47 protein-coding genes (2 of these 47 cut by a window edge) are annotated in these 57671 nt (G+C 67.1%); 25 read left to right on the forward strand and 22 right to left on the reverse strand.

What is annotated here, in order from left to right:
- The 4 genes from EDL96_RS06920 to EDL96_RS06935 all read left to right on the forward strand — a co-directional run.
- On the forward strand, nt 1-1856 hold the 3' portion of the coding sequence (locus tag EDL96_RS06920) for a glycoside hydrolase family 2 protein (RefSeq protein ID WP_267900144.1). The gene continues 931 nt to the left of window position 1, outside the view; 1856 of the gene's 2787 nt are visible here — the last part of the coding sequence; the start codon falls outside the window, past its left edge; the stop codon is at nt 1854-1856.
- Nucleotides 1849-3636 (forward strand): alpha/beta hydrolase family protein, encoded by a 1788-nt coding sequence (locus tag EDL96_RS06925; protein WP_123825065.1) that lies wholly within the window; start codon nt 1849-1851, stop codon nt 3634-3636. The genes EDL96_RS06920 and EDL96_RS06925 overlap by 8 nt, the downstream gene beginning before the upstream one ends.
- Before the next feature lie 30 nt (nt 3637-3666).
- On the forward strand, nt 3667-5646 hold the full coding sequence (locus EDL96_RS06930) for an alpha/beta hydrolase family protein (protein ID WP_123825066.1): 1980 nt from the start codon (nt 3667-3669) through the stop codon (nt 5644-5646).
- A 153-nt stretch (nt 5647-5799) separates the two neighbouring features.
- Nucleotides 5800-7353, forward strand: coding sequence for a lipopolysaccharide biosynthesis protein (locus EDL96_RS06935; RefSeq protein ID WP_123825067.1), 1554 nt, complete (start codon nt 5800-5802; stop codon nt 7351-7353).
- Between the two features lie 66 nt (nt 7354-7419).
- On the opposite strand, the gene EDL96_RS06940 is transcribed toward EDL96_RS06935, so the two are convergent.
- The 4 genes from EDL96_RS06940 to EDL96_RS06955 are packed head-to-tail and all read right to left on the reverse strand — an operon-like array spanning nt 7420 to nt 11894.
- Entirely contained in the window at nt 7420-8499 is a 1080-nt protein-coding gene (locus EDL96_RS06940) for a glycosyltransferase (protein ID WP_123825068.1), read from the reverse strand.
- Nucleotides 8474-10021 carry a hypothetical protein gene (locus EDL96_RS06945; protein ID WP_123825069.1) on the reverse strand — a complete coding sequence of 516 codons (1548 nt, stop codon included), beginning with the start codon at nt 10019-10021 and terminating at the stop codon, nt 8474-8476. The genes EDL96_RS06940 and EDL96_RS06945 overlap by 26 nt, the downstream gene beginning before the upstream one ends.
- 1 nt (nt 10022) lies before the next feature.
- Entirely contained in the window at nt 10023-11267 is a 1245-nt protein-coding gene (locus EDL96_RS06950) for a glycosyltransferase family 4 protein (RefSeq protein ID WP_233568741.1), read from the reverse strand.
- Between the two features lie 12 nt (nt 11268-11279).
- Nucleotides 11280-11894: a YveK family protein gene (locus EDL96_RS06955; RefSeq protein WP_158609533.1), complete on the reverse strand. Its 615-nt coding sequence runs from the start codon at nt 11892-11894 to the stop codon at nt 11280-11282.
- Nucleotides 11895-12405: 511 nt separating this feature from the next.
- Here EDL96_RS06955 and EDL96_RS06960 point away from each other — a divergent pair.
- The 5 genes from EDL96_RS06960 to EDL96_RS06980 all read left to right on the forward strand — a co-directional run bounded on the left by EDL96_RS06960 (nt 12406) and on the right by EDL96_RS06980 (nt 19072).
- Nucleotides 12406-13518: a glycosyltransferase family 2 protein gene (locus EDL96_RS06960; RefSeq protein ID WP_158609535.1), complete on the forward strand. Its 1113-nt coding sequence runs from the start codon at nt 12406-12408 to the stop codon at nt 13516-13518.
- A gap of 310 nt (nt 13519-13828) precedes the next feature.
- Nucleotides 13829-15457, forward strand: coding sequence for an alpha/beta hydrolase family protein (locus EDL96_RS06965; protein ID WP_123825072.1), 1629 nt, complete (start codon nt 13829-13831; stop codon nt 15455-15457).
- 245 nt (nt 15458-15702) lie between these two features.
- Nucleotides 15703-16836 carry a glycosyltransferase gene (locus tag EDL96_RS06970; RefSeq protein ID WP_233568754.1) on the forward strand — a complete coding sequence of 378 codons (1134 nt, stop codon included), beginning with the start codon at nt 15703-15705 and terminating at the stop codon, nt 16834-16836.
- 106 nt (nt 16837-16942) lie between these two features.
- Nucleotides 16943-17569, forward strand: a complete 627-nt coding sequence (locus EDL96_RS06975) for a YveK family protein (protein WP_267900146.1) — start codon at nt 16943-16945, stop codon at nt 17567-17569.
- 63 nt (nt 17570-17632) lie between these two features.
- The gene (locus EDL96_RS06980; protein ID WP_123825075.1) at nt 17633-19072 is read left to right on the forward strand and encodes an O-antigen polymerase; all 1440 of its coding nucleotides are present in this window, start codon (nt 17633-17635) and stop codon (nt 19070-19072) included.
- 27 nt (nt 19073-19099) lie between these two features.
- On the opposite strand, the gene EDL96_RS06985 is transcribed toward EDL96_RS06980, so the two are convergent.
- From EDL96_RS06985 to EDL96_RS13725, 6 genes are read right to left on the reverse strand one after another with little or no spacing between them, the layout of a single operon-like run.
- Nucleotides 19100-20347, reverse strand: a complete 1248-nt coding sequence (locus tag EDL96_RS06985; protein ID WP_123825076.1) for a lipopolysaccharide biosynthesis protein — start codon at nt 20345-20347, stop codon at nt 19100-19102.
- Nucleotides 20340-21317, reverse strand: coding sequence for a GDP-L-fucose synthase family protein (locus EDL96_RS06990; RefSeq protein ID WP_123825077.1), 978 nt, complete (start codon nt 21315-21317; stop codon nt 20340-20342). The genes EDL96_RS06985 and EDL96_RS06990 overlap by 8 nt, the downstream gene beginning before the upstream one ends.
- A gap of 44 nt (nt 21318-21361) precedes the next feature.
- Nucleotides 21362-22393 carry a GDP-mannose 4,6-dehydratase gene (gene gmd, locus EDL96_RS06995; RefSeq protein ID WP_123825078.1) on the reverse strand — a complete coding sequence of 344 codons (1032 nt, stop codon included), beginning with the start codon at nt 22391-22393 and terminating at the stop codon, nt 21362-21364.
- Nucleotides 22390-23730 carry a glycosyltransferase gene (locus EDL96_RS07000; protein WP_123825079.1) on the reverse strand — a complete coding sequence of 447 codons (1341 nt, stop codon included), beginning with the start codon at nt 23728-23730 and terminating at the stop codon, nt 22390-22392. The genes gmd and EDL96_RS07000 overlap by 4 nt, the downstream gene beginning before the upstream one ends.
- The gene (locus tag EDL96_RS07005) at nt 23718-24884 is read right to left on the reverse strand and encodes a glycosyltransferase (protein WP_158609539.1); all 1167 of its coding nucleotides are present in this window, start codon (nt 24882-24884) and stop codon (nt 23718-23720) included. Before EDL96_RS07005 ends, EDL96_RS07000 begins: the two co-directional genes overlap by 13 nt.
- Before the next feature lie 11 nt (nt 24885-24895).
- A complete protein-coding gene (locus tag EDL96_RS13725) occupies nt 24896-25234 on the reverse strand; it encodes an LbetaH domain-containing protein (RefSeq protein WP_233568742.1) in 339 nt (112 codons plus the stop codon).
- Between the two features lie 686 nt (nt 25235-25920).
- Here EDL96_RS13725 and mfd point away from each other — a divergent pair.
- A complete protein-coding gene (gene mfd, locus EDL96_RS07015) occupies nt 25921-29670 on the forward strand; it encodes a transcription-repair coupling factor (RefSeq protein WP_123825082.1) in 3750 nt (1249 codons plus the stop codon).
- A 450-nt stretch (nt 29671-30120) separates the two neighbouring features.
- On the opposite strand, the gene EDL96_RS07020 is transcribed toward mfd, so the two are convergent.
- The 4 genes from EDL96_RS07020 to nirB (EDL96_RS07035) all read right to left on the reverse strand — a co-directional run bounded on the left by EDL96_RS07020 (nt 30121) and on the right by nirB (EDL96_RS07035) (nt 36113).
- Nucleotides 30121-30417, reverse strand: coding sequence for a hypothetical protein (locus tag EDL96_RS07020; protein WP_123825083.1), 297 nt, complete (start codon nt 30415-30417; stop codon nt 30121-30123).
- 238 nt (nt 30418-30655) lie between these two features.
- Nucleotides 30656-31390: a deoxyribose-phosphate aldolase gene (gene deoC / locus EDL96_RS07025; RefSeq protein ID WP_407656918.1), complete on the reverse strand. Its 735-nt coding sequence runs from the start codon at nt 31388-31390 to the stop codon at nt 30656-30658.
- 44 nt (nt 31391-31434) lie between these two features.
- Entirely contained in the window at nt 31435-33456 is a 2022-nt protein-coding gene (cobA, locus tag EDL96_RS07030) for a uroporphyrinogen-III C-methyltransferase (RefSeq protein ID WP_123825084.1), read from the reverse strand.
- Nucleotides 33457-33479: 23 nt separating this feature from the next.
- Nucleotides 33480-36113: a nitrite reductase large subunit NirB gene (gene nirB / locus EDL96_RS07035; protein WP_123825085.1), complete on the reverse strand. Its 2634-nt coding sequence runs from the start codon at nt 36111-36113 to the stop codon at nt 33480-33482.
- A 267-nt stretch (nt 36114-36380) separates the two neighbouring features.
- Here nirB (EDL96_RS07035) and nirD (EDL96_RS07040) point away from each other — a divergent pair, with 267 nt between their 5' ends.
- The 4 genes from nirD (EDL96_RS07040) (at nt 36381) to EDL96_RS07055 (ending at nt 39610) form a co-directional block, all read left to right on the forward strand.
- On the forward strand, nt 36381-36734 hold the full coding sequence (gene nirD, locus EDL96_RS07040) for a nitrite reductase small subunit NirD (RefSeq protein ID WP_123825086.1): 354 nt from the start codon (nt 36381-36383) through the stop codon (nt 36732-36734).
- Nucleotides 36731-37546 (forward strand): sirohydrochlorin chelatase, encoded by an 816-nt coding sequence (locus EDL96_RS07045; protein WP_233568743.1) that lies wholly within the window; start codon nt 36731-36733, stop codon nt 37544-37546. Before nirD (EDL96_RS07040) ends, EDL96_RS07045 begins: the two co-directional genes overlap by 4 nt.
- A gap of 129 nt (nt 37547-37675) precedes the next feature.
- Nucleotides 37676-39163, forward strand: a complete 1488-nt coding sequence (locus EDL96_RS07050) for an MFS transporter (protein ID WP_123825087.1) — start codon at nt 37676-37678, stop codon at nt 39161-39163.
- Nucleotides 39164-39175: 12 nt separating this feature from the next.
- Nucleotides 39176-39610, forward strand: a complete 435-nt coding sequence (locus EDL96_RS07055; protein ID WP_123825088.1) for a molybdopterin-dependent oxidoreductase — start codon at nt 39176-39178, stop codon at nt 39608-39610.
- A gap of 21 nt (nt 39611-39631) precedes the next feature.
- Here EDL96_RS07055 and EDL96_RS07060 read toward each other — a convergent pair whose 3' ends face one another.
- Nucleotides 39632-40183 carry a TetR/AcrR family transcriptional regulator gene (locus tag EDL96_RS07060; RefSeq protein WP_123825089.1) on the reverse strand — a complete coding sequence of 184 codons (552 nt, stop codon included), beginning with the start codon at nt 40181-40183 and terminating at the stop codon, nt 39632-39634.
- An 85-nt stretch (nt 40184-40268) separates the two neighbouring features.
- Between EDL96_RS07060 and EDL96_RS07065 the strand changes: the two genes are divergently transcribed.
- The 4 genes from EDL96_RS07065 to EDL96_RS07080 all read left to right on the forward strand — a co-directional run bounded on the left by EDL96_RS07065 (nt 40269) and on the right by EDL96_RS07080 (nt 43015).
- Nucleotides 40269-40724 (forward strand): DoxX family protein, encoded by a 456-nt coding sequence (locus EDL96_RS07065; protein WP_123825090.1) that lies wholly within the window; start codon nt 40269-40271, stop codon nt 40722-40724.
- Entirely contained in the window at nt 40721-41716 is a 996-nt protein-coding gene (locus EDL96_RS07070; RefSeq protein WP_123825091.1) for an IS481 family transposase, read from the forward strand. The genes EDL96_RS07065 and EDL96_RS07070 overlap by 4 nt, the downstream gene beginning before the upstream one ends.
- A gap of 101 nt (nt 41717-41817) precedes the next feature.
- Nucleotides 41818-42531: an ImmA/IrrE family metallo-endopeptidase gene (locus EDL96_RS07075; RefSeq protein ID WP_199732558.1), complete on the forward strand. Its 714-nt coding sequence runs from the start codon at nt 41818-41820 to the stop codon at nt 42529-42531.
- A gap of 1 nt (nt 42532) precedes the next feature.
- Nucleotides 42533-43015: a DUF4411 family protein gene (locus EDL96_RS07080; RefSeq protein WP_199732559.1), complete on the forward strand. Its 483-nt coding sequence runs from the start codon at nt 42533-42535 to the stop codon at nt 43013-43015.
- 262 nt (nt 43016-43277) lie between these two features.
- On the opposite strand, the gene EDL96_RS07085 is transcribed toward EDL96_RS07080, so the two are convergent.
- From EDL96_RS07085 to EDL96_RS07095, 3 genes are all read right to left on the reverse strand, one after another.
- Nucleotides 43278-44459 (reverse strand): CHAT domain-containing protein, encoded by a 1182-nt coding sequence (locus EDL96_RS07085; protein WP_123825093.1) that lies wholly within the window; start codon nt 44457-44459, stop codon nt 43278-43280.
- 200 nt (nt 44460-44659) lie between these two features.
- Nucleotides 44660-46396: an AAA family ATPase gene (locus tag EDL96_RS07090; RefSeq protein WP_123825094.1), complete on the reverse strand. Its 1737-nt coding sequence runs from the start codon at nt 46394-46396 to the stop codon at nt 44660-44662.
- Complete coding sequence (locus EDL96_RS07095) at nt 46393-46704, reverse strand: hypothetical protein (RefSeq protein ID WP_123825095.1); 312 nt, start codon at nt 46702-46704, stop codon at nt 46393-46395. Before EDL96_RS07095 ends, EDL96_RS07090 begins: the two co-directional genes overlap by 4 nt.
- Before the next feature lie 64 nt (nt 46705-46768).
- Between EDL96_RS07095 and EDL96_RS07100 the strand changes: the two genes are divergently transcribed.
- The 3 genes from EDL96_RS07100 (at nt 46769) to EDL96_RS07110 (ending at nt 49293) form a co-directional block, all read left to right on the forward strand.
- Nucleotides 46769-47458: a hypothetical protein gene (locus EDL96_RS07100; RefSeq protein ID WP_123825096.1), complete on the forward strand. Its 690-nt coding sequence runs from the start codon at nt 46769-46771 to the stop codon at nt 47456-47458.
- A gap of 128 nt (nt 47459-47586) precedes the next feature.
- Nucleotides 47587-48192, forward strand: coding sequence for a recombinase family protein (locus EDL96_RS07105; RefSeq protein ID WP_123825097.1), 606 nt, complete (start codon nt 47587-47589; stop codon nt 48190-48192).
- 105 nt (nt 48193-48297) lie between these two features.
- A complete protein-coding gene (locus tag EDL96_RS07110) occupies nt 48298-49293 on the forward strand; it encodes an abortive infection family protein (RefSeq protein WP_123825098.1) in 996 nt (331 codons plus the stop codon).
- A gap of 94 nt (nt 49294-49387) precedes the next feature.
- Here the strand turns inward: EDL96_RS07110 and nirB (EDL96_RS07115) are convergent, their stop codons facing one another.
- Nucleotides 49388-51604: a nitrite reductase large subunit NirB gene (nirB, locus tag EDL96_RS07115; RefSeq protein WP_123825099.1), complete on the reverse strand. Its 2217-nt coding sequence runs from the start codon at nt 51602-51604 to the stop codon at nt 49388-49390.
- A 294-nt stretch (nt 51605-51898) separates the two neighbouring features.
- On the opposite strand from nirB (EDL96_RS07115), the gene nirD (EDL96_RS07120) reads away from it, so the two are divergent.
- Nucleotides 51899-52381 (forward strand): nitrite reductase small subunit NirD, encoded by a 483-nt coding sequence (gene nirD / locus EDL96_RS07120; RefSeq protein WP_123825100.1) that lies wholly within the window; start codon nt 51899-51901, stop codon nt 52379-52381.
- Here the strand turns inward: nirD (EDL96_RS07120) and EDL96_RS07125 are convergent.
- The gene (locus tag EDL96_RS07125) at nt 52371-53360 is read right to left on the reverse strand and encodes an Lrp/AsnC family transcriptional regulator (RefSeq protein WP_123825101.1); all 990 of its coding nucleotides are present in this window, start codon (nt 53358-53360) and stop codon (nt 52371-52373) included. The genes nirD (EDL96_RS07120) and EDL96_RS07125 overlap by 11 nt on opposite strands.
- 123 nt (nt 53361-53483) lie before the next feature.
- Between EDL96_RS07125 and EDL96_RS07130 the strand changes: the two genes are divergently transcribed.
- The 3 genes from EDL96_RS07130 (at nt 53484) to EDL96_RS07140 (ending at nt 56327) form a co-directional block, all read left to right on the forward strand.
- Nucleotides 53484-54239, forward strand: coding sequence for a DUF5058 family protein (locus tag EDL96_RS07130; protein WP_123825102.1), 756 nt, complete (start codon nt 53484-53486; stop codon nt 54237-54239).
- Nucleotides 54240-54266: 27 nt separating this feature from the next.
- Nucleotides 54267-55007: a hypothetical protein gene (locus EDL96_RS07135; RefSeq protein ID WP_123825103.1), complete on the forward strand. Its 741-nt coding sequence runs from the start codon at nt 54267-54269 to the stop codon at nt 55005-55007.
- Between the two features lie 102 nt (nt 55008-55109).
- Complete coding sequence (locus tag EDL96_RS07140; RefSeq protein ID WP_123825104.1) at nt 55110-56327, forward strand: amidohydrolase; 1218 nt, start codon at nt 55110-55112, stop codon at nt 56325-56327.
- Between the two features lie 26 nt (nt 56328-56353).
- Here EDL96_RS07140 and EDL96_RS07145 read toward each other — a convergent pair whose 3' ends face one another.
- Both EDL96_RS07145 and EDL96_RS07150 read right to left on the reverse strand, forming a co-directional pair.
- On the reverse strand, nt 56354-57049 hold the full coding sequence (locus EDL96_RS07145) for a trimeric intracellular cation channel family protein (RefSeq protein ID WP_123825105.1): 696 nt from the start codon (nt 57047-57049) through the stop codon (nt 56354-56356).
- Between the two features lie 51 nt (nt 57050-57100).
- Nucleotides 57101-57671, reverse strand: partial view of a phospho-sugar mutase gene (locus EDL96_RS07150; protein ID WP_123825106.1) — the end only. 1415 nt of this gene lie beyond the right edge of the window; the window shows 571 of its 1986 coding nt (coding positions 1416-1986); its start codon lies beyond the right edge, outside the window; the stop codon is at nt 57101-57103.

A 57671-nucleotide genomic window follows, 5' to 3' on the forward strand; every position in this document is an offset into this window, starting at 1 on the left:
TGGCCCTGGAGGTCCGGGGCCCCGCACTGTGGTGGCCAGCGACCCACGGAACCCCCACCCTGCACGACCTCGAGGTTCAGGCCGGCGGACAACTCGTGGAACGCCGACGGGTGGGCTTCCGCCAGATCCGGGCGCGCACGGACCACGGCGGTTTCACCCTGGAGGTCAACGGGACCCGTGTCTTCGTTCGCGGAGCGGTCTGGACGCCCGTCGACGCCCTGACCCTCGGGGACGACCCCGCCGAGATCGACCGGACCGTGCGCGCCATGCGAGCTGCGGGCGCAAACCTCCTGCGCATCTCCGGCACCCACGCATGGGAGGCCGAGGCCTTCTACCGTGCCTGCGACCGCCACGGACTCCTGGTCTGGCACGATGCGATGCTGGCCACCCTGGATCCACCCTCCGAACCGTCCTGGTTGGCGTTGGTCGAAGACGAGCTGCGCACCTGGCTGCCGCGACTCGGGGCGCACCCGTGCGTGGCCGTGTTCTCCGGCGGCAACGAGGTCCTCCAACAACCCGTCCTGTGGGGACGCGACCTCTCCCAGCTCCCGATTCCGGTGATCGATGACCTGATCCCTCGATTGACGGCGGAGCTTGCACCGCAGGTGGTCCACGTGAGCAGCACACCGTGTGGCGGTGAGCCGCCGATTCGGCCGGACCGCGGAATCTCGCACTGGTTCGGGGTGGGGGCCTACCGCAGGCCTCTGAGCGACGTCCGGACCTGTGGCGTGCGCTTCGCGGCGGAAGCCTTGGCCTTCGGGGTGCCCCCGGCGCCTTCGGAGATCACACGGTTCTTCGGCACCGGGACGGCCGACTCTGACGACTCGGTTGCGGCGGACTGGCGGTCCGCGGCCGCTCGGGACCCCGGCGCCGCATGGGACTTCGAGGACACGAGCGTCCACTACGCCCGCCGGTGGATCGAACCCGGGATGGAGGCTGACACCGGGGCAGCCGGTGCCGAGTCCTCCACCCCGCCGGTCAGGCTGTCGGACACCGGCAATTCCGACGGCGTGTGGTCCGCTCTGTCCCGGGATACCCAACTGCACGCGGAACGTGCCGCGGTAGCCCAAGCGGTCGAACACACGCTGACCGACCTGCGCCGCGGGGACTCCGGGTGCGACGGGGTCATCGTGTTGGCCTCCAGGGACCTCACTCCGGGAGCCGGATGGGGTCTGCTGGACTCCACGGGCCGACCCAAGGCCACGTGGTACGCCATGCGCAGGGCCTGTGCGGAGACCGCCGTGACACTAATCGACGACGGTCTGTCCGGATTGCACGTTCACGTGCACCACGACCAACCGGTCGTCCTCACGGGCAGGCTGTATGTGAGAACATGGACAGTGCATCAAAACCCGGGTCCACAAGCGGAATTGTCCGTTGAACTGACGGGTCCGGGGGAGTTGGTGTACCCCGTCGAAAAGCTCCTCGGCGGATTCCTGGACCTCGACCACGCCTGGGGGTTCGGCGACCGGCAGTGGGAAGCCCTGGAGGTCGAGCTGGTCCCGGACGATTCATCGAAGGCCCAGCCGCAGGTCGTCGAATCGCTGCGGGCGGTACGTCTTCTCGGGGGCGGTCACCGGCACGCGCTCGCCGACCTCCGGGAAGGTCAGGGGCTGGAACGGCGAACCGTCGACGCGGCACACACGGACGGCGTTCACGACTCGATCGGGCCCACTACCGTGGAACTGACGGCGGGACGGGCGGCTGCCGCAGTCGCCGTCGATCCGGGGCCGGGGTTGGTCCCGGACGACGACTTCATGGACATGGCACCGGGCGGACGACGGATCCTCACCGTCCGACCGGTGCAGCACTGGCCCGCTTCGGCGTACTTTTCAAGGAGAGACGGGAATGATTGAGGGCGAACCGACCTGGATCGGAGCCGATGCCTCGGCGGTCCTGGCCTGGATCCACACCCCTGAAGACGCCACCAGCCGCGGCATCGTGGTGGTGGCACCCCCCGCGGGTCGGGAGCTGATGCTGTCCGAACTGACGGTACGGCGCCTGTGCATCCTTCTGGCCAGGCAGGGGTATACGGCCGTGCGCTTCGGGTGGCGCGGCAGCAAGGACTCCCAGTTGCTCTCCGCCACCGACGACGCCGTGGTCGCCTGGCAGCAGGACCTCGCCGCCGTGGTGGAAGCGACCCAGGGCCTGCTCGGTGCCGATGACCTTCCCGTGGACGCCATCGGTTACCGGACCGGGGCCGCCGTCGTCGGTTCCGTGGCCGAGCGGTTCCGCACCGTGGTGTCTTGGGAACCGCTGTCCGGACAGGCCTTCGTTCGTCAGTGGTCCCGGTTGCGCGGCACCGTCGCGGGACACGTTCCGGCGTCCGAGGGACTGATCGACCTGCTCGGCATGGCCCTCACGCAGGAACAGACCGATCAGTTCTCGGCCCTGCCTGCGCCCCGTCCCGGCGACGACAACGGATCCACCCCGGTGGTGGAGGTCAAGGAGGCGGACCGGCGCCGCGCCAAGGCGATGTACGCAGTCGAGCCCTTCGACCTGCGCCTGCACGACGACGTCTTCCGAACGGTCATCGATGCCCTGCCAGGCGGCGATCCGCAACCCGTGGCCGCGCGTCTTGCCACGGTCCGCGAGAACACCTGGACGGACTCCGCGGGCAACCGACTCAACGAACGGATCGTGGAGATCGGCCCCGAGCGTCGGATCGGCGTGGTGACCTGGCGCGACCAGGAGGGTGCTCCGGGGAAGTTCCACGGAGCGCACGGGGTACTGGTATCCGGGGGCGGGCCCGACGGCCGCGTGGGCAGCGGCGAGTGGCCCATGATCGCCCGGGAACTGGCCGCCGACGGGATCGTGACCCTACGCGTGGACCGCCCGCTGGTGGGGGACTCGACCCCGGTGGACGCGCTACGGGCCACCAACAGCTACACGTTGCGCAGTGCCCTCAGTTTCCGGGAGTCCCTGGACTGGTTGCGGGCCAACGGCTGCGGACGCGTCAGCGCCGCCCTGCTGTGCGCGTCAGCCTGGGCGGCCTGCCTGGGGGAGTTGCACGACGGCGCGGCGGTGGACGCGGAAACCATCGTGCTCGTGGGTCACTCCGAGTGGAAGATGGACCAACAACTCTGGGCCGAGGCCCGCGAGTTCTACAACGCGGACGCCTCGCGAGACGCCCCCGCGAGGTCGAACCGCGCGGCCCGCAGCGAACCCGCCCTGCGTCTGCCCGACCCCACGTTCCGACCCGGGCTCGTGGGTCTGCTGGATCGAGCGGCATGGGCCCGCGAGGTGTTCCGGGTGGGTGGGGTGCGCGAACTCAAACGACGGGCCCGGGAAGCGGCCGTCGTGGCCGTGCGGACCCGAATGCCTTACGTCCTGTGGCGGGTGGCCGGCCGGCTCGGTGTCATGGAGACCCCGGAACGCGTGTTGGAACCCATGACCAGGCACGCGCGGGTGGTGGTTCTCAACGGCCCGGACGATCTGCCGAGGTGGGTGGAGACCCGTGCCGACCGGGCCGTCGAGCGGCTGGCCGCAGCGGGCCGGGACATCACGGCGATTGCCTCAGACCGCTTGGACCACTCCGTGATCACGGCCACCGGGTGCCGCACGGTGCTGGACACACTTCGGCAGCAACTGGTCACTCGGGAGGCCCCCAAACGCCCGTCCGCGGCCGGGTCATGATCGGGACGTGACGTGAAGGGGGAACGGACGATGTCGTCCACGACGGAGAACAGGACCAGCGGTCCGATTCCGACCTGGGTCCGGGTGCCGGAGACCGCAGCCCAACGCGACACTGGGGAGGGTCTCGCCCCGACCACGACGCGACGGGACGCGCAGACCGTGGAAGGTCGCGACGTCGCAACGGGCCCCGTGCTCCACGGGGTTCTCGAAGCCCCTACGACCGCCCAGATGACCGTGTCCGGCTCCGAATCCGATTTCGCGGGGCCGCACGGGGTCACGGGGCGGGGAGGGGCCCGTTTCGCGGTGCTGCTCGTTCACCCCGTCGGACGGGAGCACGTGGTGAGCCTGCGCGCCGTCGTGGCGCTGAGTCATGAGCTGGCGATGCGCGGTGCTCTGGTGCTGCGTATCGCCCTGCGAGGCACGGGAGATTCCTCCGCGGCCCCGGAGGACTTGGCGGCGGCGTGGGCGGCGGACGTGCAGGCCGGGTTGGCAGAACTCGCCGCACGGAGTCCCGGCCTGCCCCTCACGGCGGTGGGTCTGCGAATGGGTGCCGCTGCGCTGTCCACCGCCCTCGTCCGCGAAGCCCCGTCGGCCGTGCGCCCGCAGCGGGTGATCCTGTGGGAGCCAGTGGGCGGTCGCGCATACCTGCGCAGGGCCGCCGCGCTCCGGCGGATGAGCCTGGACCGGGAGACGGTCGAGGCGGATCGTGGAACGGAGACCGCCGGCGAGCTGTACTCACCCGCCCAGGCCGCGTCCCTCAAACGTCTGGCGGACCCCGCGCGGGCCTCCCTTCCGACCGGTTGGCGCATCCACGTGGAATCCGATCCCGAATCGGCCGAGCTGCTGTACCAGGTCTCGAGCGAGTTCGCCCGGGTGCCCCGGACCACCGTCAAGGCCATCGCCGACGAACTGGCCACGTCCGTCGCACCCCGTTCGAGCGGCTCGGACGATCCGCACGGGTCGGACGGCGCGAACGGCGACGACGGCGCGAGAGGGTTGGACCTGGAACCCGTGAGCGTCGTCCGTAGCACCCATCAAGGCGTCGACATCACGGAGACCCTGGTGCGCACCACCGCCGGGCACCCGGGGATCCTCACTGAACCCGCGGATGCGACCCCGTTGCCCGCGGAGACCGCCGTCTTGATGGTGTCCGCAGCGGCGGAACCCGCCGACGGTCCCACAGGCCTGTGGACCACCTGTGCGCGAGACCTCGCGGCCCACGGACTCACGGTACTGCGGTCGGACCGGCCGAGGTGCGGAGTGTCCACGGACCCGCTGGACGACGACCCGCCCGTGCCCTACGAGGACGCAGCGATCGATGCCGTCGCCGACGACGCCCACTGGCTCGCGGGACGGACGGGGCTGCCCGTCACGGGTGTGGGGCTGTGCGTCGGGGCCTGGCTGCTCCTGCGGACGGGGACCGGGGGGAACCTGTCCCGGGTCATCGCTTTCAACAACATCGCCTGGCGAACCGGCACGGCCTTCTACCAGCGGGTGTACCGGGAGATCGCGACCTGGGACGGTGCCCCCGCCGGTCTGGTCCCGGACGTGGTCCCGTCGGACTCCACGCTCAGCAGGGCCAAGAAGTCCGCTCGTCGTTTCCTGTCGGTGTCCAAGGCGCGGGTGGAGGCGAACGCCCCGGCCTGGCTGTGGCACGCCATCGGCCGCACCGGCATCGTCGATGCGCCGTCCGTCGTCCTGGCAGACCCCGCCATGCCACCCGCCGTGGACCTCATCCTCGGCCGGGAGGACCTGCAGCGCTTCGAACAGTTGCACGGCCCCTGGGCCCTGAGCCGGATGAAGGGTCGCATCACGGAACGCGGCGGGCGCGACGGCGTTACGGTCCCTGAGATCCTGCTCACCCCGCAGGCCGCCGGACCCCTGGAATCTCGCGCATCCGGCGTCGTCCTACGGTCTGTCCCCGAACTTGACCACGGGCTGCTGAGTGCCGTTGCAAGGGATGCCGTGCGTACCATCCTCCACGAGCTCCTTGTCCGAACACCTGACTGACGCGTGAACACGGCGGGGTCGGGGCGTCCTTCGGGGGAAGACGTCCGGCCCGGATCGGGCCGTGGGACGGAGCCGCCTGTCTCGAAGCAACGAGTGGGGGCAAATGCACAAGCGGGCGCCGAGGATCCGGCGCCGAGACAGACAGGACATCACGTGGGGAAACCGGACCAGGAAGAGCACACGACGGGCGCCGACACCAGTGCCTCCCGCCTGGGTCAGAACATCCTGTGGAACTACCTCTCCGGGTTCACCTCGATCTTCGGCCTGCTGTTGCTCTACCCGCTGGCCGTCACCATCGTGGGCGCCAGTTCCTATGGGCTGTGGGTCCTGGCCATCGGCGCGATCCAGATGCTCACCATGACGGACTTCGGTCTGGGAGCGGGGATTGTCCGCACCTTGACGGGCATCCCCGACGACCCGTCCTACCAGCGGGAACGGCGCATGTTCGTCACCGCCGCCTTCCTGGTCTTTCTGATCCTTGCCACGGTGCTGACGGCGGTCTACGTCGCCGTGTTCCCGTTCTACCTCCAGACGGTCACGATTCCGGAGCAGGACCGTTCAATCCTTTGGCCGATGACCGTGCTGGCCGGACTGACCCTGTTCATCTCCCTGATCGGGCGTGGCATGAACTCGGTGCTGTGGGGCCTCAACCGCCCGGACATCGAACGCAAGGCCGCCGTCGTGGCCATCCTCGGGCGCGCCGCCGGTTACGGGATCGTCATGGTCACGGACACGGGGCTGCTCGGCATCGTGATCGTGGAGTGCCTGTCCCTCATGCTCCCGCCGCTCGTGTGCTTGATCGCGGTGGGGCGTCGGTTCCACTCGCCGGTCTTCGCCAAGGGACTGTGGTCCGAGCACGGTAAGCCGCTGATCAAAGTCTCCTCCGTCATGTCCATCGGTGCGCTGTCCCAGTTGGGCATCTACCAGCTGCCACTGTTCCTGGTGGGCCCCACGCTCGGCCTCCACGCGACCACGGCCTTCGGTGCCTTGATGAGGGTCTACCAGTCCTGTCGACTGGTGGTGTCCTGGATCGCGCTGCCCTACGGCTACCCGCTGCGGATCGCCACCGCGGACAAGGCCGCCCGGATCCTCAAGAACTGCCTGACGCTGACCTTCGGCATCGGAGTGCTCATGGGGACGGCCTTGGCGGTGATTCCCACCGAATTGATGACCGCCTGGATGGGCGACGACTTCGCGTTCGCCGCCACAGGTCTGGCCATGCTGACCTTCGGGATCATGGGGGAGGCCATCACCCAACCCGCGAACCTGGTGATGAACCTGCGCGGGTCACCCATGCGGGCCTCGATGCTCAGCCTGGCGGTGCTGGTGCTGACCCTGCCCTCGGTGTGGGCGGCCACGCACACGGACAGCATCACGCTGGTCGCCCTGGCCACGGTCCTCCCGAGCTTCCTGCTCTCCGGCCTGCAGATGTACCTGGCGGAGAAGGACGTCTCCTACGGGATCGTCAAAGCCGACCTGATGCGTTGGACGGGGATGGTGGCCGGTGCCGTCGCGTTCGGCGGCGTTGCGCTGATCCTGGCGCACTTCCTGCCCGCTTGGCCGACCATCGCGGTGGTTGGCGCGGGCCTGGCCGTCATGGCGTTGCGGATGCTCAAGTTGGTGCGCGCCGACGGTGCGGTGGTGGCCGAGATGAGCGAGGAGAACTCCGAAGCGCTTATGGGCAAACGCGAGGCGACGGGCGACTGACGGGTCATGTGCAGCGGCTCCTGACCGGTCAGACCGGTCAGGGGCCGCTGCGGGTGAGGCACCCCGTCAGGAGCTGACGAGATCCCGGTAGATCGTGATGTAGCGCTGGGCCGCGCGGTCGATGTCGAAGTCCCGCCGCGACAGTTCCCACGACGACTGCCGGAGGGCGTCCACCTGTTCCGGGGTCCGGGTGAGGAACCAGTCGATCGCTCCGGCCAGTGCATCGGGGTCGCGCGGGGCGACGGCCAGGTGCTCGTCAACCGTCATGAACGCGGCGTCACCGGCCCGGGTGGTGATCACGGGCAGGCCTTCGCTGATCGCTTCCAGCCCGGCCATGGGCAGGGCTTCGTTGTAGCTGGCGAACACCAGGGCGGCCGACGTCCGGAGGCGCCTGCGGACGTCCGTGACGGTTCCGGCGAACTCCACGACGCCCTCCAGCCCCAGGTCTTTGCGCCACGCGACCAGCTCGGCATTGGACTCGTCCACCCCGTTGCCCGCGCACAACAAGCGGGCCTCGGGGTGCTTTTCGTGGACCCGGGCCATGGCCTCGAGCAGGTTGCGGTGGTCCTTGGGCGGGGCGAAGCGGGCCAGGTGCAGCAGCTGCTGTCCACCGGGGTTGGGCGACGGCGCATCGGTCACCGTGGTGCCGTTGAAGATCACCGGCATGCGTTCGGGCGGGAAGGTGTAGCCGAACTCCGCCGTGATGTTGCGGGCGGAGGGGGAGCAGGCCACCATCTCGTCCATCCGGAACGACGCCATTCCCGCTGCCCGCCAGGCGGCGTGGGCCACCTTGGAGGAGGACGCGTCCTCGCTCGCGTGCTGGGTGGAGATCCGCGGCCGACCGTGCGGGGTGATCGCGTTGACCAGGTCCGACTGGTGCAGATGGGAGTGCACGACGTCGATCCTGTGCTTGCGCACCAGACGCAGCAGGTGGGCGACGGCGCGCAGGGGGAGGACCTCCTTGCGGCTCATCCCCACGTAGTCCACCGAGGTGGCTGCGGCCTCCAACCGGTCACTGAGCCCGCCGCGTCCCAGCAGGACCAGGATGCGGACCTCGTCGTCGTGTCCGCGGCGGTGGGCCAGCGCTTCGATCAGTGTCTGGGCACCGCCGGTGTCGGCGTCATTGACCACGTGCAGAATGCGCATGCTGCTCCTCGATCCCTTCATGGTCGTCCGGGCGGTTGCCGCGCCCGCCCCTGCGGTCCGCTCCGTCCCGGTTGAGTTCGTCGAGCTCACGGTCCAGGTGCGCCTCGACCTCTTCCACGGTGGGGATGCGACGGTGATCGGGGACGGGCTTCTCCGGCCACTTGCGGGTCAGTTCCAGGCCCAGGCACACACCGGCGCCGCCCCAGAGCCAGAAGGCGTTGTCGTAGGTGATCGTCCCGCCCGAGATCACGCCCCACACGAAGACGTGCATGATCCCGTAGAAGACCGGGATGCGCCCCCCCGAGCGCAGGAGGAGCAAGGCCAGGAAGAGGAACGCCGCGCCACCGACCAGGAAGCCGTTCTCGGCCACCAGGCGGCCGGTGACGGAGAAGATGTCCTTGATCTCGTTGTAGTACGTGAACGTCTGCGTGGGCATGTGGCCAGCCAGGAACTCCTCGTTGACCCGGCCGCGTCCCATACCGCCCCAGAAGGCCCCGGGGGTCTCGAAGAGGTGTTTGAACACGGCCTGGATCGATGAACCACGGTCGGCCCAGGACCAGTTGAACGAGCTCGCACGTTCCTCCAGGACGCTGCGGGCCACCACGTACGCGCCGACGGCGGCGGCGGGAACACCCAGGACACCGATCCAGGCCCGGCGCAGCGCGACAGGCAGCAGCAGGGTCAGGACCACGGCGGCGAGCACGAACACCGCCGAACCCGACCCACTGATGGCGGTGGCCCACACGGCCAGGCCGACAGCCACCCAGTCCCGGACTCCCGGCGCGTATCCGTAGTGGCGCAGGAGGACGATCAGGACCATGGCCATGAGGGTCACGGTGCCGACCATGAAGGAGGTCTCCGGGAAGAACCCGAACGGCCTGCGGACGTAGGTCAGGAAAGTTTCTTCGAACGGCAGGAGGTTCGCGTAACCGGGCATCTCGTACAACGGAGCGAAGGGAACCCGGTTCAGCAGCTCGATGAAGATGTGCTTCTGGACCACCGCGTAGCCCGCTGAGCCGATCAGGGTCCAGGACAGCCAGGCGATCGTGCGGTGACGCAGGAAGATGACCGCGGCTGCCGCGCCCGGCAGGGCCAGTGTGGCCGCGACCCAGGTGATGACGGGGACGATCTCCAGCGGAGTGGGATCGTAGAACATCCGGATGAACGCGGAGAAGAACGGGACGGCGGCGAACAGCGCCGCCACGACCAGCAGCGGAACGTGACGTGCCGCGCGCAGCACAAGGATTCCGGCCACCAGGGAGGACATCGGGACGTTGGTGTTGCCGCCCAACGGGATGGCCGCGAACGGGAAGGCGGACAGCAGGATGAGCAGCGCGGAGAGCGCCCGGTCGAACAGGGTCCCAGCCTCCGGCAGGGAGGCATCACCCGACTCACCGGCCGAGCCGGTGGCCGACTGATGGAGTTCTTCCTGCGCACGGGCCTCACGGCGTGACGTCGGGGTACGCTCCAGGCTGCTCTCCCCGCTGCTTCCCCACGGCGTGGGTGAGGTGGCTGCGTTCACGTCAGCGTCCGCTTCCGGTCGTGCGGCCTGTGCCGCGCGCGGTTGGAACCGTACCCAGAACTGCGTCGACCGTCGGTGCCCAGTCGGCGTGCTCCGCCTGCGTCACGGCGGCCGCCCGGGTGCCGCGGGCCACGGCGTCGTCGAACCCCTGGCGCAGCGCGGCCGCGAAGGCCGCGGTGTCCCGGACATCGGCGAAGAGCGCGGGTTCGTGAGAGCCCGCCTGTTCCTTCAGGGAGGGCAGGTCGGAGGCGACGATCGGCAGACCGGCCGCGACGGCCTTGGCGAGGATGCCCGACTGCGCGTCGAAGTGGGTGTAGGGCAGCACGACGACGGCGGCCCCTTCCAGCAGTTGCGTGAACTCGGACCGTTCCAGGAACCGGTCCAGGATCTCCACACCTCCGGCGGCGCGGGCACGGTCGTGCAGGAGCTGGCCAAGCTCAGCGCTCTCGGGCCGACCCGCGACCAGGAGGGGCACACCTGCCTGACCGGCGGCATCGATGGCCAGCTCCACGCCCTTGTTGGCCCGCAGTTCACCCAACACCAGAGCGTAGGGCTCGGCGGTGGCCGATGTGAGACCCCGCCCGGTGCGCGCTGCCGCGGTGCTGTCCGTACCGGTCTCCCCGGGAACGTCTACCGGTACGGACTCGGCCGTGGCTGCCTGGTCGATCCGGGTGGAGGTGGGCAGGGTCACAGCCACCAGATCACCGGGGACCGTGGCGCGCGCGGTGCGCTTCTGGTCCTCGCCGTGGACGATCACGCGATCCACCCCGCGTGCCGCCCCGAGTTCGAGGTAGCGCAGGACGCGTTCCCGCAGGGATGCCGCGTTCTCGTCATGGTGAGGTTTGACGTTGTGCAGGAACAGCGCGGTCCGCTGGTCGCGGCGCGCGGTCAGCAGACCCGGCCAGGGGTACTTGCTCGAGTCCAGTGCCAACACGGTTCCCGGGCCGGCGAGTCGGCTCAGGCGGCGGATTTGGGCGTGCTCCCGGATCAGGTCCAGGACCTGCAGTCCCTGACGCAACGGGCCGAAGCCACCTGTACGGCGCGGGGGCACTGTCTCCACGACGGTGAGGCCCTCCACGGTGGGGCGGCCCAGGTAGGCGTCGGCCCCGGGGCGTGACAGCAGGACCACGCTCTCGACTCGCGGGTCGACGGCCAGCGCCATGGCGGTGTCAGCGGCGTGTTCGATCTGCCCGCCGTATTCGGTCGGGCAGACCACGAGCACGCGGGTACGGGCGTCGTTGCTCACCGGGATCTCCGATCAGGCGTCGGCGCGGCGGGTGGTCCCGGCGCGGGCCAGGACGACCAGCAGCCCGATCAGCAGCCCGACGACGGCGCCCACCAGCATGTTCATGGACGTCGAGGGGGCCGACGGCGAGCTCGGGACGGCGGCCTCCTCCATGAGGTTCAGCTTGACGGGGGAGGAATCGGCGTCCTCGGCCCCTTCGAGTTCGGCCGAGGTGTCCACGAGCGACTGGGCGGCACCGTTGGCGATCTCGGCGGCCCGCTCCGGGTGCCCGTCCGTGGCGGTCACGGTGATCACGGCGGTGTTGGGGGAGTTGGTCACGGTCACCTGCGAGCCCAACGAGGAGGCGGTCACATCGCCGCCCAGCTCTTCGGCCAGCGGCCCGAGGACACGCGAGGAGGTTCCGATGGCCGCGTAGGACGCGGCACGTGCCTGGGCGAACTGCTCACCCATCTGCAGGTCCTGGACGGTCTCCGAGTCGGACACGTTGACGAAGATCGTGGACTGCGCCTCGTAGGACTTCGGCATGATCATGGCCGAGCCGAAGCCCAGCGCCAGCCCCAGTCCCGTGGTGATCAGCACGATCGGCCACAGGCGGCGCAGGGCCTTCAAAAAACGCGCGAGCGTCACGGTGGTTCCCCCTTCTCGGTGGCCCGGTCGAAGGACCGCGCCGTTCGGCCCGGTCGCACCGGGACGTCTGCTCCGGTGCACCGTTCGACGACCTCGTGGGGCGGTCGTGCCGGGCACGGCTTGTCGATGATGGTTTTCAGGAGCCGGGCGTCGTCACGGACCCCGGCAGGACAGCGTGCGTCGCCCGGGGCCTCCCCTGACCTCGCGGGCACTGCGATCGACTCGGACGGGCTCCTGGGAGACCGGCGCGGTGACCGACGCTGCGCTTGGCGAGAATACATCGGAAATCGTCCAGAAAGACGGTGCCTGGGCCGGATGAGACCCAGTACACGCTCCGTTTGGGGGACAGGAGCCGACGGTGGTGCGGCGGCCCGTCGCTAGACTCGCGGTGATCGCCGGGGCGTCGGTCCCTGTGGCTGGCTTGCCGCGTGCCATGTTGCCTCGCGCCCGTGCGATCGCCGTCCAGGTCGTGAGGGGGACTCACGAGAAGAGTCGCGGGGGGATCGAGACCATGACCCAAGAGTCGTCATCGGAAGCCGTAGCCACTAGTACTGACACCAAGCGTGCTGAGCAGCGCGGCGACGCCGCATCCGCGCAGGTCGGCAAGGCAGGGCAGGGCGGGAGCGCGTCGGAGTTCCCGCTGGTCTCCGTGGTGGTCCCGGTCTACAACGCACGGGCCAGCGTGGGAGAGACGATCTCGTCCTTGTTGCGCCAGACCTGGCCCAACCTGGAAATCATCGTGGTGGACGACGGCTCCCCGGACAACAGCCTGGACCTGGTGCGCGTGTACGCGGAGATGGACATCCCCGGCCGGAAGTTCGTCGTCGTCTCCCAGCCCAATGGTGGCGTAGCCTCGGCGCGCAACCACGGCCTGCGGCTCTACACCGGTGACTGGGTCGTGTTCCTGGACTCCGACGACGCCTACCTCCCCGGTGCCATCACCCACCTGATGGCCGAGCGGGAGAAGCTCGGTGAGGGCAACTGGCTGGTGGTCCCGCAGTCGGTCGAGGTCACCGGCGGAGGGCTGGACACCACCCGCCCGATGTACCGCGAGCCCATGCCGGCTCCCCACGATCAGCGCAACGTGATCCTGCAGTACAACTTCGGCGCGTTCACCGCATTGTTCCCCCGTAGGTTCTTCGAGGAGGTCGGGGTCTTCGACGAGACCATGGCCTACGTGGAGGACTGGGAGTTCTGGATCCGCGCCGTCTACTCCGGCTGGCGTTTCCACCGGACGCAGGAGGTGCTGTGCATGGTCTGGTGGACGGCAGGTTCCATGATGTCCAACCGGGAGGCCATGGACGCCGGTGAGGACGAGGCGCTGCGCCGTAACCTGGAACGCTTCCGGGACGAGATGACCCCGGCGGAGATCGCGTTCGTCGAACGGCGCCTGGAGGTGGGTTCGCCCCAGGGCCTGTTGAAGCAGATGGCCGCCAACCTCCGCAGTGGGCACCTGGACGAGGCCAAGCGCCAGCTGGACGCCGCGGCGGAGGTCATGCCCGCCCAGAAGCGCGTGGCGGTCAAACACAAGATCTCCAAGGTGCCCGGCGGCATGAAGTGGCTGCAGAAGCGCCAGGCCAAGATCGACGGATTCGTGGACTACGACCCCAGCCTGGGGCGCTGAGAACGCACCGGACCCCACAACTTAATGATCTTCACTTCGGTGGATGTCCCCACGTACGCTACTCATGAGTACACCTCATGGATTCAGACGGCCGTCGCGGGTGGGTACCGCATTTTTCTTCGGCCCGGGTGATTGCGTGGACGACGGGCAGCAGTGAAGCTGCGCGCTCCGTTCCAGATTGGTCACATCGGAATCCTGGGGCCTTGTATACAGCGATTCGGGGGAGGAATGTGCTGTGAATCGGGGAAACGGGTTCAACTTGTCTGGTGGTGCGGAGGCGCCACGAGAGGACGACACGCGGTCACGGGAAGTGGACGGGATCGCAGGGTGGTTGCAGGTCGATGACGACGCCTTGGCCGTTGTGACACACATTCCGGACGGGCAGCCACGCGGGATCATGGTCATCGCCACGTCTGTTGGACGGGAAGGTGTCGTGGCCTACCGTTCCTTGCGTGTCCTGGCGTTGACCGCCGTTGCGGCTGGTCTGCTGGTCTATCGATTCGCCTGGCGAGGCACGGGGGACAGCGGTGGCGAGCTGCCCGACGACGTGGCGGCGGCATGGTCTCGTGACCTGACAGCAGTGATACAGCATGCTCGGCAGACGGCGCCTGGTCGTCCAGTGACTGTTGTGGGTCTGCGACTCGGGGCGGCCATCGCATTCAGTTGCCGAACCGTTCTGGACGATGGTGACCTCACCATCGGGTGGGAGCCGGTCGCGGGCCGCCGTTGGCTTCGTGAACACGTGGCACTGCGCAAGCTTTGGGTGTCACAAGCTCCCGATTCGACGGGCGTTGAGGTCGGGGGTGCTTTGTTCTCCCAGGCCGGCGCGAACTCATTGTCCAATCTCAGGTTGCCGAAATCACCAACGCCCGGGTGGGTCGAAATGAGGGGCGAGAACCGGGAATCTGCCGAGCGCCTGTACGCCGTCCCCTCCCGTGATGCGCTCGTCGAGTACCAAGCAATCAACCGTGTCGTCGAGCTTGCGGTTGCAACGTGCGCGACGGCGCCGGGAGCGGGCGAGAGTGTTTCGGTCGATCTGCCGGAAGAGTGGATGCACGTCGTCGATGGTTCACGCGTTCGCGAACATTTCGTCAGAGTGGGGCCCGAACACCTGCCTGCCGTGCTGACGGAGCCGGCGGAGAAGACGCAGATCAATAACGCGATGGTCCTGGTACCGGCTGATGCGGAGCCGAGGGACGGGCCGACCGGCCTGTGGGCTCGTACCGCGCGCCGGTTGGCCAGCCGAGGTGCCAGCGTGCTCAGAGTGGACCGTCGTGACATGGGCGAGGCCACCCAGATGGGACGGGCGGAGCAACCCATCCCGTACCGCGAGGAAATCCTCCAGGACGTGGCTGCCGCAGTGTGCGATCAACGAGCGCGGACCGGCATGGAGGTGACCGGAGTGGGGTTGTGTTCCGGTGCGTGGCTGTTGCTGCGGGATGCTGCCAGGCTGCCCCTGAAGAAAGTGATTGCCATAAACAACGTGGCGTGGTCTCCTCGACCCGATTACTACGATCGGTATTACAAAACAGGCCGACTCAAGGCCCTATTGGGTGCTGATGCAACGTCGGAACCCGTTGCCCCGTTCACCAAAGCTCCAACCAGCTGGAAATTACGACTCAAACTTTTCCTCAAGGCGGCACGAAATGAGGCACAAATGCGAATGCCCCACGCGGCTCGTCGCCAACTGTCGCGTTACGGGGTCATGCAGACCGTGAGTCAGCTGTTCGAGAAAGGCACACCGGAAGTACTCCTGGCCATGGGCTCTGAGGACCTGATCGAATTCAAGCGATCAGGAGGTGTGCAAGAGGTGCAGCGACTCCGGAAGGCCGGCCACAAAATTCAGGTATCCCCTCTGGGGGACGTGGATCATGCACTTCTTTCGTTTGCCGGAAGATCTTCGGTGGAGCAAATGCTGCTCAGGGAGATTCGCGCGTGAGAAGGCGGATGTCTTTCTTGGTCACCACGTTTCGTCGTTGGATTCAAGCATGTTGATTCGTGAGACAGCGAGTTCGCTTCATGGAGCTGTGTTCGTCCCCGAAAAACCCCACAATGAATGGCATTGTGCCGCGGAGACTCGTGAGACGCTGAGTCTTGGTGGGACGACGCGCACCACGGGGTCAGCAATCCCATGAGTCGACCGAAATTGGAGGTCAAGTGTCTCGAGTCTTGATCGTGCAACCCATGATTCCCGGCTACCGGTCGGAGTTCTTTCGGCGGGTGGTTGACCGTATTCAGAGCTCCGGGAACCAGGTCATCGTGGCCACGGGAGTTTCCTCCGGGGAGCACGCCAAGCGGGGGGACGTCGCGAACGACAGCCTGCCGTGGCAGCGCAGCGGTCGGGGGTGGGGCCGATTCTTCGGCCCCATGTATGTGCGATACCACGGTTCCGTCGGATTCCAGCGAACGGCCGACGTCGTGGTCTGTGAACTGGCCACGGGTTGCATTGACACACATGTGGCACTGTTGCGGCGCGCTCTGACCCGGTGGTTGCCGGGCATCCGCTCCCCGCGGGTCATCACGTGGGGCCACGTCGGGGCATACACACGAACGCACGGGACCTTCTTGAATGCGGTGGAAACCATCATGATGAGGGCCTCGGACCAGGTTCTCGCCTACACACCCAAGGGGGTTCTGGACGCCCGTGACCGCGGCGTGCCCCAGAACAGGGTGCGGTCCCTGGACAACACCGTGGATCTCGAAGCGCTTCAAGCGGCAGTCGACGAAGTGTCTGTCCTGTCCCCCTCCCAGGCATGGTCGGAGCTCACCAGCGGTGCGGAGCAGGAGACCGTTCCGGTGCGGTGCGTCGCATACGTCGGTGGCCTCGATCGTTCCAAACGAGTTGATTTCCTGGCGGAGGCATTGGAGCGGTGGTGGCAGGCCGATCCGCAATTGCGCGTGTTGGTGGGCGGGGCTGGTGCGGACGCCCACCTCCTGGACCTGGCGGTCCAGCGTGGACAGGTTCTCCGCCTGGGACGCGTGGGAGATCGAGAAAAAGCCCTCATGTCTCGGGTTGCCCAGTTCATGCTCATGCCGGGGCGGGTCGGCCTTGTCGCGGTTGAGAGTTTCGTCCTCGCACTGCCGGTGGTGACCACACCGCACCCCTACCACGCTCCGGAGTTCGACTATTTGGTTCCCGGAACGGACTCATTGGTTCTCACGGATGAGCCGACGCAGTGGGCCGATGAGATCCTGGACGTGTACGAACAGCCGGGGGCAATTGACCGTCTTCGCTCGGCGGCGAGGGAGCGCGCGGGGACGCCGAGCATGGACCACATGGTTGCCACCTTCGTCGACGCCTGTGAGTCGGCGATGTGAGTCAGGGGTGCACAACCGTGCACGCTTGGACATGGGGCCGGGGCACCGTAAGAAATGCCCCGTGGAAGTCAGCAAGCGTAGACAAATCGCAGAACAAGGGGGAGAGATGGATTTTGTCGATTATGTGATGGCGTTTCGGCGCAGCGTGGTTTGGGTGCTGATCAGTACGATCATCGGTGCGCTCATCGGAGGTGCTGTCGCTTTGATGACACCACCCAGGTATTTGGCCACGGCCACAACGTTGTTGACGGCCACAGAGGCAACTGAGGCTGCCGAACTGCCTCAGATCGGAACGTACATGTCCCAACAAATCGCGACGTTGTCGACCTTGGCCACTACGGAGACGGTCCTGCAGCCCGTCATCGACGACCTCGGAATGGACACGACGCCCCAGGAACTCGCCACCCGGGTGAGCGTCTCCACTCCTCCCGACACCATGATGGTGGAAATCACGACCACTGGCGCGGACCCTGACGAGGCCGCGGAAACGTCGAACGCCATTGCTCAGCAGCTGTCCGAGACGGTCGATGAGGTCGCACCGACCGTGGCCGAAGAGGGCCCTGTGACCAGCATGGAAACTGTGACGCAGGCACCGGTGCCCACCCAGGACCAGTCAGTTTCCCTGACCACGGCGGCACTGGCGGGGGCCGCTCTCGGTTTCTTGCTGGGACTGGTGATCGCTGTGGCGCAGTATGCGTTTGCTCAGCGACGGCACGTGACCAGGGCCTCCTGACATGGACAGCCTGTCCCTGAGGCTCCACGGGTACTGCTCGGACGCTCGGGGTGGTGACCGACAGTGGAGTGGCTCGCGCTGATCGTCGCCGTCCTGTGCGTCACGGCTGTGATCGCAACCTGCCCGGTGCAGGGAGTCGGACGCTTCTTGGCTCCTGAAACCTTGGCTGTTCTGGTTCTGTCCTTCATCTTCGGTGCCAGGCCGGTGTTCAAAGCCACGATGCCGGACGCCATCGAGGCTTCGGGTAGGGACCCTTGGTATCTCTACGAGCAGCCCATCACGCCGCTCGGCTGGGACATAGCCCTGTGGGTCGGAATCTGTGCACTGGTGACGTTCACGCTGGGTGTGGTGGTCCTCAGTTTTGCCAGGCGGCCCGGGCGGCCGCTGGCCCGGGACACCGCGCCCTGGAGTGCCCAAGAACGCGTGGACACATGGAGCTTCGGTGCAACTGCCTGCCTTGTGACGGCTGTTGGCGGAACCGTGATCAACTTCGGTGCAATTGCCGCGATTGCTGGGCCGCAGACCGTTCTGACCATGTTCGGGGGGCGCTCAGCCGAAAGCACTGTGCCTGGGTTGCCGGAAGCCGTCGTCATTGCGGGCATGTCCGGTTCTCTGGCGGCAGCCGTGTTGCTGATCAGCAAGCGGCACACTGCCTTGCTGCCCGCGCAGTGGGCAGCGGTGGTATTTTCTGTGGCACTTTCCGTGTTCCAGGTCTCCTTGGGGGGTAACCGCCGATTCCTGATTCCGGCGCTCTTGATTCCCATCATTGCGTTTCTGGTCAGGAAACCGCAGAGAGTCACGCTTCCGTGGGTGGTTGCTGCCGGAATCGGTGCCGTCTTCTTGGCGGTGGTTCCGATGGTTCGATCGGCTGGGGCCCGGTTGCCCGGAGAGAATCTGTTCTCCGCGAGCTGGCGCTACATCACCGAAGAGGGTCCATTGGCAAGTGTGTTGCCGGTGTTCACCTCCTACGACACCGAGATGATCGACTACATTGCGGTGATTGCCCCCCGCTTGGGAGGAGACCAACCCTGGGGGTGGGGAAGAGGGACGCTGCTGGAATTCCTGGAACACCCGTTGCCCTCGGGTGGATTGGACGGTTCCACCACAACTCAGGTGTTCTCGGATGAAGTCCTCAGTGGGGTCTGGGGCGGCGGGTGCGCGGAGGCTGTCTGCCCCGTGAGTTCGGTGGCCGGGGTCTCGTACTTCGACGGAGGGTTCCTGGGCGTCGCAATCGGCTGCTTCCTCTTCGGCGCCGTACTGCGGTTGCTTTCCAATCTGTGGAGCCGAGCCGACGAACTCAGCGATTCGACGGTCGTCGTCGTGGTGGTTCTGTCGGCCTTCGCCCTGGTGGCAGCACGGACCAACACCGTCCATGCCACATGGTGGGCCATGTACGCCGTGGGCTTTGCCCTGGTGCCGTTCTGGGTATTGCGCAGCAGAGTTCAGGCACTCTCGATCCCGGCGGCGTGGAACTCGAAGGGTGGGCGTCACGTGATGTCGTGATTGGCGTGACCGGAGTGCGGTGTCTGGTCAGAGGTGGCGACCGCGTTGCGGACCGAAGAACAGATGTCCCCCTCCGACGAGCATGATGACGAACTGCACGACGTAGGACAGCGCCAGACCGGCTGCGGCGCCCGTGGCGCCCTCGAGCCAACCTCCCAGTGCCACGGCGCCCAGCCCGAGGAGGGAGGACGCAGTGGCCGACCATGCCACCACCCTCTCCAGGCCGGAGCCCTGCATGACTGCCGTGATCACGGAGGAGACCCCGTCCAGGGCAAGTGCCACCAGGAGAAACCGGAATCCGGCGACGGCGCCCTGGTAGTCGCTGCCCAGGAGCCAAACCACCCAGCTGTGTGCAGTGACACCCAGGGCGGTGTAGGCCAGGCCCAGGCCCAGGAGGAGGACCATGAGCACGCGGCGCTTGCCGCGCTTGTCGCCGCGGCCGCTCTTCACCGCAGCCGGCATCATGACGCCCGCCAGGGACGTCCCGATCATGCGCAACGGGGAGACGGAGCGGGAGATCGCACCGTAGTAACCGGTCTGGACCGAGCTGGCAACAAAACCCACCACGAGTGTGTCCAGGTTTCGAACTTGGGCCATGAACGAGTTCGCCCAGAAGGGTCGGCTGCGTCGCAGGATGTAGCGCGTGTCATTCGGGGGACGCTCGCTGCTGGGCGTGGTGACGCTGACGAGTTGAGTACCCAGCAGCCAACTCAGCAGCGCTGCCAGAAGACTTCCGAGCCCGTATGCCGTAATGGGGCCCAACGCCTCTGCGGCAACCACGACAATGCCCAGCGCAACCATTCGGCGTGCCACCAGCACGCTTGAGTTCTTCCACGTGTCCCCGTCGGCGATGGCCATGTTCAACCGCATGTCCGCTTGTCGCTCCACGGTCAGTCCCACGGCCAGCGGAATCAGCCACCACCACGGGATTTCACCGAATGTTGCGAGGAGCATGCCCGCAACTAGGAGCACGGACAGCAAGACCGCCCCGAGCCACCGGTAAACGTTCAGGCACCGTCGAATGTCTGGATCGAACGGATCAGCGGCGCGGACGCGCAGCGCATAGGTCGACACACCCAGGTCAACCGAAGTCTGGAGCACCACCACCAGACCCAGGAAAGCGGAGAACACCCCGAACTTCTCGGGGTCGGTGCCACGCGCGACCAGGATCAGGGCCAGAGACTGCAGGAGGGCAGCGGCCAACCTGCCACCGGTGACCCACAGGAACCCGCTGAGTACCCGGTACCTGGGTGGTTCCTGACGCTGGTCAGGCACGGAGGTCGTCTCGGTGCTCTCGGTACCAGGTGACGGTTGAACGCAGTCCCTCCTCCAAGGTGATGGCGTGCTGCCAACCCGCGGCGTTGAGCTTCGAGACGTCCAGGAGTTTCTGGGGCGTGCCGTCCGGCTTGGTGGTGTCCCACTGGACCTCGCCGGTGTAGCCCACAGCCGCGGCAATCAGGTCGGACAGTTCCGCGATCGTGATGTCTTTGCCCGTACCCACATTGACCTGTTGGCCGCCGTCGTAGTGGTCCAGAAGGTGGAGGCAGGCATCGGCCATGTCGTCCACGTGCAGGAACTCTCTGCGAGGGGTTCCGGTGCCCCAGTTCGTCACTGAGGGAGTTCCGTCGATTCTGGCCTGTTCGAAGCGTCGGATCAGGGCCGGCAGCACGTGTGACCCCTGCGGCGAGAAATTGTCTCCCGGGCCGTAGAGGTTGGTGGGCATGGCCGAGATCCATGGCAGGCCGTCTTGCTTCCGCACCGCCTGGACCTGCTGGATTCCCGCGATCTTGGCGATGGCGTAGGCGTCGTTGGTCGGTTCCAGGTGCCCTGTGAGGAGGGCATCTTCCACAATGGGTTGCTCCGCGAACTTGGGGTAGATGCACGAGGAACCCAAGAACAGCAACCGTTGCACCCCGACGGAACGGGCCGCATCCATCACGTTGAGTTGGATCCTGAGGTTGTCGCTCAGGAAGTCCACGGGGTAGGTGTCGTTGGCCAGGATTCCGCCGACCTTGGCGGCCGCGAGCACGACCGCCTGAGGTTTGTGTTGTTGGAAGAAGTCCGACACGCTGTCGCGCTCTCGCAGATCAAGCTCCGCCGAGGTCACTCCAAGGAGGTTGGTGAATCCGGCGGCTTGCAATCGGCGCCAGATGGCGGAACCAACCAGTCCACGGTGCCCCGCCACGTAGACCAGGGCGTCGCGTGGTATCGGTTGGACGGTTCGGGAAGTGGTTTCAACAGACATGACAGATTCCTTAAAGAGTCAGTTCAATCAGGCGGGGGTCGACGTCACGCGGTGCTCGGACGGGGCGTGTCGATGTAGGGGCGCCCTTGGCATTCCAGCCGTTCGATGTCAGCATCAACCATGATCCTCGCCAACTCGGCGCTGTTGACGGAGGTCCGCCAGCCGAGTTTCTCGGCGGCTTTGGACGGGTCCCCGATCAGTGCGTCCACCTCCGTGGGACGAAGGTAGCGGGGGTCGAACCGGACGTGCTTCTCCCAGTCCAGACCCGCGTGCTCGAAAGCAACGATCAGGAAGTCCCGTACGGTGCTCTCCTGCCCCGTGGCAAGGACAAAGTCTTCCGGCTCGTCGGCTTGGAGCATCCGCCACATGCCCTCGACGTACTCGGGGGCATAGCCCCAGTCCCGGACGGCATCCAGATTTCCCATGTAGAGATGGTCCTGGACGCCTGCCTTGATGGCTGCAGCCGCCCTGGTGATCTTGCGAGTCACGAACGTCTCTCCGCGTCGCGGTGATTCGTGATTGAAAAGGATGCCGTTGACGGCAAAAAGTCCGTAGGCTTCGCGATAATTCTTTGTGATCCAGTACGAATAGAGTTTCGCAACTCCGTACGGGGACCTCGGGTAGAAGGGGGTCGATTCGTTCTGGGGCGGCGGTGTGGCGCCGAACAGCTCAGAAGTCGAGGCCTGATAGAACTTACAGCCCACGCCGGACTGCCGGACGGCCTCGAGCAGGCGGATGGTGGAGGCGCCAGTCGTTTCTGCTGTGTGTACCGGCTCGTCGAAGGACACCCGCACGTGGGACTGCGCGCCCAAGTTGTAGATCTCGTCCGGCTCGATGTCACGCAACAGTGTGGTGAGGCGAACACCGTCGGAAAGATCACCGTAGTGCAGTTGCAACCTGACATCCGGATCGTGCGGATCCTGGTACAGGTGATCAATCCGTTCCGTATTGAAACTCGAAGAGCGCCGGATCAGACCATGCACCTCGTAGTTCTTGCTCAACAACAATTCAGCCAGATACGAGCCGTCTTGGCCCGTGATGCCCGTGATGAATGCCTTACGACGTTCACTTGTCATTGCAGTATCTCTCCCGCTTTCGTTGCTCGTGCTGCCTCTGGTTCTGTTCGTTGCTGCTTGGAGGTACGTGGCATGTTCGTTCCGAATGACCGGCTTCGCTCGGCCCTCGACGAGGGGCGGACGGCCAGTTGCCTCAACCACGCCTCGTTGCGGGCCAGGGCTGAACTCTGGGTCAGGTTCTCCTCTGCGTGGCGCAAGCCGTTGGCACCCAGTGCTTGACACCTGACGGCATCCGCAGTCAGGTCCTGGGCGGCCTGGAGGAGCAGGGACGGATCACCCGGTGGAACGACCACTCCCGCCCGCGCCTCGAGGACCTCCTGCGCGGTGGTTCCGTCCGGTTCAACCGCCGCCAGAACGGGGAGACCGGTTCTGAAATAGGACGTGAGCTTGCTGGGCACCGCCATTTCCCGCAGTCCGGGCTGTTCATTCACCAGGAGAGCGTCGGCACTGTGCAGGATTTCCTGGAATCGTCGATCGTCCTGGGGAGGCAGGAAGTGAAGGTTCTCCACTCCCTGACCGAGTTCTTCCAGGGCTGCGCGTCGGGAACCCGAGCCCAGGAGCACGAAGTGCACGGATGACCCTTGAACCTGCGCGCGTCGAGCGGCCTCCACCACATTCTCCAGGTCCTGCTTGGCGCCCATGTTCCCTGCGTGCAGGATGATGCGGTCACCATCGCCCCACCCGTGCTTGGCTCTGACGGCTGCGCGGTCGACCGGGGAACTCACGGTCCGGAGGTGTGACCAATTGCGGTGTACGACAACACCTTGGGACGGAAAACCGAGGGACTCGATGACATGCGCCGCAAAGCGCGGATGGATCACGGCCACGGACTGGGCCTGTCCGAGCACCTTCCCTTCCAGCCACTTGAGGAGCCGACGGGAGCGCCGCACGGAACCGTTCAATTCCTCGGCACCCTTGCTGTACAGGTCCTGGACCCAGATGGCCCTGCCTGAACGGCCGGTGAGACGGGCTCGGACCAACGCGATGCCGGAGGAGAACAGTGCGGGTGACACAGTCAGGACCACGTCGCTGTGAGGCCACCGGCTGAAAGCTGCGCGCAGACCGAAGTGCAGCTCCATCAGGAGCCGGGCTGCTCCGGTGCCCCCTTGGCTGGGCACCATGTGTCGAAACCGGTGAACTCGTACGCCGTCGATGAGCTCTGTTTGACGCCTACCGGTGTAACCCTCCGCGATTCTCCACTCCGGGTAGTGGGGGTATCCGGTGAGCACAGTCACGGTGTGGCCGCGCTCCACGAGCCCCCTTGCCAGTGCCGTGGTGTACGGGGCGTTCCCGGTGGGTTCCGGAGCGTAGTTGAGGCCGATGATCAGGATTCGCATGCTGGTGGCTTCCCCTTGTCGCTGGCTGTACCCCGGGGCGTGGAATCACCAACGCCCTTCGAATAGATCTGGTCCAGCACATCCCCGACGCGTCGGATGGAGAGCTCTTCACGGATCAGTCGTTGACCTGCTCTGCCCATCCGGTCTCTTCTGTCCGCGTCCTTGAGCAGCTGGTCGACCGCTTCTGCCAGTTCGGGCCCGGAACGATCACAGACGATGCCGGCACCGTATTCCTGAACCAGTGGAGCCAGCCCGCAGTCGTGGTTGATCACAACGGGCCGTCCGCAGGCCATGGCCTCCAGGACGGACATCGGAAACGGTTCATTGCGGGAAGGCAGGACGAACACGGAACACTTGCTGATGGCCTCTGTGACGGCTGTGGGCTCGACCGGACCGTTCCATTGCAGCCTTCCGGACAGAGGAGTTGTGGCGATTGCCTGGGTCACGCGGTCTCCTTCGCCTTCATCAGGCCCCAGGAGCGTGAAATCGACCTCGGGGTGATGCGCATGGAGTTGTCTTGCAGCTTCGACGAACGCCATGGGCTGCTTGCGCGGGTGAAGGCGGGCCAGAAACAGCACGGCCGGGTGCTCGGGTTGGGGCGCCGGCACGGACGGAGGGGTCGGGAGTCCGTTGGGCACCTGAACTGTTGGCAGGCTGCGCCCCGCAACGGCTTCGATCTCGTCGGCTTCCACCGGACGCAAGTGCAGAATTGCCTTCGCCGAATGCAGCACACGTTTGACTGCAATTGCGTCAAGAATTCTGGCCAGGAGCCGAGGTGACGGGACGATCATGCCGTGGGTCTGTAGGACGTAAGGAATACGAAACATCGCGCACAACCATGCGATGGGTAGCGTGACCAGATCGCGGGCCAAGTGGATGTGAACGACGTCGAAATTCTTTCGATTTCGCAGAAACCATGCGAAGAGCCCGGGGGCAATGGTGGTGGCGAAACCGAGGGTCGGTAACGGATTATATGCTCGGAACAATCGAACCGGTGCCCCGTCGAACTCCTGTGGCCCGGTGGCAGCCTGAAATCCCTTGTGCGAGCCGGTGAGTATTGCTTGATGTCCCCGGTGTCGGAGTTCTTCGACCTGTCGGCAGGCCACGCGAACCGGGCCGCCGTACTCACCGTGCGGGGAAATCAGCGTGGCCACGTGGACAATCCTCACGGCCGAACTCCACGGGTGGAGGACGGGGCTGCCACTTCGGCCCGGGGCGCGAGGACTCGCGAGTCGGGTACTACATCCTGCGTGACGAGTGCAGTCGCGCCGATCACGGCATTCTCTCCCACGGTGACCCCGCGTAGGACAGTGGCCCGCGTTGCAATCCAGGCACCGTCGCGGATGGTGACGGGTGCGTTGTCGAAGTCGAAGGACTCCACATCGGCGCGGTGGCTACCTGTGCACAGCATGGACTGCTGGGACAGGCAGACGTCCTCGCCGATGATGATGTCCTCGAGGTTGATGAGTTGTGATTCGACGCCAATCCATGAATTCGAGCCCACAGTCAATTTCCAAGGCCACTGGATGTGTACCCGGTGGCGGATCAGAACATTTTCACCGATGTTGGCGCCAAAAGCCCTGAGGACTTTCACGCGAATTTTGGGCGGACACAGAATTGAGCGAGTCGCGGGGCTGCCTACCGCCACCCAGAGTGCCTGGATGGGTAGGCTTCGTCCTTTGTCGTACCCATTTCCCGTGAATGAGGCCAAACGCCTTCGCATGAATCAGTTCCCCCTTTTGGCTCTTGAGTCCCCCTGATGCGATGACTGAACGCTGCATCAACCGTGGCCGCCGCGACTTTCCGGTGATGTCCCCACATCTCTGGTCATCGCGTAGGACACAACCTTATCCGGACACGTGTGGCCTGGACCTCACGGAGGAGGTCCGCGGAGTAAATCTACATGCAGATGCATTGAGCCGTGGGCGGAGATGAGTTCGTCGATCGTGGTCGGCGTCCATGCAACCGGCCAGATTCAGGCAATCGTCCGGCGAGTGGTACGGAGGCGCATACATCTGGGCCGCGAGTGAACCGCACAAAAGAGGACAGAGCCATTGATTGCCATGGTGTGACGCAGTGCCAGGGGCAGTCTCTGCAGTCCGCTGATCCTTGTCTGCTCCACCGAGTAACCTGAACGGGCGCTTTCGCGTCTTCTGATCCAACACCTCTGCGCCCAGGAGTCCTTTCACCATGTCCTTGACCGGCCTGGCATCAGTGCTGACCACCGAACGCTCGATCGCCAACGTTCGGAACCAGGCGGCGTTGAAGCCGTCCGAGCGCTCCGCCGAGACGGTCATCAGCGTGACCGACGGGTTGCGTCCCGCCCTGCTGGCCCAGGTGCTGGACGGGATGCGCTCCGCGACCGGTGGTCGTGCGATGAGCGGCTCCGGCGACGACGCCGGGCAACCCGCCCCCGTCCTGCTGGTCGTCACGGCCACGGGTCGGGAGACCGAGGACGTGGTCGCCCAGCTTCCGGCATGGGCCCCCGGGGCCAGGATCGCGGACTTCCCGTCCTGGGAGACGCTCCCGCACGAACGTCTGTCCCCGCGCTCGGACACCGTGGGTCGCCGCCTGGAGGTCATGCGGCGTCTGCGCCGACCGGACGGGGACCGCCTGGACGTCGTGGTGGCGCCGGTCCGTTCGCTGCTGCAGCCCGTGGTCGAAGGCCTGGGGGACCTTCAGCCCGTGGTCTTGGAGCGCGGTGCCGAACAGTCCTTCGACGACGTCGTGGCAGCCCTGGTCGCGGCGGCGTACGCGCGAGTGGACATGGTGACCAAGCGCGGTGAGTTCGCGGTGCGCGGCGGCATCGTGGACGTCTTCCCGTCCACGGCGGACCACCCGGTGCGCGTGGAGTTCTTCGGGGACGAGATCGATGAACTGCGCTGGTTCGCCGTCGCCGACCAGCGCACCCTGCGAGGAACCGAGCACCCCGATCGCATCGTGGCACCCCCGTGCCGTGAACTGCTCATCACGCCCGCGGTGCAGTCGCGTGCAGCGCACCTCAAGGATCAGCTTCCCGGCGCCGAGGCACTGCTCGAAAAGGTCGCCGGTGGGATCTACACGGAGGGCATGGAGTCCCTGGCTCCGCTGCTTGCCGAACGCATGGTGCCCGTGCTCTCCCTGCTGCCGGCGGGCTCGCTGGTCGTGGTCATGGAGCCGGAGAAGGTGCGGACGCGCGCCGCCGACCTGGTCGCCACCAACGAGGAGTTCTTGGCCGCCGCCTGGGAATCGGCCGCGGACACCGACGTCGCACCCCTGGACGTGAACACCGTCGGCGAGCAGGGGCGCACCCTGGACAGCGGGTCCTTCCAGACCCTCGAACAGGCCCGGGAAACGGCCCTGGACCTGGGTCTTGGTTGGTGGGCCACCACCGCGTTGCCCGTGGACTCGACCATCGCCGAGGTCGACGCGGACACCAGCGCCGCCGTGATTCGCATGTTGGACTCCGAGGCCGACAGCCTGACGGTTGCCGGGCGGGAACCGCTGCGTTTCGGTGGTGACGTGGAGGCGGTGCTCGCGCACCTGGCCGAATCCGTTCGAGACGGCTGGCGCGTGGTCGCCGTGACCGAGGGCCCCGGACCGTTGCAACGGCTGGCCGAACTGATGCACGACGCGGACGTGCCCGCGGCCAGGCACGACACACTTTCGAAGGAGCCCCAGGCGGGACTCGTGGAACTCACGTGCGCGACGGCAGGGACGGGGTTCGTGCTGGACGAGCTCAAGGTCGCCTTCCTCACCGAGTCCGACCTGCTGGGGCGGTCCTCCGCCTACGCCGCCAAGAACAGTCGACAGCTCCCACAGCGCCGTCGTCGCAATGCCGTGGATCCCCTGGCGCTCAAAGCCGGTGACTACGTGGTGCACGAACAGCACGGCATCGGGCAGTTCGTGGAACTCATCGCGCGACCCATCGCCGGGGCCGTGCCCAAGGCGGGGCAGCCGCGCCCCATGCGCGAATACCTGGTGCTCGAATACGCGGCCTCCAAGCGCAACGGACCCAAGGACCGCCTGTTCGTGCCCACGGACCAGCTGGACCAGATCTCCGCCTACGTCGGCGGAGAGACCCCGGCGCTGTCCAAGATGGGTGGCGCGGACTGGAACCAGAAGAAGAAGGCGGCCAAGCGGGCCGTCAAGGACATCGCGGGGGAGCTGATCCGGCTCTATTCGGCCCGCATGGCCACCCGCGGTCACGCCTTCGGCCAGGACACCCCGTGGCAGCGGGAACTCGAGGACGCCTTCCCGTACATCGAGACCCCCGATCAGCTGACCACGATCGACGAGGTCAAGGCCGACATGCAGCGGGAGGTCCCCATGGACCGCCTGATCTCCGGCGACGTCGGCTACGGCAAGACCGAAGTGGCGGTACGGGCAGCCTTCAAGGCCGTCCAGGACGGCAAACAGGTGGCCGTCCTGGTCCCCACCACGCTGTTGGGTCAGCAGCACACGGAAACCTTCGCCGAACGCTATTCGGGCTTCCCGGTGCGGGTGGCCTCCCTGTCCCGGTTCCAGACACCCAAGGAGTCCCGCGAAGTCCTCAAGGGGTTGGCGGAGGGCACCGTCGACGTCGTCATCGGCACCCACCGACTGCTCGGCTCCGAGGTGGCCTTCAAGGACCTCGGCCTGGTGATCATCGACGAGGAACAGCGCTTCGGCGTCGAACACAAGGAAAAGCTCAAGGCCATGCGCACCAACGTGGACGTGTTGGCCATGTCCGCGACCCCGATTCCGCGCACCCTGGAGATGTCCCTCACGGGAATCCGCGAAACCTCCACGCTGGCCACCCCGCCCGAGGAACGCCACCCCGTGCTGACCTACGTGGGCGCGTACACGAACAAGCAGGTCACGGCGGCCGTGCGCCGTGAGCTGATGCGCGAGGGCCAGGTGTTCTTCGTCCACAACCGGGTGTCCTCCATTCAGCGTCGGGCCGCCGAACTGCGCGAACTTGTCCCCGAGGCGCGGATCGCCGTGGCGCACGGACAGATGAGCGAGAACGAACTCGAACAGATCATCGTGGACTTCTACGAGAAGCGCTTCGACGTCCTGGTCTCCACCACGATCGTGGAGACCGGTCTGGACATCGCCAACGCGAACACGCTGATCGTGGACGGTGCCGACAAGTACGGGCTGTCCCAGCTGCACCAGTTGCGCGGCCGCGTGGGGCGCGGCCGGGAGCGTGCCTACGCGTACTTCCTCTACGACGTCGAAAAGCCGCTCACGGAGACCGCCCTGGAACGCCTCAAGGCAGTGGCGGCCCACAACGAGCTCGGAGCCGGTCTCCAACTGGCGCAGAAGGACCTGGAGATCCGCGGCGCCGGCAACCTCCTGGGCGGGGAACAGTCCGGGCACATCGCCGGAGTCGGCTTCGACATGTACCTGCGCCTGGTCGGGGAGGCCGTTGCCGAGTTCCGCGGGGACGCGGACGAATCACCCGCCGAGATGAAGATCGAACTGCCCGTCAACGCCCACCTGCCGCATGACTACGTGCCGGGAGAGCGTCTGCGCCTGGACGCCTACCGGACGCTGGCCAACGCCACGGACGAGACGGGCGTCCAAGAGGTGGCCGACGAACTCCAGGACCGCTACGGCACGCTGCCCGAGCCTGCGCAGTTGCTGCTGGACGTGGCCAGGTTGCGGATCAAGGCCCGCGCGGCGGGGTTGGTGGACGTCGCGGCTCAAGGCCCGAACATCAGGTTCGGGCCGGTGGACCTGCCCGAGTCCCGTCAGATGCGACTCCAGCGGATGTATCCCGGCTCCAAATACGTGACTGTCCCCAACACCGATCAGCACATGGCGCTGGTTCCCAAGCCCAAGACCGCCCGCGTGGGTGGCAAGGACCTGGTGGACGGGGCGATCCTGGCCTGGGCGGACGAGGTGATCACCGCGGTCATCGCTGCCCCGCAGCCGGCCTCGGAGACCGACGTCAAGACCGCGCCACAGGTCTGATCCCACAGGCCTGACTCCACGCGTCTGATACCCCAGCACCCGATTCCCCGCAGGAGTAGGGCACGTGACGCGGAGGAATTGTCAAGGCATTTGCAACGTCTTGTGGGCCACACTGGCGATACTTTTGGGGACACCGCGTCAAAGTGACCCTTCTGGACGTGCATTTTCATCGTATTGCCACTATCTTCGTTCCCGGAACAGGGAGAAGGCGACCACTCCTCCTGGAATCGGATCCACGTCACCGAAGAGTTTTGGGGTTTCGGTGATCGCGTGCACGGGAGTCAGACGGGTCGCACGGACCGCGGGCCGCTCCAGGGGGGAGCAGTTCAGCCCGCGGTCATCGTCTTCAACCATCCGAGCTGAGGATGGCAATGCAAAGGCCCCGCACCGTGATCGGTGCGGGGCCTTTCGCATGTTCTGCGGGCGCGGGAGTCTGCAGAACAGAACAGGTCAGTTGCGCAGTTCTTGCTGCGGTGCGGACTCGGTAGAGGCCGGAATGTCGATCATCAGGTTGCGACCACCCGCAGAGCGTGCGGCGGTCTTGCTGCGGAAGATCAACGTGGGGATCAGCAGGGCGGCGCCGTAGGCCAGGATGCCCGCTCCGAACCACCAGTTCTCCGGGATGGTGAACAACCAGAAGCTGGCGAGCATGGCCGCAACGGGCAGGAGCCACAGGATGAAATTGGCGAAGAACTGGCCCTCGCCGGAGTAGCGGCGGATTGTGCGTCCCTGACTGTCGGTAGCCATTCGAGCCTCTTCCTCGTGGTGCGTCGGCCGGATCCGAGGGTGGCGTACCCACTCACATGGAATGGGCCGGGTCCGGCGATGAGTTCGTCGTGCCCCAGTGTAGTGGTTGATGGCGACGATGTGTCAGTTCCGACGGCCATCGTTGCGCGGAACCGGCCGCGCCACACCCCCGGTTAATCCCGGTCTGGGCCCGGGTCACCTCCGGCTCTCGACGATCCGGCCTCGTCGGTTCGTGTGCTCAGTACAGGCCCGAGCCGGCGTCGTCGTCGGTGGGCTGTCCAAGCAGGGCCGCCCCGGCCGAGGCGCCGATGCGGGACGCTCCCGCCTGCAACATGGCGATGGCCGCCTCGCGCGTGCGCACACCGCCCGAGGCCTTCACCCCGATGTCTTCGCCGACGGTGCGCCGCATGAGGGCGACGTCCTCAGGGGTGGCCCCGCCCGTGGAGAACCCGGTGGAGGTCTTGACGTAATCCGTTCCGGCCGCGACGGCCGCTTCACAGGCTAGGACCTTCTGCTCGTCGGTCAGGAGGCAGGTTTCGATGATGGTCTTTAGCTGGGCGCCGCCGCGGTGCACCACCTCGGCCACCGCGCGGACGTCGGCTTCAAGGGCCTCGCGGTCCCCGGCACGGGCTGCGGCGATGTCGATCACCATGTCGATCTCACCCGCCCCGTCGGCCACGGCCTGCTCGGCCTCGGCGGCCTTGGCCTGAGACGTCGAGGCGCCCAACGGGAAACCGACGACGGTGCAGGTCAGAACGTTCGACCCGCTGAGCTCCCGGGCCACCAAAGCCGTCCACACGCCGTTGACGCACACGGAGGCGAAACCGTGCTCGAGGGCTTCGGCGCACAGGGTCTCGACCTGTTCCCGGGAGGCCTCCGGCTTGAGCAGGGTGTGATCGATCCGGGCCGCCAGTTCGGCGCCGACGGGTTCGGAGGTCGCGGGGAGGCTGTGGCGTTCGGAGATCTCGGGCACGGCGGGGCCTTTCTGCGGGGGTGGGTTCCTCCCCACCCTAACGGTCACCGTCCGCCCAGGGTCTCGGCGAGTTGATTGATCATGGCGCCCATTCGGAAACGTTCGGGAACCAACGCGGGAACACCGGCCCTCTGCAACGGTGCGGCGGTCACCGGGCCGACGGTGGCCGCCACGACGGTTCGTGGTGCCTCGCCTTGGCTGCCCGGCTCGGTGTCCGCGGGGGAGAAGGCCGCCACGAACTCCCGTTCCACGCCGAGCTCGGAGGCGGTGGACAGCAGGGACTCAGCTCCGGCGGCGGAGGTGAACGTCACGGCGTCGATCTCCCGGGCGCAGATCTGGCGGATCAGGCCCGGCAGCACACCGGCGTCGTCGGCGTCGGCCCAGCGGTGCGGGACCACGGTGTGCACGGTGGCCCCCGCGTCCATCAGGCGTTGGCGCTGCTCGCGGTCGTGGTAGCCGTTCTCCTGCCAGCCGATCACGGCGCCCGTGAGGTCGTGGTCGTAGGACTCCAGGATCTCGTCCACCAGCGGCCCGATGGTTTCGTCGGGGGAGATGCCGACGTCGTGCAGACCCAGGTTGCGGACCGCAGCCCGGCCCTTGGGGCCTCGGACCCAGATGTCCGCGGTGGCCAGCATGGCGTGGACCCCGTCCGCTTGCCCGGAGGCTTGGACCACCTCCCACCAGCGCTTGAATCCGTAGCCCGTGGTCACCACGATCAGGTCCGGGTGGACGGCCAGCAGGTCGCGGGTCTCGGACACGACGGCGGCGTCCTCCTCCACCGGGACCAGCTTGAGCGACGGGGCCGCGATGACCGTGGCACCCTTGCGCTCCAGGGCACCGATCTGGTCGTCGGCGCGGCGGTGGGCGGTCACCGCGACCGTTCGACCGGACAGCGGACCCTGGGGGTGGGACTGGGCGCCGTCGGCCCCGTTGCCGGTCTCGTCGTCTGTCCTGGCATCTGTCCCGTGGTCGTTCGCGGTGTTCGAGGTCATGGGGTCCTCCGGTGCGGGGGCGGGCCCGCGGTGGGCCACGGCGCGGTGTGGGGTCAGTTCACCGAGAATTCGTTCCCGGTCCTCCGAGGCAAGGGCCGCCACGGGGCCGATCACGGTCACCGCGGGGGAGCCGGCCGCGGCCAGATCGGTGACCGCGGAGCCCAGGACGGACGTGTAGGTCTTCTGTTCCGCGCTGAAGCCCTTTTCGACCAGGGCGATCGGGGTGTCGACGGCTGCGCCGTGCCGGGTCAGCCCCGCCACCAGCTGGGGGAGGGTTGCCACCCCCATGAGCACCACCAGCGTGGCACCCGTCCCCAGCAGGTCGCAGAACCCGTCCAGTTCCGCCTCGGAGAACGGCACGTGCCCGGAGGCCACGGTGAAGGTCCGGGAGACGTCGCGGAACGTGACGGGGATCCCGGCCGCTCCGGGCACGGAGATCGCAGAGGTGATCCCGGGGACCACGTCCACCGGCACACCCCAGGATTCGCAGTCCGCGGCCTCCTCCCCACCTCGTCCGAAGACGTACGGGTCGCCGCCCTTGAGCCGCACCACGTGTCGACCCTCCTGCGCGGAGTTCAACAGGATCGACTGGATCTGCTCCTGCGGCACAGGGTGGTGGCCGGGCCACTTGCCCACGCGGACCACCTCGGCGTGCGGGGCCTGGCGTTCGACGACGTCCTGGGGCGCCAGACGGTCCAGGAGAACGACGTCGGCGTCCCCCACGGCGGCCAGCCCGCGGGCGGTCACCAGGTCGGCAGCACCCGGGCCACCGCCCACCAGGCTGACTCCGGCGCGTTCGGCGGGGACCTCGGCCACGGGTAGGGATCCGTGCTCGGCCCGGAGTGCCGTCACGGTCCGGTCCCACCGGGCGCAGTCGCCCACGACCAGGACCAGCCCGGGACGCCACCGATTGCCCGGTACGGGATCGGGCTGAACGTCCTCCTCACCCGGAGGTGCGGTCTCGACGGCGTGCACGGTGGCTCCTGCGGCGCGAAGGCGACGTGCGCTGCGGGAATCCTTCCCGGCTCCGAGGAGGAGGACGGTCACCTGGGTGAGATCTGTGTCCAAGAACATGATCCAACCCTAGGCGGCGTCGGTCAGGAATCCGCACCCACGGGGATCCGTGCCCCGGAGATCAGGACCGGGCCGGACCCGTCCTCGGCGGCCCGGATCTCGTCCTGGGTCGCGGGCCGGATCTGGTCGCGTTCCAGCACGTACTGCCGGGAGGCGTCGTCGGAGGTCTCGGGTTCGTTGACGAAGGACCGGAAGCGGCGCAGCCGCCCCGGGGAGGCCAGGGTCGCGGCCCACTCGTCCTGGTAGCCCTCGATCTGACGCTCCATGTCCGCCTCCAGGTCCGCGCAGATGCCCAGGGAGTCGTCGATCAGCACGGACTTGAGGTGTGCCATGGCGTCGCCGTACTCCTCGTCCAGGTCCTCGAGCCAGCGGGCGGTGCGCTGCAGCTTGTCAGCGGTGCGGATGTAGTACATGAGGTACCGGTCGATGTACTTGACCAGGGTGAGTTCGTCGATGTCCTGGGCGATCACGCGTGCGTGCGCCGGGTTGGCGCCGCCGTTGCCGCCCAGGTACAGCGTCCAGCCCTCGGGTGTGGCCATCACGCCGATGTCCTTGCCCTGAGCCTCGGCGCAATCGCGGGCGCAGCCGGAGGAGCCGATCTTGAACTTGTGCGGCGAACGCAGCCCTCGGTACCGGTTCTCCAACCGGATGCCCATGCCCACGGAGTCCTGCACGCCGAAGCGGCACCACGTGGAGCCGATGCAGGACTTCACGTTGCGCAGGGCCTTGCCGTAGGCCTGGCCGGATTCGAACCCGGCGTCCACGAACCGCTTCCAGATCTCCGGGAGTTCCTCCAGGCGGGCACCGTAGAGGCCGATGCGCTGGGCGCCGGTGACCTTGGTGTAGAGCCCGTAGTCCTTGGCCACGGAGGCGATCACGGCCAGCTTCTCCGGGGTGATCTCGCCACCCGGGATGCGCGGGACCACCGAGTAGGTGCCGTCCTTCTGCATGTTGCCCAGGTTGCGGTCGTTGGTGTCCTGCAGTGCACCGCGGCCCTCGTCCAACACGTAGGCCTTGGGCTGGGAGGAGAGGATCGAGGCCATGACCGGCTTGCAGATCAGGCAGCCGTCGCGGCCCTTGCCGAAACGCTCCAGGGCTTCCGGGAACGTGCGGATCCCACTGCCGCGCACCGCGGCGTAGAGCTCCTGACGGGAGAGGTCGAAGTGCTCGCACAGGGCCTTGGAGACCGTCAGCCCCAGGGAGAGCATGGTCTTCTCCATGGTCTTCTGAAGCATGGGCACGCACGAACCGCACTGCGTGCCGGCGCTGGTGCACTTCTTGAGCGCGGGGACCGACTGGTTGCCGTCCTTGACGGCTTCGCGCACGGTGCCGAAGGAGACGTTGTTGCACGAACACAGGATCGCGTCGTCCGGCAGTTCAGTTTCGGGGGCGTCACCACCGGCGGCGGAGAGGTAGCGGGCCGGTTCGGCCGGCAGGGGGCGGCCCTGCAAGGGTCGCAGGGCGTCGTAGGGGTCCGCGTTGCCCACGAACACGCCGCCCAACAGCGTCTCCTGGTCCTTGCCCACCACGATCTTCTGGTAGACACCGGCCACGGGGTCCGTGTAATTGACTTCGATGCTGCCCGGAGTCTTGGCGTACACGTCACCGAAGGAGGCCACGTCCACCCCCGAGAACTTCAAGCGCGTGGAGGTGTCAAAGCCCGTGACCGTGGAGTCCCCGCCGAAGAGCCGATCGGCCACCACCTCCGCCATGATGTTGGCGGGGCCCACGAGGCCCCAGGTCTGGCCCAGGATGTCCGCGACTTCGCCGATGGCCCACACGTGCGCCACGGAGGTCTTGCAGGACTCGTCGACCACCACGCCGCCGCGCGCGCCCAGGTGGAACCCGGCGCGCCGGGCCAGCCCCGAACGGGCCCGGATGCCGATGCCCAGGACCACCATGTCGGCGTCGATGTGTTCGACGGCGGCGTCCTCACCCGGGCCGTCCTTGACTGTCACGCCCACGACGTTTTCTTCCTCGTCCAGCTCCACCCCGGCGATGAAGCGCTCGCAGCGCACGTCCAGCCCGTGTTCGCGCATCAGCGAGTTCACGGCCAGGCCGCCGTCGCGGTCCATCTGGGTGCACAGCAGGAACTCGGCCACGTCCAGGATGGTCGCCTCCGCGCCCAGGTCCTTGAGGCCCGCGGCCGCTTCGAGCCCCAACAGGCCACCGCCGACGACGACGCCGCGCGGGGCGCGTCCGAGCTTTTCGCGCAGGTCGGCGACCTCCTTGACCATGCCCTGGACGTCCTCGATCGTGCGGAACAAGTGCACGCGGTGAGCACCCGGGATGTTCAACGTGGCGGCGTTCGACCCGGTGGCCAACACGAGTTCGTCGTACGGGAAGTCCTCACCGCCACGGGTGTGGACCACCCGGTTCTTGACGTCCAGGTCGGAGGCGCGGGTCTTGGTGCGCAGATCCAGCTGCGGATGATCCCAGAAGCCGGAATCCCCCAGGGACAGGTCGCGTTCGGGGTCGTTGAACAGCGTCTCCAGGGCCACACGGTCGTACGGAGCCCACGGTTCCTCCGTGAGCACCGTGATGGTGTCCTCGCCCAGGCCCTTCTGCAGCATCTTCTGGGTGAACCGGTGGGCGGCTGGGCCACCACCGATCACCAAGATCTTGCGTCCGGTTCCGGGGGCTGGCGTGTGCGGCATGGTGGAGTCGCTTCCTGCTGGTCCTGGCTGTCACTGTCGGCCGACGTGGTGCGGCGGGACTGGTGACCCGGACCGCTCGTCGTCGATGCGCTCACACGTGGAAAACCCTGCAACGGCTTGGGCGGACCACGTGAGCTCTGGTGACATGGAACCACTTTCGTCGCCTGCCGGTCATACTGTTGCCGCAGGATGCTTGGACGGACAGCTCCCTGATCAGATCGGGGTGCTGTGCCCGAATTGCAGCGAAGCCGTACCGAGAGGACCTTCATGAGCACCGAGACCGCCATCGTCCAGGGCCCCGTGGACATCTGCGCCGTGACCGACTTGGAACGTGACTGGGGGGAAGTCGCCCTGATCGGTGAGCGCCAGGTGGCGGTCTTCCGGATGCAGGACGACACCGTGTACGCCTGCGACCACACCGACCCGCATTCGGGCGCGTTGGTCATGGCCCGCGGCATCGTGGGGGAGACCGTCGACGGCGTTCCGACCCTTGCCTCCCCGCTGTACAAGGAGATCTATGACCTCCGCAGCGGGGCGTGCGTCTCCGGCGCCGAGTTCACCCTCCCGGTGCACAAGGTCACCGTGGAGAACGACCGCGTGCTGGTCGAGCTGAGCGCGTGAACCAGGCCCCTGGACCGGGGCGTTCTGGTGAAACGCCCCTGCAGGACCCGGATCCCGTCCTGCTGCTGTGCGCGCACGGTTCCCGTGCTCGTTCCGCGCAGGTGGCCACCGAGGAGATCGCCGTCGCGGTCTCGCACGCATTGCCCACCACGGACGTGGTTCTGACGTGGGTCGATGTTCAGGAACCGGATGTCGTGGCGCGTTGCGAGGAGTTCGCCGACCGCCCCGTCGTCGTCGTCCCCCTGCTGTTGGCGGCCGGGTACCACGTGCACAAGGACCTGGCCGATGCCGTGGCCGGCCGCGGGCATCACGTGGTCACCGCGGCACTCGGCCCGCACCGCGGCCTGTCGGAAGTCATGGCGCGACGGATCCAGGAAGCGGAGGCGGCGCACGACGACGACGCGCCCGCCCCGGACCTGGTCCTGATCGCGGCCGGGTCCTCCGACGATCGAGCGGTGGCAGACGTCCGCCGCCAGGCCGAAGACCTCGCCGAACTCACGGGCCGGTCCGTGCGCACCGGATTCGTCTCGGCCGTCGAACCGGCGGCACGCCGGGCCGTGGCCGAAGCGTGGCGCGACGGCGCCCATCACGTCACAACGGTGTCCTTCCACATGGCACCGGGCATGTTCCACCGGGACGCCACCGACGCCGGTGCATCTCCCGTGGACGGCGCAGCCTCCCCTCACGCCCGGGCGGGCGGGCGGGTGACCGAACCGTTGCTGGTGGACGGCACACAGGTCCCGCCTGAACTGGTGAACGTGGTTATCGAGCGCTGGCAGGAGGGCGTGACGGCTCTCGCCCAGAGGGGCTGAGAGTTCATCCCGGTGACCGGTCCTCACACGGCCCTGCGCGGCCGGTGAGGAAGACGTCACGCTCACGTGACGGTTGAGCAACCGTGTCCGCAACACGGGATTCCTAGGTTCAAGTGCAACGACACCCGGATGGCCGGGCGTCGACCACGACACCTGGAGGTCCTGTTGAGCACCGAACCCCGCGTCTCGGAGACCAGGCAGAGCGGCTCCACCCAGCCCCTTCCCAAGCTTGCCCTGCGTGAGCGCCCCGGCCGGTGGCTGGACGGCTACGACCCCGAGGACCAGCACCAATGGGAGACCCAGGGGCAGGCCATCGCGCGAACCAACCTCAAGTGGTCGATCTTCGCTGAATTCCTCGGATTCGCCGTGTGGCAGCTGTGGGCCGTCGTGGTGGTGTTCCTGCCGCGTGCTGGGTACGCCTTCACCGACTCCCAGTTGTTCTGGTTGATCTCCATGCCGTCGCTGATCGGAGCGACGTTGCGGGTTCCGTACACGTTCATGGTCGGCCGGTTCGGAGGCCGCAACTGGACCGTGGTCTCCGCGTTACTGTTGCTGATCCCGTCGATCGGCCTGGCCCTTGCCGTGACCGTCCCGTCCACGCCGTTCTGGGTCATGCTGCTGATCGCTGCCACCGCGGGCTTCGGCGGCGGAAACTTCGCCTCGTCCATGGCCAACATCACCTACTTCTACCCGGCTCGGGAAAAGGGCTACGCACTGGGACTCAACGCCGCCGGCGGCAATCTGGGCGCAGGCATTGCCCAACTGGTGGTGCCGCTGGTCATCACCCTCGGCGGTGCGGGTGCGCTGAACCTCCCCCTGGCGGGATGGTTCTGGGTGCCGCTGATCCTCCTGGCCGCCTGGGGCGCCAAGACCTGCATGCACAACATCTCCGACGCCAAAGGTGACGTGGCCGGTTCACTCGCGGCGGTCAAGGAACCGCACTTCTGGATCGTGTCCCTGCTCTACGTCGGGACGTTTGGGTCGTTCATCGGATTCTCCGGAGTGTTCCCCAAACTGATCGCGGACACGTTCCCCGAGTTCGCCACGTTCTCCGTCGGTGCTGCGGCCCTCTCCCTGGCGTTCATGGGCCCCATCATCGGTTCCTTGGCCCGGCCCTACGGAGGGAAACTGGCCGATCGTTTCGGCGGGGCCCGCATGACGGCGTGGTCCTTCACAGGTATGGCGTTCTTTGCCCTGGCAGTGGTGTTGACCCTCCCGTTGCGCAACTTCTGGCTCTTCCTGGTCCTGTTCCTGGCCCTGTTCATCTGCTCGGGGATCGGAAACGGCGCTACATACCGCATGATCCCCTCGATCTACCGAATCCGGGCACTCTTGCGTGGGGCCGGGACGGACCGGGACGACGTGAATGTCGAACAGAGCAATGAAGGCCGCAGGGTCTCCTCCGCGCGTCGTGCCTCGGCGGCACTGGGCCTGATCTCCGCGGTGGGTGCCTACGGCGGATTCGCCATTCCCCAGGTGCTCTCCGCGTCCAAAGCGGCCACCGGCCAGTACGACATCGCCTTCTGCGGTTTCGTCGGGTTCTACATTCTGGCTCTCGCGATCACCTGGGCCTGCTACCTGCGTCCCGGGACCGCTATGGCCGCCGAACACATCTGAGGTACGACGACGATGGATTCCACACCCTCGACGGAGCGCTCCACGACGAACACCAAAGCTGCCGGTGGTACGGCACACCACCGGCGCGTTCAGACCCATTGTCCGTACTGCGCGTTGCAGTGCGCGATCACGCTGAAGAACGCGGTCGACGGCGTCGAACTCACCCCGCGGGATTTCCCCACCAATCGGGGAGGGTTGTGCCGCAAGGGCTGGACCGCCGCCGAACTGTTGGATTCCGGTGACCGTCTGACTCACCCGCTGCGTCGGGTGGGCACCGATGAACACGGCGAGGCGCGCTTCGAACGGATCTCCTGGCCCGAAGCGCTGGACCTGATCGTGGCGCAGTTCAGGGGCGTTCAGGAACGCCACGGGCGTGACGCCGTGGGCATTTTCGGGGGAGCCTCCCTGACCACCGAACGCGCCTACCAGTTGGGCAAGTTGTACTGACCGGACACGTTGATCGAAGGCTCAGGCGAAGAGTTGGCGCGCGGCGCGGCGGGCGAGGTCGTCTGCTTGCGGCGCAGGGGTGGGGCCCTCAGCCGCGAGGGATGCCAGCCCATGAACCAGGGACCAGGCCACGTGTGCCGCCTCCGAGGCCGTTAGGTGTGCCCGGCGTTCTGCGGGTATGGACTCGACGCCCGCCATGAGCGCTTCCATCGAGGCCGCCCGGGCTGAACTCAGCTCGCCGTCATCAGCGTGCAGCAGCTCCGGTCGGTACATCACGGCGTAGTGGCCGCGGTGCTCCCGGGCGAATCTGACATACGCGACTGCCGCCTCGTCGAAACCACCAGCGGTGGCTGCACCCACATCGGCGGCGAGCATGCGCAGACCGTGCGCGGCCAGCGCCGTGAGCAGGCCACGTCGATCGCCGAAATGATGCGCTGGAGCACCATGAGAGACCCCGGCCCGCCGGGCAAGCTCGCGCAGCGACAGCGAACTGGGCCCAACCTCGTCGATCATCTGCGACGCCTCGTCGAGAAGTGCTCGTCGAAGGTCGCCGTGGTGATATCCGTCGCTCATGACCACACTCTATGAGTCCATCTAGGCGTCGCCTAGATGGACTGGGCTAGCCTTATCTTGTCACTGACTAGATGAGGAGCTCACCATGGCACCCCTGATCGTCCTGCTTGTTGTCACAGCCCTTGCCCGCGCCGTGGGGGCGCTGGGCGTCGGCTACGTCGCCTCCTGGCCCGCCGCCACGGCGGTGGGCTTGGCTGTCATGTTCATCATGACCGGCGCGAGCCACTTCTTCCCTGCTCGGCGGGCAGGATTCGTAGCCATCGTCCCGCCGGCCCTGAAGCATCCCGGCGCGTTGGTCGCGCTCACCGGCGTGCTTGAGCTACTGGGCGCCGCCGCCCTTCTCGTGCCACTCGAAGTGGGGCGGCTGCGCGTGGCGGCAGCACTCAGCCTGGCCGTGCTGCTGGTCGCGATGTTCCCCGCAAACATCTACGCGTCACGAGCCCGCAGGTCCGTGCACTCGCCCAACACCGCCCTGCTACGGCGAACGGCAATGCAGTGCGTCTTCATCGCGGCGGCACTCTTCGTGGCTCTAGCTTCATGACACGAGGTCAGCACGCCAATGCCGCGTTGACGCCTCGTCACCGCCTAAAGGTCGCGCGCCTAGTCGTCGAGGACGGGTGGCCGATCAGCGAGGTCGCCGCCCGCTTCCAGGTCTCCTGGCCGACGGTGAAGCGGTGGGTCGACCGATATCTGGCTGGCGAGCCCATGCATGACCGCTCGTCGCGCCCAAGAACGTCGCCGAACAAGACCCCGAAGGCGGTGACGAAGCGGTGCGTGAGCCTGCGAATGCGGTTGCGGGAAGGACCAGTTCAAATCGCCGCCCGACTCGGCATCGCGCCTTCAACAGTCCACCGCATCCTCACGACGGCCTGCCTGAACCGGCTCTCCGACGTCGACCGGGCGACCGGCGAGCCGATCCGCCGGTACGAGCATCCCCACCCCGGGTCGCTGGTCCACGTGGACGTGAAGAAGCTCGGCAACATCCCCGACGGCGGCGGCTGGCGCTACGTCGGCCGGCTCCAGGGAGAGCGGAACCGTTCAGCGACACCAGACAAGCCGAAGAGCAAGTGGCGCAACCCCAAGCTTGGCTACGCCTTCGTGCACACCGTCATCGACGACCACTCCCGCGTCGCATACACCGAGGTCCACGACGACGAGACCGCCATCACCGCCGTCGCCGTCCTGCACCGCGCGGTCGAGTGGTTCGCCCAACGCGGCGTCACCATCGAACGCGTGATCTCGGACAACGGCAGCGCCTACCGCTCCCACCTGTGGCGCGACACCTGCGAAGCCCTGACGATCACCCCGAAGTACACGCGCCCGTACCGACCGCAGACCAACGGAAAGGTCGAGCGCTTCCACCGCACCATGGCCGATGGGTGGGCCTACGCCCGCTGCTACACCAGCGAGACCGAACGCCGAGACGCCCTAGAGGCGTGGCTGCACCAGTACAACCACCACAGGCCTCACACCGCCTGCGGCAACCAGCCACCCTTCTCACGATTGATCAACGTGTCCGGTCAGTACAACTAGACGAAGAGCCACCCGTCGCGCAGTGGCGCCTGCGCAACCTCCCCGATGACGATGACTCGCTCGCCATGCGCGCACGCGAGCACCTCCGAGGGCAGGCTCTCTTGCCTCCCCCCACGTCTGCTACCGACGAGTACAAGCACCTCAACTACTGGACCAACGCACTGGAAGAGGCGGGTGTCCTGGTTATGAGTACCGAGAGGGGGCAGGTCGCAGTCGAGGAGATGCGAGCGTTCTCCTTGTTCTTCGATCTCGTCCCGGTCATCATGCTTAACGGCACCGACGCCACCAGGGGCCGGCTCTTCTCGCTGCTCCACGAGTACGCTCACCTTCTGCTTCACACCGAGGGACTGTGCGACACCACCACCGACACCAGAGCGACGTCTCCCGACCGGGCGCTGGAGGCTCGCTGCAACGCCCTGGCAGCCGCGATGCTGATGCCCGAGCAGGCCATTCTCACCTCCCCTCTAGTCAAGCGGCACCCAGCAGGGCAACCGTGGTCCTTGCCTGAGTTGATCGAGGCCGCTCAACCTTTCGGGGTCAGCGCCGAGGCGTTCCTGCGCCGCTTGGTCACGCTCGGCAAGGTGCCACTCAAGCACTACCAGGAGTTCCGGGAGGGTCGGGACTCTCCAGTAGTCCGTAGCCGATCAGGTCGAGGGAACTTCTACTACACAAAGGCCCGCGACCTGGGCAAGGGCTACGTGCGCCGTGTGTCTGGTGCTCATCGTCGCGCGCTCATCGACAGCAACACGGCAGCGACCTACCTCGACGTGAAAGTGGGTCAGATAGCCAAACTGGCTGAGGTCTCACAGGTATAGCGTGGCCGACCAACTCTTGCCCTTCTACTCCTTCGACAGCGGAGCGATCATCAACGGGCGTCGGGACATCTTCATACCCGATACCTTCGCGGCTGTCTGGACCCGGATCGAGGGCATGATCGCCACCGCGCAGGTGCGCGCCGTGGATGAGGTCAAGCGTGAGGTCGTCAAGAAGGACGACGACGCGGCCAGATGGGCGAAGGCACAACGGGGACTCTTCGTACCTCTCGTCGCTGACATCCAAGTCGCGACGAAACAGGTGCTAGCCGCTCATCCTCGCCTGCTGGGAATCGGAGGGGGGCCGAGAAACGGGGCGGACCCTTTCGTGATCGCGCTCGCGCTCGCTCGGGGTGGCACCGTAGTCACGCAGGAGACCCCCAGGAACATCACCAAGCCGCGCATCCCCGACGTGTGCGACGCCATGGGAGTCCGTTGGCTGACGCTGCCACAGTTCGTAGCGGAGCAGGGGTGGAAGTTCTCATAGATGGTGGCTGTGCGCCTTGGCCTGGGACAGGATGCCGCCTGCCAACCCGCAGCCGATGTTGGTCAGGGTCGCCCCCAACCAGTTCAGTGCCTTGTGCATACGCACCACTCCCTTCGTGCTCTCTCTCGTTCCCAATAGCCGGTTCTTGATGCCGTGCATGAGGTTGAAGAACAAAGGAGCAACGATGAGAAGTCCAGCGACTACGAGTCCATCGGAGTCGAACCGACCGCCAGACCCAAGCCAAGAGGCACAGCCACCACCGTTAATGTAGCCGGGTGTGGTCGAGCGCGCACGTGGTGCGACGCGCGGCTGGAGTCACCAGCACCAGTGTGGCCGGGTCCACGCCCTCGCGCGTGCGAATCTCCGGCAGTTGAGAGTCCTCCAGGGAGGCTAACTGCATGGCGGTCTTCGCCTGCTCTACCGCCGTGGCGACTGACTGTGCCGAGGCTATGGCGGCGTAGAACCGGGCCGCGAACGTGATCGCCGCCAGGTCCGTGATCGACTCCGACATACCAATCACCGTGGGCACCGTCTGGAGCAGGTCCTCGGCCCCTTCTACACTCTCGCAGGCGTTGAGGACGGCGAGCCGGGGCGGCTCATCGGTAGCGCCCAGGACTCGGGCCAAGAGGGCGAACTCAATCCCCGCCCCGTCCTGCGAACCGGCCTCGTCCTCCAGCAGGAGGCCCAATGCGGAGGCGTGGCCAGAGAAGTGGACGACGTGCGGACGGTGGTCGTTTAAGCCGTCGATCAGGTCCATGCCGGTAGCGGCGGGCAGGTGCTCGACGGTCACAAGATCACGCCATTTCGAGGCACGAAGCGACTGCTTGACCTGTCGCACTTCCTGGTCCACACGCAGCCACACCCCGCTCGTTGCGACGGAGCCGTCCGGATGTTGGATGGTCGTCTCCATGGCGTGCGGGTTGGCGGTCAGGTAGAGCACACGGAGGGGCTCCGGCTTGGGGGGCTGCACCTCGACGTAGCGAACCTGGGTGGTGGGCTGACTGAGGCGGGCGACCTCACGAGCGTGCGTCTTCTCCTTCTGCCGGCGCCGCTCATCTTCACGATCCCGAGCGCGCTGCTCGCTCTGTTCCTTCTGACGCCGACGATCCTCCGCACGGTCTCGGTCCCGCTGCTCGCTCTCCTCGGCGCTGCGAAGCGACGTGCGCTTGGTGGCAATCGACTTGTTCGCGTCCGCGATCTTCCGCGACAGTTCCGCCACCTTGCCGTTCGCGGTCGTCGCCTCCTTCTCCTTCCGCTCGGCGGTGGATAACGCAATGCGCCGGGTCGCGTCGCTCTTGGTGCGACCGGCCTCGTCCCGCTTCTTGCGGGCCGCTGCCGAGGCGTCATCCGCCGTCTTCTGGGCCCTCGTCTGGTCCTTCTGGAGCCCAGCCACCTTCGTCTCCAGGGTGGCGATCTCTCTCCTGAGTTGGTCACTGCGTGCCATGCTTTCTCCTTTCGTCGTCCATAGCCTGGCAAGTGGCACTTACAAACCCCGCCAGAAGCCGGTGCCCCTCCACCCCTTGACACCGGCGGGCAGCGCGGGTGAGCCTGTCAGTGGAGGCCGCAGTTCCGTCTCTGTTCGCTCCCCTGGCGGTTCCAGGCGGGCCAGCGAATCGGGCACGCGGCCTCCCCGTATGTCCGGCCTCAGACGGCCTGCGGGTAGAGGCGCTGGATCGCGGTACGGGTGTCGTCCGCCGTGAGCGTGCGCTCCGGTTCCGCCTCCCCGAGGCGTCGGCTCTGCGCCCGGCTAGCCTGGCCAAGAATCTTGCGCACCTCGCGCCCGTTCGCCCATCCCTCGGGGGGAGCCGCGACGATCCGCGTGAAGGCGGTGCGCAGCACGTTCAGGGCCTCGTCGTCCCACTCGTAGTCGGCCTCGTGCGCGATGGCCCGGGCGATGAGGACCAGCGTCGGGGCGTCGTAGGACTTGAAGTGGATCGTCTCCTCGAAACGAGACCGTAGGCCAGCGTTCGAGGCCAGCAGCATCTCGATGTCATCCGGGTAACCCGCGACGATAACGGCCAGGTTCCCACGCTCCTCCTCCATCCGTGCGAGCAGCACCTCGACCGCCTCTGCGCCGAAGTCAGGGCCACCCCCACCGGTCGATGCCAGGCTGTACGCCTCGTCGATGAAGAGGACCCCGCCGACCGCGCCGTCGATGACCTCGCGAGTCTTGATCGCCGTGGAGCCGACGTGCTGCCCTACAAGGTCCTCCCTCTTGACGACCTTGGTCCGGTCGGTAGGCAGCAGGCCGGTGGCGCAGAGCACCCGTCCCCAGGCATTGGCGACGGTGGTCTTGGCCGTGCCGGGAGGGCCGGAGAGGATCAGGTGCAGCCCCACCTCGGCGGTGCGCAGCCCCGCGCGCTTGCGCCGCTCATTGCCGCGCACGGTCTCGGCCAGGCTCGCCACCTGCTCGGTGACCGCCTCCAGGCCGGGCATGGCGTCGAGTTCGCGGAGGATGGTGTTGACCCGCTCAGGGTCGCTGAGGTCCACCTGCTCGGGTGCGGGGCGTTGGGGCTGAGCCCGCACAGGCGCGAGCGGCGCGGCAGGCAACGCTCCGGACCGCTGGCCCTGCTGCCTGATACGCGCAGCCGCCTTCTCATCTGCGGCACGCATTGCCTCACGCCGGCGAGCCATCTCGGCGCGCCGCTCGTCGGTCATCGGCGGCGGGGCAGGCTCTGCCGGGGAGGCTGGACCGCTCTCCGGCTCGTGCGGAGGGGTCGGGCCGGGTTCTTCACTCTCCTCCTCAGTCGCGACAGGTAGGGGAGGAGGGGTGATCGAGGCTCCAGACGGCGAGTTCTCACGCGGGGCTGTCCGTGTCCGGCAGTACCAGACCTCGGTGACTGGTTGCGCGTCGCCGTCCCAGGAGTGCTCCTTGACCGTTCCCCGCAGGATGATCTCGTCGCCCGTTGACAGGCCGCGCGGATCGTTGGCCAGCCAGCGCAGCGCATGTCCTGCGGGGGTCCGCAGCCAGTGCAGATACCGCACCGCTCGCTCTGCGAAGACATCGCTGTAGGGGCTGACGGGCAGGACCGTGGCGCGTGTCTCCAGCGGCTGACCAGGAGTACCGATCCAGAAGGAACCGGACGCGTCTCCCGTAGCAACACCGAGAACGTGAGGCTGGTGGGATGACAGGGGCGACATGGACTGAGCCCGTTCGGCGGCAGACCTGCGCATCGTCCCGATCACGGCCAGCGGGATGCCGATGATCGTTCCGGCCATGAGCGCCCCGATGGTCCCCGCGACGAGGAAGGCCAGCACCAGCGCAGCGACCGTGCTTGGTTGGCTGGCGGCGGTGTCCATGGTGGTGAGCACCCCGAAGAGGCCCATGGCCAGCCCGCCGAAGACCGCTGTGTAGATGATCGTCCTGATCGCTTGCTTCATGCCTGCTCCTCCTGGGGTTCCAACCTCTCACGCTGCTCTGACGATCCAGGCTCTTTCGGTGGCCGTCCCGCGCCGGGACGCTTCCCGCCGTGCCCCGTCCGGTCCCCTGCCGCTGCGATGGCCTGCTCAATCTCCGGATCAGCGACAGCCGCCCGGATCGCTCCCCGTACCCAGCCGGACCGTGTGAGTCCTGAGGACTCGACCAGTGCCGAGAAGGCGGAGGCGTCGGCGGGGTAGAGGGCAAGCCCCAGGTGCTGCGCGCGCTCATGTGCCCTGGGGTCAGAGATCGAGCCATCTTTTCGAGTCATGGCTTGATTATGCAGCCCGGCCAGGCATAGAATCAAGATGTAAATTGATTACGAGGAGGCAAGCATGTGCCGCGACCACCAGCACGGCGCCCGCCGCTGCCGGTGCTGCGATCCCGAGGCTCGACGTGCTGCCCGCCGCGAGGCCCGCATGCGGGAACGCGGACACAGGGGCGAAATTGATGCCGAGTTCGCCGCCGCCACGGTGGCCGAGCGGGCAGCCCTAGCCGACGAGCACGCCGAGGCCGCTTTCGATCCATCCCCCACCGTGAGAACCGCCGCCGCCCGAGGGCCGCTCACCGAGGAGACGGAAGCCGCGTTGGCCGGGGACGAGAAAAGTCGAGTCAGGCGCGCGCTCGCCAGTAACCCGGCCTGCTCACCCGAGGTGCTGGACCTGCTCAGCAGGGATGAGGACGCCAAGGTCCGGGAGGCCGTCGCTCCGCACCCGAGCACTCCGCCCGAGACGCTGCGAACGATGGCCGAGGACCTGGACCGCCGCCGAGACCTGGCCATCGCGAGAGCGCTGGCCAAGAACCCCCGCACCCCCCGCTCGGCACTGGAGGAGTGGATCAGAGGCGGGACAGAGGGGCAGCGCACACTGGCACGGGCGGCACTGCGGAAGCGAGCCGAGCAGGCTGTCGAGGGGGCTGCTGGAGCGATGCTCGACGGGGCCGACCACCTCGGGGAGGGGCTGGATGGGGCGAGGACGGTGACGGCGGACGAAATGGACGACGCGCTCGGGCTGCGGGCCGGTTAGGCATGGTGCCCCTCAACCCACGTGCCCGGATGGGGTGTACCCCAAGCGGCAGGCGCAAGGTGGCACGACGGACCGTCGAATAGGGTCCCGATCCGATTAGTCAGTCTGAACGGCAGGAAGGTCTAGAGATGCCTGGGCAGGTAGTCGCGTACGTCCGCGTCAGCAGCGAGGATCAGCACCTCGACCGCCAGCGAGCCTCGCTCCGCGATGCCGTAGGCGACCCGGACCGCTGGTTCGAGGACCGCTGCTCGGGTGGCAGCACCAACCGCCCCGGTCTGGACGCCCTGCTCGCGCACGTGCGGGAGGGGGACGAGATCGTCGTCCCGAGCATGGATCGTCTGGCCAGGTCGGTCCCCGACCTCTACGCACTGGTGGACGGCTTGAGGGCCCGAGGCGTGGCCGTCCGGTTCCTCAAAGAGGGGCAGCGCTTCGAGCCGGGTGCCAACTCAAGCATGAGCCGCCTGCTGCTCGGTGTGCTGGGCGCCGTGGCCGAGTTCGAGCCCTCCCTCATCCGCGAGCGGCAGGCCGAGGGTATCGCGCAGGCCAAGGCGCGCGGCGTCTACCAGGGTCGCAGCCGCAGGCTCTCCCCGGAGCAGGTCATTGCTGCCCGTGAGCGCGTGGCAGGAGGTGTGCCGCTCTCGCGCGTGGCGCGAGAGGCCGGGGTCAGCCGGAGCGTCATGAACGATGCGGTGAAGGGGCGCGGGGCTTACGCTTCCGAGTCGGAAGTCGACTGAGAAATGTTGCCCGGACCATGCAAGCCGAGCGAGCCCTTCCGCTGTCTTGGGCAATGCCGCTGAGAGACTGGTCGCGCAACATGAGAAGCGCGAAGGAGCCAAGGCTTGCCAGCAGACAGATATGAGCGGTTCGCCTTGCCGCGCCCCCAGTTCCTTGGAGATGACCACTGGGAGTGCATCTCGACCGAACTCGACCGATTGCACCGCTCTCTTGAGGCAGAGGACGACAGCCAAGTGCTCAGTGATCTGAAGTGCCTGGTGGAATCCGTGGCAAGGGTGGCCCTTGACCTTGCGGGAGAGCCCGCCCAACCGAACGACTCCCTGGACGGATGTGTGAAGCGCGCGCACACTCTGCTGGCGGAGCAGCCAGGACACACGCTCGCTCGGGGCGGAGAGTTCAGCACAGTGGCGTCTCAGGCATGCAAGACAGCCCGCAACTTGGGCAACATCCGGAATCAATACGGCGGAGGTCACGGACGGGCGCGAACGCCTGACATTCGCGAAGAGATGGTCGACCTCGCGCTAGACGGCGGCCTGACATGGGCTCGATGGGCGGTGCGTCGACTGGGCCTTTTCTCCGAGGGGAGGCCCACATCCCTGATCCGCGACCTCATCGAAGAGCCCGCGACGTTCCACTCGGGTGTGCTTCGCCGTCGGTTGGAGGCGGCCAACCTTCCCGCACTCGAACCGCACCACCAGCAGGAACTGGGGGTGGCGGTCGGTCAACGTGTGATGCGACAGACCTTCGTGGTGCGGCGGGACGGCCTGGACCCGTGCCTTGAATCGGATGACCTTGCGGTGTGGCCTGCTGGGTATCGGATTGGCCTGCTGCGGGGCTTGTGGTTCGACCCCTCTGGCCACCCAACGATCAAGGCGAACTCAATCAAGGATGCGCTGAGCGTGTTGGACCCTGTTCCGGAGTGCGCAGATGTGCTCATGGAGCAGGTCCAACGCGTCCGTGAGTCTACGCAGCCAGGACTGCCCGAAGCCGACCAGGAGGCGTTGGCGGAGACTATCGAGTGGCTTCGCCATCGAGTGACTGTGCGCCCATCTACGGAGCGTCTGGCGCTTCAGCAGTTGCTGGAACACCTTGCTCCGTAGCCGTACCCTGCGCCACACCCCGGTCCGCACGGAGTCCGCAAGAGAGCCGAAAGCGGCTGGACATAGCAAACATCATCAACTGCGTTTGCGCTGGTCAGAGTGCCCTACCCAACACAGCCGATACCATCACCACATGGCTCAGAAGTTCTCCGTGAACCGGTGTGGCGCCGCCGTTGCCGCCCACGTAGAGGTTCCAGCCATCGGAGGTCGCGATCACGCCGACGTCCTTGGCCCGGGCTTCCGCACACTCGCGGGCACACCCGGAAACCCCCATCTTGAACTTGTGTGGCGAGCGCAAACCGCGGTAGCGCAGTTCCAACCGGATCCCCATGCCTACGGAATCCAGCACGCCGTACCGGCACCACGTCGACCCCAGGCAGGACTTCACGTTGCGCAGTGCTTTGCCGTAGGCCTGTCCGGACTCGAAACCCGCCTCGACCAGGTCCTTCCAGATCTCGGGCAACTGCTCCAATCGCGCGCCGAGCATGGTGATCCGCAGGGCCCCCGTGAGTTTGGTGTAGAGGCCGTACTTCTTTGCGATCTCGCCCAGGACGATCAGCTTGTCGGGGGTGATCTCACCACCGGGCATCCGGGGGACCACCGAGTAGGTCCCGTTGCGTTGCATGTTGGCCAGGGCGCGGTCATTGGTGTCCTGCAGTCCGCTGCGGCCTGCGTCCAGGACGTACTGTGCCCGCTGTGAGGCCAGGATCGAGGCCACCGCCGGTTTGCAGATGTCGCAGCCCAGGCCGGTTCCGAACCGTTCCAGCACGGCGTCCCATGAGTCCAGTTCCAAGGACCGGACCGCCTCGAAGAGCTCTGGCCGCGAGAGCTCGAAATGCTCGCACAGTGCGGTGGAGACCTCCAGGCCGGCCTTGGCCAGTTCCTGGTCGAGGGTCTTCTTGAGCATGGGCACACACGAACCGCACTGGGTCCCGGCCCGTGTACAGGTCTTCAACTCGGAGATCTCGTGCACGCCGCAGGCGACGGCACTGCGCACGTCACCGAAGCTCACCCCGTTGCAGGAGCAGAGTTCGGCGTCGTCCGGAAGCTCGGAATCCGGGGCTTCCCCGCCCGCGGCCGAGAGGTACTGCCCGGGTTCCGCGGGGAGGTCCCGGTCCAGCAGGGGGCGCAGGGACTGGTAGGGCGAGGCGTCGCCCACGAACACCCCACCCAGAAGGGTCCTGGCGTCGGAGGTGGTCACGATCTTCTGGTACAGGCCCCGGGCAGGATCGGCGTAGACGATCTCCAGGCAGCCCTCGGCCTCCCCGTAGGCGTCACCGAAGGAGGCGACGTCCACGCCCGAAAGCTTGAGCTTGGTGGCGGTGTCGAACCCGTCGAAGCGCGAGGAACCACCGGCCAGCCGGTCGGCCACGATCTCGGCCATTGCGTTGGCCGGGGCCACCAGGCCGACGCATTCGCCGTCGAAACTGGCCACCTCGCCGATCGCCCAGACGTGCTCCGCCGAGGTCCGGCAGGCGTCGTCGATGACGATGCCGCCGCGTGGCGCCGTGGTGATCCCACAGTTGTGGGCCAACCGATCACGGGCGCGGATGCCCGTGGAGACCACGACCATGTCAGCGGCCAGTGCGGCGGACTCGGCGAACTCGACGGCGGCGATCTCGTTGGTCTTCTTGTCCAACGTGATGCCAGAGGGGCGTTCTCCCATGTGCAACGCCACACCGCGCTGGGAGATCAGGGCGTTGAGTGCCTGGCCTGCGCCCTGGTCGAGCTGAGCGTTCATCAACCACTGACGTGAGTGCACCACGGTGGCCTCGGCTCCGAGCTCCTGGAGCCCACCGGCGGCCTCCAGGCCCAGCAGACCGCCACCCACCACGGCTGCCTTGGGCGGGCGGCCCAGGGCGGTGCGGAGCCGACGGACCTCGGCCCGGACGGCGGCGACATCCTCCAGGGTCCGGTAGACGAAAGCGCGGTGGGCGCCGGGGATGTTCAGCCGCGCGGCATCCGATCCCGTGGCCAGGACCAACTCGTCCCATTCGACACTGTGCCCCGTGTCCGTGCGAAGCGACCGGGCACCGGGGTCGATCTCACGAACTTTGCATCCGGTCCGCAGCGTCACCCTGGGGTCCGCCCAGATCGCCCCGGATCCCAGGGTGAGATCCACGTGTTCAGGCAGTGCCTTGGACAGCTGCACCCGGTCGTAGGGCAGGTGCGGCTCGTCGGCGAAGACTTCCACCGTCACGTGGTGGTCCTGCGCGCTGAGCACGGCTTCGACGAAGCGGTGGGCGGCCGGCCCGCCTCCGACGACGGCGATGCGCTGGGGGTTGCTCGGTGTGAACGGCGATCGGGCCACGAGTGTCTCCTCGTTCGGAACCAGTGCAGCGGGCCGGTGTGCGGTGGCATCACGGACGACGGCACGAGATTGTGGACTAAAGGCTGGACTTCACCGTAGGAAGAGGCCTTTGCCCTGGCCTTTCACCTCTGTTGCGGTCGTGTTGCAAAGTGCCGCACACGGGTGACACCCGAGGTGAGATCGCCGTCGCCCACTTGCAACACGGCCGAGAACGTCGTGAAATCCGCCCGCGGCACAGTGGAACGCGAGAGTCCGGGGTGCGTGCCCCGGACCCGGCCCGGAACGGAGATACCCATGTACGACGCCACGACGATCAGCCCGGTGCCCGGCGGTGTCGGGCTCGATCTGCCGCAGATCCCGCCTGACCCATGCGAGGAGGGGCCCAACCTGCGCGATCCGCGGCCTGTCAAGGGACGTGCGGTCGACATCTGTGCGCTGCGGGACCTCGAGCCAACGGTGGCGGTCGCCGCCCGCGTCGACGGTGTTCAGGTTGCGCTGGTGCGCATGCCGGACGACACCGTGTACGCGGTGGACCATCGCGATCCGCGAACCGGGACGTGCACCATGGCGCGCGGCATCGTGGGTTCCAAAGGCGATGAACCCACCATCGCGGCGCCGCTGTACAAGGAGGTCTATTCGCTGCTCAGCGGCCGCTGTCTCTCCGATACCGGCCACAGCCTGGTGACCCACCCCGTGGAGGTCCGCGACGGCCGGGTCATGGTGCTCGCGAGGCAGTGGGGAACCGCAGAACACCGGCCGTCGTCGATCACTGCGTGACCACCTGACCCGTGGCCCGGGAGTCCTCGCGCAGCAGCCATCCCATGCGTTTGTGGGTGCGGACCCCGACGTCGGACTCGACCACCTGCACGCTGGACGCGGCGGACTGCAGCCCCGACTCCACGCCCAGCACGGCCTCCGGGGAACGCAGCCACAACAAGAAGGTGAGATTGGTGTCGCCCGTGGTCGAGGCGCACAACCGCAGGGTTCGGAAACCTCGCAGGTACTCCACGGCGGACTGCAGCTGGCCCGGTGCAACGCGCACGTACCACTGGCAGGCCACGGGGTACCCGGAGAACTCCTGCGCGAGCTCGCAGCGCAGATGGACCAAGCCGGTTTCGACGGCCAGCCGCAGATGCCGCATGGCGGTGGTCGGGTGGCTGCCCGTGGCTTCGGCGATCTGGGCACTCGTGGCGCGCCCGTCGTTCTGCAGGACCCGCAGGAGGGCATCCATGGCGGGGGGAGTGCTCCCGGGTTCCCGCGTGGCCCGCGGATGGAAGGCCTGGAGGTCGCGTTGCTGCTGGGCGCTCAAGACGTCCAGCCGCAGGTGGTTGCCGGTCACGAACAGTCGGGTGACCACGTTCATGCGCACCCGGGCCACCCCGGGATCCTGGCGCACGGCGGCTAGCACGTCGCGGGACATCTCCTGCCAGGAACGCGCCAAGGCCGTGAGGCGCAGGTCCCAGTCGCGGGCGGATTCCTCGACCGTCGCGATCGGAGCCATCGCGCACAACCGCCCCAGAACCTCCTCCCTGCGCCCGGGCAGACACTCGACGCCGATGAACGCCGCGCACCCGTCCCCGCCCACGGTCCCCGCGTGGGCGGTGACCCAGGTGTAGCCCTCGGTGCGCAGACGCTCCCACCGTGCGGCCAAAGTGGCCGGGTGGCGTCCCAGAATCGCGGACAGCTGCGTCCATGTGGCGCGCGGAGCGATCTGAAGCGCGTGGACCAGTTCCAGGTCCTCGGCGGGAAGTTCCATGCACGATCCTTCATAAATGGCCGGTTCTCATGCAGTAAATCAGAAAAATCAGCGCAAAGTGATGTGCAGCACACCAGTCTCGCCGTCAGGAATCACCCGAACACCCATCCGACCGGAGGCCCCATGATTCAGCGAGCAGTGGACGGATCGTCCACGGAGATACTGGAGGTGGCCAATCTCCCCGTGCTGTGGATCTGCGCGTTGGGAGTCTTCGCCGTCATCATCGTCCAGTCCGTGATTTACATCCGAGCCGCCAGGGTGGCCGCCCCCGCGGGCGGCATGAGTCGGAAGGAACTCAACACCTCCTTCCGGGCCGGGGCCGTCTCAGCCATCGGACCCTCCCTGGCCGTCGCGCTGGTCGCCATCGCACTGTTGGCGGTCTTCGGCGCTCCCGCCGTGCTGGTCCGGATCGGACTGATCGGGTCGGTGTCCTTCGAGACCGGGGCCGCCAGCATTGCCGCCGGAACCATGGACGCCGAACTGGGTGGGCCCACCTACACGCAGGGCGTGTTCGCGGTGGCCTTCATGGCCATGAGCCTGGGCGGGTCCATGTGGATGATCGCCACGTTGATCATGACGCCCCTGCTCAAGCGCGGTGACGTCAGCCTGCGGAAGGTGAACCCGGCGATCATGACCGTGGTGCCGGGGGCAGCCCTCCTGGCGGCGTTCTTCGCCCTGGGCCTGGGGGAGTTGCCCAAATCGGGAAACCACGTCGTCGCGTTCCTGACCTCCGCGCTGGCAATGGCCGCGTGCCTGGGGGTGGCCCACGTCCTCAAGCGCCAGTGGATGAAGGAATGGTCCCTCGGCATCGCCATCCTCATCGCACTGATCGTGACCTACTTGGTCGTCCAGTCCGGTGCCTTCCCCGTTCCCGCCTGACCGGGACCCAGTCACAGAGGAGCAGACATGACCTCCACCGCTTCATCCACCGGCGCCCGGGCCGAGTCCCAGGGCACGGCAGACCTCGAACAGTTCGACCGCACGACGGCGCGCTGGGGTCGCCTGACCATGATTGCCGGGATGTTCTTCGCGCTCGCGGGCCCCGCCTACCTGGTGTTCTTCAGCGGCCTGGACGTGGACCACGGCCGGATCTGGGTCGCCCTGCTGGCCATTGCGGGAACCTTCGGAGTCCTGTGGGTGGTCGAGCCCCTGACGTACTACCCGATCCTGGGCCAGGCCTCGATGTACCAGGCCTTCATGATCGGCAACATCTCCAACAAGCTCCTGCCCTCCGCCCTGGTGGCCCAGGCCGCCGTCGACGCCAAAGCGGGTACCCGCCGCGGAGAGTTGGCCGCCGTCATGGCCATCAGCGGTGCCGCAGCGGTCCACCTGCTGTCCCTGCTGATCTTCGTGGGCCTGCTGGGCACCTGGTTGGTCCAGGCCGTCCCGCCCGAGGTGATCGCCGTGGTGCAGGTGTACATCCTGCCCTCCGTGCTCGGCGCGGTCCTGGTCCAGGCCATCGTGACCCTCAAACAGTGGCGAGTGGCCCTGATCGCTGGCCTGGTCTCCGCGGCGGTCGTGTTCCTGCTGCTCCCCGCGGTACCTCAGTTGGCCTTCTTCGGCACCGCGCTCGCCGTCGTGGTGACCGCCGTCCTGGCCTGGCTGCTGCGATCCAGGAATGACGACGGGGCGACGACGGAGATCTGACCACCCTCGTCCACATCACCGCCACTGCCACCACTGCCGCCACGACCGATACCGACCCCGAAGCCGCAACCGACCCTGACACCGACACCAGGAGACCCCACGATGTCCGTCCCCACCCTGACCGAGGCCCAGACCGAGACTCTGCACCGGACGTATCGCCACCTGCACCAACACCCGGAGCTGTCCATGCAGGAACACCGGACCGCGGAGTTCATCGAGAACCGTCTCGCGGAGCTGGGCGTCGAGAGTTTCCGCTGCGGTGGGACCGGTGTGGTCGGTGTGATCCGCAACGGGGACGGCCCCGTCGTCGCCTTCCGCGCCGACACGGACGGCCTCCCGCTGCAGGAGGACACGGCCCTTGAGTACGCGAGCACCGCCACCGGGAACCTGCCGGACGGGACCGAGGTCCCGGTCATGCACGGCTGCGGGCACGACACCCACATCGCCTGTCTCCTGTCGGCCACGGAAGTTCTCCTGAGTGCACGGGACACCTGGGCTGGAACGCTCGTCCTGATCTTCCAACCCGGGGAGGAAACCGCGGCGGGCGCCCGCGCCATGGTCGACGACGGACTCTGGGACAAGGCTCCCGTTCCGGAGGTCGTGTTCGGCCAACACGTCATGCCGGTGGAATCGGGCACGCTCACCTACTCCGTGGGGGACGCCCTGGCCATGTCCGACTCCTGGAAGGTCACCGTGCGCGGCAAGGGCGGGCACGGCTCACAACCGCAGGACTGCGTGGACCCGATCGTGCTCGGCGCGTTCATGGTCACCCGCATCCAGTCCGTGGTCGCGCGGGAGGTCGATCCGCGGGAGTCCGCGGTCGTGACCGTCGGCAGCTTCCACGGCGGGCTCAAGGAGAACATCATCCCGGCCGCGACCGAGTTCACGCTCAACGTGCGCAGTCTGGATCCAGCCACTCGCGACGTCGTCCTCGGTGCCCTGCGTCGCATCATCATGGCGGAGGCCCAGGCCTCCGGGGCGCCGGAGGAGGTGATCGAGGAACTCTCGCACTTCCCGCGCACCTTCAACGACCCCGCCGCGACCGCGGAGGTGGTCCGCGGGTTCGAGGCGGAATTCGGCGCCGACCGCGTGGTGGAGTCGGCACCGCTCATGGGATCGGAGGACTTCGGTGCGCTCGCGGAGGCCATCGGGGTGCCGTCGGTGTTCTGGATGTTCGGTGCGCACGACCGCGGTGTCCTGGACTCGCAGGAACCGACGCCGGTCAACCACTCGCCGTTCTTCGCCCCGGTCGAGGAGCCCACCCTCAGTACCGGAGTGCGGGCGGCCACCACGGCGATCCTGAGCCGGTTGGGGAACTGACCGCCCAGGGATTCAGCTCAGGGGATTCAGGCGCCCTCTGTGGGCCCTTTGCGCCGGCGGGACTTGGGGAACGCCGGGGCCTTGGGCAACCGGACCTCCAGGCTGCCCACCCCGGGCAGTCGCCACCCGCGACGTCGCGCGACGACCGTCAGCAGGGCGGCCGAGACGATGGCCACCGCCATGCCCCACGTGGGGTGGGTCATCCGGTAGAGGATGACCATTTCGATGCTGGCCACCAGGGCGCCGGTCGCGTAGAGGGTGTTGCCGCCGAAGATCTGGGGAACCCGGCCGACCGACATGTCGCGGATCATGCCGCCGCCCACCGCGGTGATGACGCCGATCATGAGGGCGGGCAGCCAGCTGAGGCCGACGCTCAACGCCTTCGCCGTGCCGGTGGCGGCCCAACACCCCAGGGACAGGGAGTCGGCCACCACCAGCACGCGAAGCGCCCACTTGCCACGGAAGTGCAGCAGAAAGGCCACGACCGCACCCACCAGGGCCGTTCCCAGGTACGCCGGATTGGTCAGGGCCACGGGGAAGCCGACCTGCAGCAGCACGTCGCGCAGCATGCCGCCGCCCAACCCGGACATGACGGCAAGGAACATGAACCCGATCAGGTCCATCTTCAACTGGCGCGCGATGGCCCCGCCCAGAATGGCGTTGGCCAACACACCCAGGAGGTCCACGGTGTCGAAGACCAGTTGTGGGTCGAGTCTGTCCATCGGGGCGTCAGGTACCGGTCGGCCGGTGGGATCGTCGATCTGTCAGGCGCATCAGGTGCCGAACAACTCCCGCAGCTGATCCACCACGGCCTGCAACCGTGCCATGCCCTGGTTCCGGGCGCACGGCACGTCGTCGGTCCCGGTCACGGGGGTGACGGCTTCGAGGTAGCACTTGAGCTTGGGTTCGGTGCCCGACGGGCGCACGATCACCCGGGTGTCGTCCTCGGTGAGCAGCAGCATCCCGTCCGTGGGTGGCAGCGGGGATCCGGCCGGCGGGGCGGCCAGATCCCGGACCTCGACGACGCATGACCCCGCCAACTCGGTGGGGGTTCGTTCCCGTAGCGCGGTCATCATCTCCGGAATCAAGGCCAGGTCGGCCACCCGGATCGAGAGCTGGTCCGTGGTGAACAGCCCGTGCTCAACGGCCAGCTCCGCGAGTTCGTCCGTGAGCGAGCGTCCCTGGGACCGTGCCTGCTGGGCGAGCCGCGCGACGGCAACCGCCGCGGAGATCCCGTCCTTGTCCCGGACGGTGTCCGGTTGCGTGCAGTAGCCCAGGGCCTCCTCGTAGCCGAACACGATGCCCGGGACCCGGGCAATCCACTTGAACCCGGTCAGGGTTTCC

Source organism: Kocuria soli, assembly GCF_003797835.1.
GTDB lineage: Bacteria > Actinomycetota > Actinomycetes > Actinomycetales > Micrococcaceae > Kocuria > Kocuria soli.

Excerpts from the sequence above, each read along its gene's own strand:
- EDL96_RS06925 (WP_123825065.1), top strand. The coding sequence starts at position 1,849 with ATGATTGAGGGCGAACCGACCTGGATCGGAGCCGATGCCTCGGCGGTC.
- EDL96_RS06930 (WP_123825066.1), top strand. The coding sequence starts at position 3,667 with ATGTCGTCCACGACGGAGAACAGGACCAGCGGTCCGATTCCGACCTGG.
- EDL96_RS06940 (WP_123825068.1), bottom strand. The coding sequence starts at position 8,499 with ATGCGCATTCTGCACGTGGTCAATGACGCCGACACCGGCGGTGCCCAG.
- EDL96_RS06960 (WP_158609535.1), top strand. The coding sequence starts at position 12,406 with ATGACCCAAGAGTCGTCATCGGAAGCCGTAGCCACTAGTACTGACACC.
- EDL96_RS06970 (WP_233568754.1), top strand. The coding sequence starts at position 15,703 with ATGATTCCCGGCTACCGGTCGGAGTTCTTTCGGCGGGTGGTTGACCGT.
- EDL96_RS06975 (WP_267900146.1), top strand. The coding sequence starts at position 16,943 with ATGGATTTTGTCGATTATGTGATGGCGTTTCGGCGCAGCGTGGTTTGG.
- EDL96_RS06990 (WP_123825077.1), bottom strand. The coding sequence starts at position 21,317 with ATGTCTGTTGAAACCACTTCCCGAACCGTCCAACCGATACCACGCGAC.
- gmd (WP_123825078.1), bottom strand. The coding sequence starts at position 22,393 with ATGACAAGTGAACGTCGTAAGGCATTCATCACGGGCATCACGGGCCAA.
- EDL96_RS07000 (WP_123825079.1), bottom strand. The coding sequence starts at position 23,730 with ATGCGAATCCTGATCATCGGCCTCAACTACGCTCCGGAACCCACCGGG.
- mfd (WP_123825082.1), top strand. The coding sequence starts at position 25,921 with ATGTCCTTGACCGGCCTGGCATCAGTGCTGACCACCGAACGCTCGATC.
- EDL96_RS07020 (WP_123825083.1), bottom strand. The coding sequence starts at position 30,417 with ATGGCTACCGACAGTCAGGGACGCACAATCCGCCGCTACTCCGGCGAG.
- cobA (WP_123825084.1), bottom strand. The coding sequence starts at position 33,456 with ATGTTCTTGGACACAGATCTCACCCAGGTGACCGTCCTCCTCCTCGGA.
- nirB (WP_123825085.1), bottom strand. The coding sequence starts at position 36,113 with ATGCCGCACACGCCAGCCCCCGGAACCGGACGCAAGATCTTGGTGATC.
- nirD (WP_123825086.1), top strand. The coding sequence starts at position 36,381 with ATGAGCACCGAGACCGCCATCGTCCAGGGCCCCGTGGACATCTGCGCC.
- EDL96_RS07050 (WP_123825087.1), top strand. The coding sequence starts at position 37,676 with ATGGCCGGGCGTCGACCACGACACCTGGAGGTCCTGTTGAGCACCGAA.
- EDL96_RS07055 (WP_123825088.1), top strand. The coding sequence starts at position 39,176 with ATGGATTCCACACCCTCGACGGAGCGCTCCACGACGAACACCAAAGCT.
- EDL96_RS07060 (WP_123825089.1), bottom strand. The coding sequence starts at position 40,183 with ATGAGCGACGGATATCACCACGGCGACCTTCGACGAGCACTTCTCGAC.
- EDL96_RS07065 (WP_123825090.1), top strand. The coding sequence starts at position 40,269 with ATGGCACCCCTGATCGTCCTGCTTGTTGTCACAGCCCTTGCCCGCGCC.
- EDL96_RS07070 (WP_123825091.1), top strand. The coding sequence starts at position 40,721 with ATGACACGAGGTCAGCACGCCAATGCCGCGTTGACGCCTCGTCACCGC.
- EDL96_RS07085 (WP_123825093.1), bottom strand. The coding sequence starts at position 44,459 with ATGGCACGCAGTGACCAACTCAGGAGAGAGATCGCCACCCTGGAGACG.
- EDL96_RS07090 (WP_123825094.1), bottom strand. The coding sequence starts at position 46,396 with ATGAAGCAAGCGATCAGGACGATCATCTACACAGCGGTCTTCGGCGGG.
- EDL96_RS07095 (WP_123825095.1), bottom strand. The coding sequence starts at position 46,704 with ATGACTCGAAAAGATGGCTCGATCTCTGACCCCAGGGCACATGAGCGC.
- EDL96_RS07100 (WP_123825096.1), top strand. The coding sequence starts at position 46,769 with ATGTGCCGCGACCACCAGCACGGCGCCCGCCGCTGCCGGTGCTGCGAT.
- EDL96_RS07105 (WP_123825097.1), top strand. The coding sequence starts at position 47,587 with ATGCCTGGGCAGGTAGTCGCGTACGTCCGCGTCAGCAGCGAGGATCAG.
- nirD (WP_123825100.1), top strand. The coding sequence starts at position 51,899 with ATGTACGACGCCACGACGATCAGCCCGGTGCCCGGCGGTGTCGGGCTC.
- EDL96_RS07125 (WP_123825101.1), bottom strand. The coding sequence starts at position 53,360 with ATGGAACTTCCCGCCGAGGACCTGGAACTGGTCCACGCGCTTCAGATC.
- EDL96_RS07130 (WP_123825102.1), top strand. The coding sequence starts at position 53,484 with ATGATTCAGCGAGCAGTGGACGGATCGTCCACGGAGATACTGGAGGTG.
- EDL96_RS07135 (WP_123825103.1), top strand. The coding sequence starts at position 54,267 with ATGACCTCCACCGCTTCATCCACCGGCGCCCGGGCCGAGTCCCAGGGC.
- EDL96_RS07140 (WP_123825104.1), top strand. The coding sequence starts at position 55,110 with ATGTCCGTCCCCACCCTGACCGAGGCCCAGACCGAGACTCTGCACCGG.
- EDL96_RS07145 (WP_123825105.1), bottom strand. The coding sequence starts at position 57,049 with ATGGACAGACTCGACCCACAACTGGTCTTCGACACCGTGGACCTCCTG.